The organism is Actinomadura rudentiformis (assembly GCF_008923185.1).
GTDB classification, from domain to species: Bacteria; Actinomycetota; Actinomycetes; order Streptosporangiales; family Streptosporangiaceae; genus Spirillospora; species Spirillospora rudentiformis.
On the sequence record NZ_WBMT01000011.1, the window covers coordinates 227,232 to 284,902 of the forward strand.

Here is a 57,671-nt window from a genome sequence, read left to right on the forward strand (position 1 = left end):
GTCAGCAGGTTGGGCCCGTCCGCGCGCCACAGCGTGCCCTCCCAGTCGACGCCGCCGTCATACAGCTCGGGATGGTGTTCGAGTTGCCAGCGCACCAGGTAGCCGCCATTGGAGATCCCGGCGGCATAGGTGCGGCGGGCCGGTCGCCTGTAGTGGCCCGCGACCACGTTCTTGGCGGCCTTGGTGAGCTGGGTGAGGCGGTGGTTCCACTCGGCGATGGCGTCTCCGGGCCGGGCGCCGTCACGGTAGAACGTCGCGCCCACGTTCCCCTTGTCGGTCGCGGCGTAGGCGTAGCCCTTGGCCAGGGCCCAGTCGGAGATGGTGAAGTCGTTAGCGTACTGCCCCCGTACGCCCGGCGACCCGGCCACGACGAGCCCGCCGTTCCAGCGCGCCGGCAGCCGGATCACGAACTGCGAGTCGTGGTTCCAGCCGTGCGCCGCGTTGAACGTCGAGGTGTCGGGGAAGTACCCGTCGATCTGCACGCCCCGGACACCAGCCGGATTGCGTGCCCCTGCCGGGTGCAGCCCCGCCCAGTCCGCGGGAACGGTGTGCCCGGACGCGACCGTCCCGGCCGTGGTCAGGTCATCCAGACAAGCACTGACCTGCCTCTCCGCCCCCGGCACCTGCACCTGCACCTCGCCACAGTCTGCATGCCCCGGCGCCGCCGCGTGGCTTGGTGTGGGGGCGAGTGGCGCCAGCACTGCAGCAGCCAGGGCAAGGCCGGCCACGACGCTGCTCGGGGTCGGCTGGGGGCGGGGCGGCTTCATGGCGGCTCCTTTGGGCTGGGGAGGGTCCGCCCTCATGGTGCTGAGGTGTAGTGACGTGGGCCACGTGGCCGGACACCACATTGCGGCGCGTTTCGATGTCGCTGGAAACCAGGTGCTGAACGTCGCCGTGGGCGGGATGGCGCCGCCCTCCACGGTGTGTCGCCGGGCTGTCGGCACCGTAGGGAACGTGGTGAGGACGTTTCTACGTGGTCGAGCCACATACCGAGCTGTCGAAACCTGTGTAAAGCCTTCTGACCTTGATGTGGTGTGGATCACCTCCGCCTTTTGGTGCTGGATTGTGTGGTCGGCCCACATGGAACGGTCCCGGAACGCGACTTAGTGTCCTGCGTCACACACCCCGCTATCCGGAGGAGGCCGCATGGACGGTCCTGTTCTGAGAGCACAGGGCCTGGTCAAGGAGTTCCGTGGGTTCCGCGCCGTGGACGGCGTGGACCTGGACGTGGCGGACGGCAGTGTGCACGCACTGGTCGGCCCCAACGGCGCAGGCAAGACCACGCTGTTCAACCTGCTCACCGGATTCCTCAAACCCAGCGCGGGCCGGATCCAGCTCGGCGACCGCAACCTCACTGGGCGGCGGCCCGAACAGGTCGCGCGGCTCGGCGTGGCCCGCTCGTTCCAGATCACGAGCCTCTTCGCGCAGCTCACCCCACGGGAGCATCTGCAGCTGGCACTTGCTGGCGGCAGCGGGATCACTTGGCGGTTCTGGCGTTCGGACCGTGCGCTGGACCGGTTCTCGGTGCGCGCCATGGAACTGCTCGACCAGGTGGGGCTGGCCGCGCAGGCGCACATTCCGGCGGGGACGCTCGCGTACGGGCGCAAGCGGGCCTTGGAACTGGCGCTCGCACTGGCCCTCGACCCCAAGGTGCTGCTGCTCGACGAGCCCACGGCGGGGATGGGCGTCGAGGACATCGACCGGACCGTGGACCTCGTCCAGAAGGTGCGGCAAGGACGGACGGTCGTGCTCGTCGAGCACAACATGAACGTCGTCTCGCGGCTCGCCGACCAGGTCACGGTCCTGCAGAACGGCCGCGTGCTGGCCGAAGGACCGTACGACGAGATCCGCGACGACCCGCGGGTCATCGCCGCCTACCTCGGCGAGGCACCGGCGGACGCCGGGGGAGGGGACGCTCATGTTGCGAATTGAGGGACTGTCGGCCTGGTACGGCGAGGCGCAGGTCCTGCGCGAGGCCGACCTGGAGGTGCGCAAGGGCGAGATCGTCACGCTGGTCGGCCGCAACGGCGCGGGCAAGACCACGCTGCTGCGGTGCGTGATGGGGCTGCACGGGCGGGCCGAGGGGCGCGTCTCGTTCGTCGACGAGGACGTCACGCGGCTGGCGGTGCACCGGCGGGCGCGGCGCGGCCTCGGATACGTGCCGGACGACCGGGGCGTCTACGCCACGCTCAGCGTCGAGGAGAACCTCACCCTCCCGCCACGCGTCGGGCCTGATCCGTGGTCGCTGGAACGGGTGTACGAGACGTTCCCGCGGCTGAAGGACCGGCGCGGGTTTCCCGGGACGAAGCTCTCCGGCGGCGAGCAGCAGATGCTCGCTCTCGCCCGGGTGCTGCGCATGGGCGCGCGGCTGCTGCTGTGCGACGAGCCCACCGAGGGCCTGTCCCCGCTGATCGTCGCGCAGATCGGAGACATCCTCCGCGAGGTCAAGGCGCAGGGCGTCACCGTGCTGCTCATCGAGCAGAACGTGCACTTCGCCGCGACCGTCGCCGACCGCCACTACCTGCTCGCCGAAGGCCGGATCGTCGAGTCGCTCGACAACGACGAGATGAAGGCCCGCGAGGGCGAGCTCCTCGAACACCTCGGAATCTAGGACCTAGGAGAACGCGGATGAAGGCACTGGGACGCGCGGCCGCCGTGGCCGCGGTGGGAACGATGCTGGCGGGCTGCGGGGGCGGGCCGGGCGGGGGCGGCGGCAAGATCAGCGACGGCAGGCTGGTGCTCGCCGTCCTCAACGACCAGTCGGCCATCTACGCCGACCTGTCCGGCAAGAACAGCGTCGAGGCGGTCAAGATGGCCGTCGCCGACTACAAGGCCAAGTACGGCGACAAGGCCGTCACCGAGAACATCGACGTCATCGCGGCGGACCACCAGAACAAGCCCGACATCGCCAACTCCAAGGCGCAGGAGCTGTACGACCGGCAGAAGGCCGACACGATCATGGACGTCCCGACGTCGTCGGCGGCCCTGGCCGTGGCCAACATCGCCAAGACCAAGAAGAAGGTCTTCATCGACATCGGCGCAGCGACCACCGCGCTGACGGGCGCGAACTGCAACAAGTACACGTTCCACTACGGCTACAACACCTACATGCTCGCGCACGGCACCGGCAGCACGGTGACCAAGGACGGCGCCAAGAACTGGTACGTCGTCTATCCGGACTACGCGTTCGGCCAGGACATGAACAAGAGCTTCTCCACGGCGGTCCAGGGCGCGGGCGGCAAGATCGTGAAGAGCGACCCGGCGCCGTTCCCGAACGACAACTTCTCCACGTTCCTCCTCAAGGCCCCGGGGCTGAGTCCCAAGCCGCAGGTGCTCGGCACCATGCAGGCCGGGGGCGATCTCGTCAACCTCGTGAAGCAGTACAACGAGTACAAGCTGCGCGACAAGGGCATCGGGCTCGCGGTGGGACTGATGTTCCTCACCGACATCCACTCGCTGGGCGCGGACGCGCTGGCCGGGACGAAGTTCACCGACCCCTGGTACTGGAACGCCGACCAGGGCAACCGGGCCTGGGCCGACAAGTTCCTCGCCAAGACCGGCAAGCGGCCGACGTTCGCGCACGCCGCCAACTACAGCGCGGCGCTCCAGTACCTCGACGCCGTGCAGCGCGCCGGAACCGACAAGTCCGACGACGTGGTCAAGCAGCTCGAAGGCCACAAGTTCGAGGACGTCTTCGCCAAGAACGCCACCATCCGCGCCCAGGACCACCTGCTCTTGCACGACGTGGCGCTCGCCCAGGTCAAGCCGTCCAGCGAGGTCAAGGAGCCCTGGGACTACGAGAAGATCCTCAAGACCATCCCGGCCGACCAGGCGTTCCAGCAGCCCGACCCCGCCTGCAAGCTCTGAGGCCCCTCGGCAACACGTCCTCGTTTCTTCCTCGTTCTCGCAGGGAGGTCACCATGCTCGAACAGGCCTTCAACGGCCTGGTGGGCGGGGCGTTCTTCGCCCTGCTCGCCCTGGGGCTCGCCGTCATCTTCGGGATGCTGGGCGTCGTCAACTTCGCCCACGGCGCGTTCTACATGCTCGGCGCGTTCGGCGCCTTCGTCCTGCTGGACTCGTTCGGCGTGAACTTCTGGGTCGCGCTGTTCGCGGTGCCGATCGTGCTCGGCGTGGTCGGCGTCGTGCTGGAACGGCTGTTCATCCGGCGCCTCGCCCCGCTCGATCCGCTCTACAACTTCCTCTTCACGTTCGGCCTCACGCTGATCCTCCAGGACCTGATCAAGAGCAGGTACGGGGTGCAGTCGCAGCCCTACCCGCGGCCGTCGGCGCTGTCGGGCTCGCTCGACCTCGGGCTCTTCACCTACCCGACGTACCAGGTCTTCGTGCTCGCCGTGTCGCTGGCGGTCTGCGCGCTGGTCTGGCTCGCGCTCACCCGGACCCGGGTCGGCATGATCGTGCGCGCCGCGACCGAGAAGCCCGAGCTCACCCGGGCCCTCGGCATCGACGTCGGCCGCTGGGTCACGCCGGTGTTCGGCTTCGGCATCGCGCTGGCCGGGCTGGCGGGCGTGCTCGCCGCGCCGATGCGCGCAGTCAACCCGCTGATGGGCGCCGACCTGATCATCACGGTGTTCGCGGTGGTCGTGATCGGCGGGCTGGGCTCGATCTTCGGGTCGGTCACGGCGGGCTTCGCGATCGGGCTGGTGTCGGCGCTGGGCAACCTGTACGTGCCCGCGCTGTCGCAGACCCTGGTCTTCATCCTGATGGCCGCCGTGCTCCTGTGGCGCCCGGCCGGCCTCTTCGGCCGCGAGGAGGCGCTGTCATGAGGGACACAGTCGACGGGTGCGGGGAGGCGGCGCCGTGATCCTGTCCAAGCTGGCCGCGCGGCCGGTCCTCCTGCTGTTCGGGCTGGTCGCCGCGTTCGCGCTGCCCTGGTTGATCTATCCGCCGGTGGCGATGGACATCGCCTGCTGGGCGTTGTTCGCGGCGGCGCTCGACCTGCTGCTCGGCTTCACGGGTCTGCTGTCGTTCGGGCATGCCGCGTTCTGGGGTGGCGCCGCGTACGCCGCCGGGCTGATCGCGGTGCACTGGGGCGTGCCGTTCCCGGTGGCGGTGCTGGGCGGTGCGCTATTCGCGGCGGTGCTCGCCGTGCCGATCGGCTATCTGTCGGTACGGCTGCGCGGCATCTACTTCGCCATGGTGACTCTTGCGTTCGCCCAGATGGTCTATTTCGTGGTCAACCAATGGCGTGACCTGACCGGAGGGGAGAACGGTCTGCAGGGGGTGCCCCGGGAGTTCTTCGGGATGGACCTGTCGGACCCGTTCTTCTTCTACTACGCGGGCTTGCCGTTCGTTCTGCTCGGGCTCTTCGCGGTCTGGCGGATCGTGCGTTCGCCGTTCGGCCGCGTTCTCGTGTCCATCCGCGACAACCCGGCGCGCGCGCAGGCGCTCGGCTATCCGGTCGAACGCTACAAGCTACTGGCGTTCGTCCTGTCGGCCGGGCTGTCGGGACTCGCCGGCGGGCTCTATGCCATCAGCCACGGCTTCGCCTCGCTGCACGAGGTCTACTGGACGACGTCCGGCCAGGCCGTGATGGCGGTCGTCCTCGGCGGCATCGGCACGTTGTGGGGCGGCGCGATCGGCGCGGCGCTGATCGTCGAGCTGAACGACTACCTGGCCACCGCGGGCTTCACCGAGACCGGGCTGGTCACCGGCGGCATCTTCGTCGTGATCGTGCTGGTCTTCCGGCGCGGAGTCTGGGGTACGGCGCGTGATCTCATCGCCGCCCGTGCCGCCCGCCGGAGCCCGGCCGCTGGGACGGACTCCGCGGCCGCTCAGGTCGAGGCGCCGGACCGGCAGGAAGTGACCGCGCGGTGACCGCGACGAGCACGGCCCGTTCGGCGGAGGGCCAGAACGCGGTGGAGGGCCTGGACCTCTCCGGACGGCGGGCGCTGGTGACCGGCGGGGCGAGCGGGATCGGGCGCGCCTGCGCGGCCCGGCTCGCCGCCGCCGGGGCCCAGGTGACCATCGTGGACGTCCGGGCCGACGTGGCCCGCGCGACCGCCGCCGAGATCGGCGCGGCCGCGCTGGCCGCCGACCTGTCCGACATGGCGGCGGTCGACGCGCTGGACATCGGCGACGCGGACATCGTGGTCAACAACGCCGGAGTCCAGCATGTGGCGCCGGTGACCGACTTCCCGCCCGACACGTTCGCCGAGATCATGCGGATCATGGTGGAGGCGCCGTTCCGGCTGGGCCGCCGGGTCCTCCCCGGCATGTACGCGCGTGGCTGGGGGCGGATCGTCAACATCTCCTCGATCCACGGTCTGCGCGCCTCGCCCTACAAGGCCGCGTACGTGACCGCCAAGCACGCGCTGGAGGGCCTTTCCAAGGTCCTCGCTCTCGAAGGGGCCGCCCACGGCGTGACCTCCAACTGCGTGAACCCCGCGTACGTGCGCACCCCGCTGGTCGAGGCCCAGATCGCCGACCAGGCGGCCCTGCACGACCTGCCGCCCGCCGAGGTCCTGGACAAGATCATGCTCGCCCGGGCGGCCGTCCGGCGCCTCATCGAGCCGGACGAGGTCGCCGCGATGGTCGCCTACCTGTGTTCCCCTGCCGCGGCGATGGTGACCGGCGCCTCGTTCGCCATCGACGGCGGCTGGACGGCGCACTGACAATGGTCAGACCATGACCTGCGCCATCTTCCTCGAACTGCTCGCCCGGGAGGCCTCCCCGGTCGAGTTCGAGGCTCCGCTCCTGGAGGCCCGCGCCGCCGGCGCGCCGCCGGAGGAACTGGCCGAGCTCGAACGGACCAAGCTCGCCGCCCTGCGGGTGCGGACGCTCCTGGAGCGCCGCGCCCGCCGGGAGGCGGAGCTGTCGGCCCTCTTCGACACCGCGAGCGATCTCGCCGGGCTGCGCGACCTCGACGCGGTCCTGGAGGCCATCGTCCGCCGCGCCCGGCGCCTCCTGCACGCGGACATCTCGTACATGACCTTGAACGATGACGAACGCGGCGACACGTTCATGCGCGTGACCGACGGCTCGGTGTCGGCGGCGTTCCGTGCCCTCCGCCTCCCCATGGGCGCCGGCCTGGGCGGTCTGGTGGCCCAGACCGCGACCCCCTACACCAGCGCCGACTACCCAGAGGATGAACGCTTCCATCACCTGTCGTTCATCGACAGCGCCGTGAAAGAGGAAGGCCTCGTGGCCATCCTCGGCGTCCCCATGCGCCTGGGCGGCCGCGTCATCGGCGTTCTCTACGCGGCCAACCGCAGCGCGCGCCCCTTCGTTCAAGAAGAGGTGACGCTCCTCGGGTCCCTGGCGGCCCACGCCGCCATCGCCATCGACAACGCCCGCCTCCTGGAAGAGACCCGGGCCGCCTTGGACGAGCTCTCCTCCGCCAACAAGCTCATCCAGGCCCGCAGCGCCGCGGTGGAACGGGCCGCCCAAGCCCACGACCGCATGACGGCCCTGGTGGTACGAGGCGGCGGGGTCGAGGACGTGGCGGCCGTGGTCACCGACGTCCTGGGCGGCGCGTTGGTCGTCCTGGACGCCGAAGGCCGCCGACTGGCGGCGCTGGGCGAAGCCGGTGACCTGAACGAGGCCGACATCGAAGCAGCCGCGACCGCCTCCCGGTCCCTCGGCCGCACCGTCCAACGCGGTGGTCTCTGGGTCACCTCCATGGCCGCCGGGGCCGAGGTCCTGGGCACGCTCGTCCTCCGTACGGCCGACGACATGCCCGATCCCGACCAGCGCATCCTCGAACGCGCGGCGCTGGTGACCGCGCTGCTTCTCCTCTTCCGCCGCAGCGTCGCCGAAGCCGAAGGCCGCGTCCGCGGCGAACTCCTCAACGATCTCCTCGCGGGGCGCGCGGACCGGGAGGCCCTCCGCGACCGCGCCAAACTCGTCGGCGTGGACCTCACGGCCCCGCACATCCTCGTCGTGGCCCGCCACAACGGCGACCGCCAGCGCGCCGCGTTCTGGGCCACCTCCCACGCCGCTCTGCGCCAGGGGCTGGTCGCCGCCCGCGGTGACGAGGTGATCCTGCTGCTGCCCGGCACGAGCCCCGGGCCCGAAGCCCGCCAGGTGGCCCGGGACCTGTCGGCGGCCCTGGGCGTCCCCGCCACCGCCGGAGCCGCAGGCCCGCTCGACACCCCCACCGACATCGCCCCGGCCCACCGCGAAGCCGAACGCTGCGCTGAAGCGCTCCTCTCCCTGGGCCGCTCCGGCGATGGCGCGAGCTCAGACGAACTCGGCTTCGTGGGCCTCCTGGTAGGCGACGGCCGCGACGTACCGGCGTTCCTGTCGTCCGCCCTGGGCCCCGTCCTGGCCTACGACGAACGCCGCGGCACAGCTTTGATCCAAACCCTCGAAACGTACTTCGCCGCAGGCTGCAGCCTCTCCAGAGCCGCCGAACGCCTGCACATCCACGTCAACACGGTCACCCAACGCCTGGACCGCGTGGCGCAACTCCTGGGCGAAGACTGGCAGTCCCCGGACCGCTCCCTGGAGCTCCAACTAGCCCTACGCCTCAACCGCCTCCGCGCCGCCCTCTAGCCGCCTGGGACTTTCTCGTCGGGTGGCCAGCCACCAGCTGCGAATCTGTTCCATGGTCTTCTTGTTGTGTTCGCGGGTCGCTTTCGATGTCTGGGAGCTCGATTCGAAGGCGCTCACCTTGGTACGGCGCGGAGTGCCCTCCGAATCCAGCCAACGGATGTCGGCGTCGATGACATCGATGGCGATGATGGACGTGGTCGGAATGCGGATGGTGCGCAGGTAGCCACGGAGGGTGACTTCGTCGGGTCGGCAGATGGTGGCGAGGCGAAAGGCGCGCCAGGCCACCAGCACTCCACAGACGAGCACCATGGCTACCGAGACGCCGAGGACCGCTTTCCCCACGGCGGACTCTCCCGCCAGGCCGTACACGACAGAGTCGGGTATTGCGACGGTCGGAAACACCCCCAGGCACACACCGGCGGGCAATAGGCGGGTGACGAGCCCGGGACGCAGCACCAATTCCTCCATAAGAATGGGACCCTTTCATGCTCCGGCTGGTTCCGCGGCATTGATGGCGAACGGCCACCCGGGAGCTGGGGGTTACAAGTGCCCGTTCGGTAGGGGGTCGCGAGCCAGGACCAGCTTGGTCGTACGGGCCGCGTAGGCGGTGGGTGCGTCGTCCCACTCGGCGGTCAACGTGGTGACGCGTTCGGCCGGGAATTCCGTCCGGGCGACGAAGTCGAGCAGGTCGGGGAGCGCGGCGCGGGAGTGGGAGACGCCGATGCGCAGGGTGCCGTCGGTGGCGTACATGTGCATCAGCGGCAGCCGTGTGCCCGTGGCGAGGTAGTAGCCGACCGCGGTGCAGATCCCGCCGGGTGCCAGCGCGCGCAAAGCCGTTCGCAGCCCAGACGTACGCGAGGTCGCCTCAACGACGACGTCGTAGGTCCGTCCCGGCTGGCCTCCTTCACGGGCCCGCGCACCAAGGGACTCGGCGATGCTCCGGCGCCGGGGGTTGTCATCGAGGTAATCGACCAGGCCGGCGCCGTGAGCGACAGCCAGGCCCGCCGCGTACAGGCCGATGCTCTTGGCGCCGCCTCCGAGGATGAGGACCGTGCCGCCCTCACGTTCGGCCAGCGGCCCGGCCACCGCGCGCCACGCGTCGGCGAGGTTGTCGCTGCCGGCCGCCACCCGGGCGGCGGGAATCCCCTCGGGGACCGGGACGAGCATGTGGTCGGCGAAGGGAACGCGGATCAGATCGGTGACCATGCCGCCCCACGGGCCGCTCGAAGGCCCGAACCCGAACGCCGCCAGCACGCTGTCGCCAGTGGTGGTGACGCATTTGGCCGTGAGGCCGCGAAGGCAGTTCGGGCACGAGCCGCAGGAGACGGCCCACGGGACGACGACCGTCTGGCCCACGGATATCCCGGTGACCTCCGGCCCCACGGCGGTGACCTGCGCGACGCACTCATGGCCGATCGCGAACGGTCCCCGGAACGGCACCTTGCCGCAGATGCGCCCCACCATCGGGTCGACGGCCCTCAGCGCCATCCCCGCCTGCAGGACACGCGAGACAGGCCGGTGGATCGGCAAGGTGTCGCCATCACAGCGTCCGGCCAGGAACGGACGCACGATCGCATCCCCCGGATCGACGAGCTCGGGCGTGGCACGTTCGCCCCAAGCGAGCCTGCCGCTGCGGACGAACCTCAGCTCCCGCATCAGCAGCCTTCACGCAAAGTTGCGCGCCGATAGGCCGTCTTCGGCTCACCGCACCTCATCGGCGGTTTCCCCTTGGGCGAGCGCGACCACGTCCGCATGACGGAAGATCTGTCCGCCCGCGCCCCAAGTCCCGTCTGGCTGCTCGTGAATCAGCACCCACACCCGCAGGCCGTCGGTCTCGGTCAGCCCGGCCGCTCGCAGGACCGCGCTGGTCGCGTCCGTGACCAGGCCCGCTTTGCGCCGTTCCGACAGCGCTCCCTGGGGAACGGTCGCCTCGACCAGGAACCGGGGCAGCTCGTCCGCGGCCGTGATCTGTGCACCATGCGGAAGCTCGTGCAGATAACTCCAGGCCAGCGACTGGAAGAACGCGGTGTCCGGGGCCCCCTCCCAGCGCAGCAAGATGCGTGCGAGCTCGGCCTGGATGGTCGCACGGCCCTCCGGCGTGAGTGTCCTCTCTGGAACGGTGAGTTGGATCTTCGGCATCCCGAGCTCCCTTCGACGTCCGGTTATAACGAACGTTATAACCGGAGGTCCACGGTAGGCTATAACGAGCGTCATAGCCAGGGGGGAACGACACGTGAGCACGTCGCGACAGCGGATCGTCGTCGGTGCGGCGGACCTGATCCGCCGCCGTGGACTGGCCGGCAGCACCGTCCGCGACCTGGCGGGACACTCCGGTGCGCCACTCGGGTCGACGTACCACTACTTCCCCCGCGGCAAGCAGCAACTCGCCGCCGAGGCGGTCCGCTATGCCGGTGACCTCGTCCAGACGTATCTGCGACGCGAACTCCACGCCGGGCCCATCGCCGGACTGCGCGCCTTCCTCGGGTTGTGGCGGCAGACCGTCCTCGACAGCGACTTCCGTGCCGGCTGTCCCGTGCTGGCCGTCGCCGTCGAGGAACCTCCCGCCGACGGCGCGCCCGAGGCCCTCAACGCGGCCGCCGAGGTCTTCGCGGCCTGGCAGCAGATGCTGAGCACGTCCCTGCGCGAGAACGGCGTCGAGCCTGACCAGGCCGGCCAGCTCGCGACCCTGATCGTCGCCGCCGTCGAAGGCACCGTCGCCATGTGCCGGGCCCAGCGCGACATCAGCCCGCTCGACGAGGTCACCGCGCAACTCGAAGCACTGATCCAGCACAGTCTCCGCCAATGAGAAAACCTTTATTTGAGGCGGACGACAGGGCTATTTAAGAGATGAACCTTCGCACTGGAGGGCTCCGTAGAACGGGCGAAGATCGCCCGTGGAAGGAGCGGATCCGTGCGGATTACCAGTCTTGTGGCCGGCATGTTGGGGGTCCTGTGCCTGGCGGGAACGGCGGCGTGCGATTCGGGGGAGCAGCGCTTCGCCGGATTGGTGGCCGGTACGTCCTCGGCCGCCTGCGCGCAGGTCCAGCAGCAGATCTCGGCGGGGCAGGCCGTGAACGTCGGCGCGGCCAAGCAGTGTGACCAGGTCGAATTCGCCGCCCTCGAACTGGAGCGGCAGGCCGCCAGGGCTCGTGGCGAGCAACCGGCCGTGCTCAACAGCAACACGTGCGAGGCGGTGAACGCACGTGCGGCTCAGGGCGATCCCGCGCTCGATTTCGACCTCGCGTTCCACTGCCGCCAGCGTGAACGTTTCGCCAACGCCACGAACGCGCAGACCGGTGCCGGGCCGGCGAAGAAGGTGACCTCGCTCTGCCTGGGCGCCCGCGCGAAGAAGGCACGCGGCGAAACGGTCGACGCGTTCACCGAGTCGTTCTGCGGCCCGGAGGAGGCTGCGGCGGCGGCGCAGCAGACCGGCTCGGCCACCGGCGGGGCCAACCCCGGCCCGGCACAAGGCTCGGCCCCGGCTCCAAACCGGCCAGCCGACTGGGAGGCACGCCTTTAGGTAGGGCTGGCCCCCGGTAGAGATCTCCGGGTCGCGCCAATGTGTTCGCAGCGGCGAGTCGGTTGGCTTGAGGGTATGACGCAGACCACCGCCTCACCGCATTCCGCCCCGGCCGCTCCCACCGAACGGGTCGCCGTTGCGATCGACCTTGTGAAGTCCTACGGGTCTGGCGACGGTGCGGTGACAGCCTTGCGCGGCGTCGCCGCGGAGTTCCGCCGGGGACAGTTCACCGCGATCATGGGGCCGTCGGGCTCCGGCAAGTCGACGTTCCTGCATTGCCTGGCAGGGCTCGACACGGTGACGTCCGGCAGTGTGCTCATCGGTGACGTGGACATCACCAGGCTTTCCCGGACCCGGCTGACCAAGCTGCGCCGCGACCGGCTGGGCTTTGTGTTCCAGTCGTTCAACCTGTTGCCGATGCTGACCGCCGAGGAGAACATCCGGCTGACCGGGCGGCTCGCGGCCCGCCGCGCGGACCGGCAGTGGTTCGACACGATCGTGGACAGCCTCGGCTTGCGCCCGCGGCTCGGGCACCGGCCGGCCGAGATGTCCGGTGGCCAGCAGCAGCGGGTGGCGGTGGCCAGGGCGCTGCTGACGCGGCCCGAGGTGCTGTTCGCCGACGAACCGACGGGAAACCTCGACTCCCGTTCCGGTGCCGAGGTGCTGGGCTTCCTGCGCCGCGCGGTCGACGCCTACCGGCAGACAGTGATCATGGTGACGCACGACCCGGTCGCCGCCTCGTACGCCGACCGTGTGCTCTTCCTGGCCGACGGCCGGATCGTGGACGAGTTGCACGCCCCGACCATCGACGACGTGCACGCGCGCATGCGCCGGATGGAGGGCTGAGCACGATGTGGCTCATCGCGCGCCGTTCGTTCACCGAGGGCTGGATGCGGCTCACCGCAACCCTGCTCGCGGCGATGTTCTCGGTCGGGCTGATCGCCGGGTCCCTGCAGTTCAGCCTGCGCGCCCAGGCGGCGGTGTCGGGGAGCGACGCCAGCGAGTACGCCCGTGCCGATGTGCTCGTCCAGGGTGGTCAGACCGACCCCGACGAGCTCTACGCCGCGCCCGACGGCCGGGTGCGCCTCGACCAGGTGGCGGGCCGTCCCGGCGTCGCCGCCGTGGCGGGTGACGCCATGGTGGCGGTGACCGCGGCACCGCCCGGCGGGAAGATGATCGTGCCGCCCGCCGGCGGCCGCACGCTGCTGCGCCCCTGGGTGGCCGAACCCGGGCTCAACCCGTACAAGCTGGCGTCCGGCCGGGCTCCTGCCGCGGCCGGGGAGGTCGCGGTCGTGCGCCACCTCGCGCGTTCCGGGCGGCTCAGTCCAGGGTCGGAGCTGAACCTGACGTTGCCGCGCGAGACACTGCGGGCGAAGGTCGTCGGCGTCGTCACCGTGTCGGGACGCAGCGCCGTGGCGAGCGGCGCGCTGGTGCTGGCGGCCCCGGAGATGACGCGGCGGGCCGCCGGGCTGCCGCCGGGTGTCTGGCAGAGCGTCTGGGTGAAGGCAGCCCCAGGTGTCCCGGCAGGGCGCCTGAGCGATGAACTCAAGCGGTCCCAGAAGGACGCGACCGTCAGAACGGCGAAGTCCTTGCGCGACGCCCAGTCGGCCGACGTGGCGGGCATGGGCGCCTCGATCGGCGGAGCGATCGGCATGCTCTCCTCGGTCGCCGTCTTCGTCGGGTTGTTCGTCGTGGCGAACACGTTCGGCACCTTGGTCCGGCAACGTTCCCGGCGGCTGGCGCTGCTCGCCGCGATCGGCGCCACCCCGCGCCAGATCAAACGGCTGATCCGTTTCGAGGCGCTCGCCGTCGGGCTGGTGGCGGGCGTGGGCGGCGTCCTCCTCGGCTACCCGCTGTCGGGCCTTCTGACACGGCTCTTTGCCCAAGACGGCTTTGACATCTCGGCTGCGGACGCGCAGTTCGGCTGGGTTGCGCTCGCAATCCCGGCCGCCGCCGGGATCGTGGTGACTCAGCTCGCGGCCTGGCGTGCCGCCCGGCGCGCCGCTCGCATCTCTCCCATGCAGGCCCTGCGCATCACCGCCGCCGACTCGACGGGCCGCTCCTGGCCGCGGCTGCTGGGCGCCCTGGCGGTCTTCGGCGCCGCCTGGATGTTCTTCGGTCCGGCGTTCGCGATCGCGGCCACCGAGGCGCCCGGACCGGACCGCACCGTGGGCATCGCCGTGCTGGTGCTGATGGGTTCGATGGTCACCGTCGCCGCTCTGGCAGTGCTGGCGCCGTTCTTCGTGGGACCGCTGGGCGGCCTGGTGGGCCGCCTGGGCATGGCGGTGAGCGGCGAAGCGGGACGACTCGCCCGCGCCACCATCACCCGGAGCCCCCGCCGGGTGTCGTCCGCGGCCTCGTCGCTCATGCTCGGCGTCGCCCTGGTCGGGGCGACGGCGACGCTGGTCATCTCGGCGAACGAGCGCTTCGACGAGGCGGGCCGCGAGGTATTGCAAGCCGACCACGTCGTTACCTCGACCGCCATGACCGGCGACGGGCGAGCCCCGCTTCCCCGTGACGTTGCGGGCAAGGTCGCAACCGTGCCAGGCGTCACCAACGCGATCCCACTCACGTCCACCTCAGCCAAGCTCATCGGGTCCAAGGCATCCGAAGACATCCCCCCTTACCTGAGCGTGACCGGCGCTGACCAGCCCGCCCTGTCCGCGGTGCTGCGTCTAGGCGGCCGGCTGCCCGCCCTCGCCCCCGGCCAGATCGGGCTCACCTCCACCACCATGAAGGCCCACAAACTGAAGCGCGGCCAGCGCATCGTCGTACGCGGCTCCCAGGGCCGGGTGCAGCTCACGATCGCGGGGGCCTACCACGACCCGTCGCACCTCTTCGCCGACCAGGCCCTCGTCGCTCCCGCCACGATGGAACGGCTCGACCCGAGCGCGGCCACCCAGGCGGTGCTGATCCGAGGTGGTTCCGCGGACGCCCTGACACGGGCCGTCGCGGACGTCCCCGGGGCCAAGGTGGTCGACCGCAACACCTACGTCGCCATGGCCGCCGAGGCCCTCACCAAGGGCATGAAGGTGATCTACGGCTTCATCGGCATGTCCCTGGTCCTCGCCCTCTTCGGCATGGCGACCACGGTCTCCATGAGCGTCAGCGAACGGACGCGCGAGTTCGGCCTGCTGGGAGCCGTCGGCGCCACCATGTCCCAGGTCCGGCAGATCGTCCGCTGGGAGGCGGCCACCGTGGTCCTGCTCGGCTCCCTCCTGGGCACGGGCGCCGCCCTGGGCACGGTCGCCACCCTGCACGTGGCCACCGGCAGTTCCTTCGCCCAGCCGAACCCACCCACCTGGTTGTTCGCCGTGATCACAGCCGGAGCCGCCCTGGTGACCCTCGTCACCTCGGCCCTCCCCGCCCGCCGAGCCGCCACCGTCCCCGTCCTCGAAGCCGCCAAAGCCGAATGACCGCCGAGCCACCCCCGCGGTCACGCCACGGGGGTGAGCGCCGTGCCCAGCAGCACCATGCGCAGCGCACGCTCTGCTCCGTCGGCGAGGATCTCCTCGCTGCGCGAGATGGCCTCGGTGAGCGGCATCGGCCCGGGCAGGATCCCCGCGAACGCGTCGATGCCGCTGCCGTAGACAAGGTGGGCGTCGGGGCCGATGGTCCCGGCCAGGGCGAGGACGGGCCTGCCGTACCGTTTGGCGCGGCGGGCCACCTCGGCCGGGATCTTCCCGCGCGAGGTCTGCCGGTCGATCGTGCCCTCGGCGGTGATGACCAGGTCGGCGCCGGCGAGCAGCCGGTCGAGGTCCACCTGTTCGAGCAGCACCTCGAAGCGGGGCAGCAGGCGCGCCCCGACGGCGGCGAGCCCGGCGCCGAGACCGCCCGACGCGCCCGTCCCCAGGCCGGTGCGCAGGTCGACGCCGGTCGGGCCGAGGTCGCGTTCCAGGACCCGCGCCCATCGGCACAGGGCTCGATCGAGCACCTCGACCTGGGCCGCCGTGGCCCCCTTCTGCGGCCCGTACACGCGGGCGACGCCGTTCTCGCCGCACAGCACGTTGAACGGGTTGCACGCGACCAGAAGCTCAGCCTTGGCCAGCCGGGGATCGAGCCCGGACGCGTCGATGCGATCAAGGCGTTCCAGCGCGGCCCCGCCCTGGGCGAGCTCCCGCCCGGTGGTGTCCAGCAGGCGGGCCCCGAGCGCCCGCAACGCCCCCGCGCCGCCGTCGGACGTGCCGGAGTCGCCGCAGCCGACCAGGACGCGATCGACTCCCGCGTCCAGCGCCGCGCCGATCAGCTCGCCGACGCCGTAGGTCGTCGTCAGTCCTGGATCGCGCGCGCCGCGGGGCACCAGCCGCAGCCCCGCGGCCGCGGCCATCTCGACCACGGCGGTACGCGGTCCCGGCCCGCCCAGGACCGCGAAATGGGCGTCCACCGGAGCGCCCACCGGGCCGGTGACCCGGTGCGGGACGACCCGTCCACCGGTCGCCGCCGCCAGGGCCCGCGCCGACCCCTCACCCCCGTCCACCAGCGGGATCGTGGCGATCGAGGCGTCCGGCACGACCCGGCGGACCCCGCGGGCGATCCCGGCCGCGACCTCGTCGGCGGTCAGCGACTCCTTGAACCCGCTCGGGGCGATGACGATGCGCAACTCGAACTCCTTCGATGGTCAGCGGACGGGCAGGCCGAGCAGCGGCCACACCAGCAGGGCGAAGACGAGAACCAGCGCGGCCGTGACCGGGGCGAGCACCGCCGAAGTCCGCAGCAGGTCGCGGGAGGTGTAGGTGACGGCGCCGTCCACCGTGTGGAACAGCGCCACCGGCTTGGCCGAGGACGGCAGCGTCTGGCAGAACCCGGCCGCCGCCGTCGAGGCGAACGCGGCCGCCGCCGGGGAGATCCCCGCGCCCACCGCCGCCGTGATCACCAGGGGGACCAGCACGCCGGACCGCGCCGACCGCGACTGGAGCACCAGGTGGGCCACGGTGCTCACGGCGACGACGACACCCAGGAACAGCCAGGCGGGCGGCGCCCCCGAGCCGTTGACCGGGTCGAACACCGCGCGGCCCAGCCACGCGGCGGCGCCGGACGAGGCCAGCGCGAACCCCATGGCCGTGGTGGCGGCCAGGAACAGCAGCAACGTCCACGGGATGGTCGCCAGCGCGTCCTTCATCCTGATCGTCCCCAGCCACGGCGACACGGTCACGATCGTTCCGATCAGCGCCACCACCGCGGGCGGAACGCCGTGCAGCGGCTCGCTGCACCACAGCACGACGACCACGCCCAGCAACGTGGTCGCGCGCGCCTGCGGTTCGGTGAGCGGCCCGGTCACCCGGACCTCCGCCGCCTCGCCGATCTCCTCGGCGCCGACGCGCACCGGAATCCGGCGGTCCGCACGGCTCGTGGTCATCAGGAGGATCAGCTCGGCGGCCACGTGCGAGGAGACGAGAGCCAGCGGCGTGCCGAGCAGCAGCCAGCGCACGAACCCGATGCGCTCACCGGTGGCGTGCGCCAGCATCTCGGCCGTGATCAGATGGGCGCCCGCGCCGATGAGCGTGGCGACGGCCGACAGCAGGATCACCGTCGGGAACACCAGCGCCAGCGCGAGCACCACCCGGCGACGGCCGCCCAGTGCCCTGGCCAGCGCCACGAACACCGGCAGCGCCAGCGCGGCCCTGCCGGAGGTCGCCGGGACGGCGAACGCGCTGATGACCAGCGCCGCCGTGGTCAGATGGACCAGCTGCCGTACGGTGCCGGCCCCGGACACGAAGAACGCCGCGGCCCTGGTCGCCAGCCCCGTCCGCGACACCCCGGAGGCGATCACGAACGCGCAGATCAGCAGCCAGATCGTCGCCTCGCCGAGGCTGCCGAACAGCACGTCCGGCTCCAGGACCCGCGTGACCACCAGGACGAGCCCGGCGGTCAGCGCCACGTACGCGTCGTCGACCGGGCTGAACATCCACAGCAGCGTCGCGACCGCGAACACCGCCAGCGTGACGCGCCCGTCCGCGCTCAGGTCCGCGCCGGGCCCGAACGCGATCGCGACGCAGACCGCCACGGCCGCCGCGCCGAGCAGAACGTGCCGCGTCCATCCAGTCCGGGCCGCTGCCGACGAGACCGACTCCACCGCCACCCATGCCTCCCCGCATCACCCTCCGATCGGACATTTCGATCATCTGGACGGGCGGTGAGGCGTCCATGAACGGCTGATGAGCCGATCTTCATCTGATCGGTCAGGGCAGGCGGTACCCCATGCCGCGTACGGTCTCGACGCGGTGGTCGCCCAGCTTCCTGCGCAGCGCCCGCACGTAGACGTCGACGATGTTGGACCCGGGGTCGAAGTCGTAGCCCCACACGTGCGACAGGATCTGCTCGCGTGACAGCACCTGCCCGGGATGCCGCAGGAACAGCTCCAGGAGGACGAACTCGCGCGACGTCAGATCCACCGTGCGATCCCCCGACCTGGCGCGCCGCGTCCGCAGGTCGAGCGCGAGGTCGCCGGAGCGCAGCACGGTCACCTCGGGCGCGCGGGCGGCGCCGCGCAGCCGCAGCCGCACCCGTGCCAGCAGCTCCTCGAACCGGAACGGCTTGGTCATCCAGTCGTCCGCGCCGCCCTCCAGGCCGGCCACGGTGTCCTGCACCGAGTCGCGGGCGGTCAGCACGATCACGGGTGTGGTGACCTGGGCCTCGCGCAGCGCCCGCAGCACCGTGAAGCCGTCCTTGCCCGGCAGCCCGATGTCCAGCAGGATCAGGTCGAAGTCGAGGGTGCAGGCGAAGTCGAGGGCCATCTCGCCGTCCTCGGCCACCGACGTGCTGAACCCGTTGGCCCGCAGCCCCTTCTCGATGAAGGCCGCGATCCGCTCCTCGTCCTCGACGATGAGGATCCTGTTCACTCCTGGGTCCCCTGTCTCTCGCGCCCCGCCCGGGGCAGGTCGAGCTCGAACCGGGCGCCCTGGCCGGGCGCGCTGTCGAGCCGTACGGTGCCGCCGTGGCCGGACGCGATCGCCGTCACGATCGCCAGCCCCAGCCCGGCGCCCGTTCCCTTCCGCGGGTGCCGCGCCGCGCCGCCGTGCGCGAACCGCTGGAAGATCCGTTCCGCGTCGTCGGGATGGACGCCGGGCCCGGAATCGGCGACCCACAGCCGTACCCGGCGGTCGTCCACCGCCGATCCGACGAGTATCCGGCCCCCGGGCTCGGTGTGCTGGACGGCGTTGTGCGCCAGCTGTACCACCGCCTGGGTGACGCGCTGCGGGTCCACGTACACCTCGGCCTCGCCGATGCCGTCCAGCACCCACTCGCGATCGCCGAGCGCCCTCACCTTGGCGTAGATGTCGCTGGTCAGTTCCATGAGCGGGATCCGTTGGACTTCGACGAAGTCGGGACGCTCGGCCTTGGCCAGCAGCAGCAGGTCCTCGACGATGCGGCTCATGCGGTCCAGCTCATCGGTGACCAGCCGCAGCGTCTCCTCCCGCTCCTGCGGATCGCCGCCCATCAACTCCAGGTGCCCGCGCACGATCGTGATGGGGGTGCGCAGCTCGTGCCCGGCATCGTCGAGAAAGCGCCGCTGGGTGCTGAAGGCCTGGTCAAGCCGGTCGAGCATGGCGTTGAACGTGGCGGCCAGCTCACCCACGTCGTCGCGCCGGTGTACGGGAATGCGCCGGGCCAGGTCCTGTTCGGTGATCTCGGCGGCGGTCCGGCGCACCAGCCGTACCGGAGCCAGGATCCGCCCCGACACCACCCAGGCGATCCCCGCCCCGCCCAGCAGCGCGACCGCCGACACCGTGCCCATCACCCGCATCGTGCGGGTGACCTCGGCGAAGTCGCGGTCGATGAAATAGGCGATGACGAACGTGGCGGGCCGTCCGCCGCCCCGCGGCTCGGCCCGCACCTTCGCCCAGCGGATCTCCCCGGCGGGACTGGACGTGCGCCCCGTCGCCCCCGGCGCGTTCAGGATCCGCGCCATGACCGCCGCGTTGTCGGCCAGGTTGTACGGGCCCTGCCGGTCCTGGTGCATCACGGTGCCGTCGGCCTGCACGCCGAGCAGCACCTCATCATCGTCGGCGTACTGGCGGCTCAGATGCGTGTACAGCAGGCGGTCCGCATCGGTGAACGGGCGGCCGGTGGCCGGATCCCTGCCCTGCGCGGCGAACCTCTCGAACTCGCGGGACTCCTGCTCCAGCAGCTGCCTGCCGTCGGCCTCGATCTCTGTGACCAGGATCGCGCGGACGGCCAGCGCCACCGAGCCGAGCGCCGCAGCCATGGCGACCATCAGCCACAGCAGAATGCGGGTGCGCGCCGACAGCCAGGGCCACCCGCCCCGGTCAGCCGTCATCCCCGTCGCCGCCGGTGTCATCGTCGTCGTCGTACACCGGCGGCGGCTGCGGCACCACCGTCCGCCTTGACGGGCCAGGGGACTTGGACGCCCGTGTGGACGGCGGCGTCGGGCTGCCGCTCGTGTCCCGCGGGCCGGTGGCCGGGGTGCCGCTCGGGGAACCGGAGGAATCGCCCCCCAGCTGGACCCGCGGCGGAACAGCGGGCTCCCCCGGCGCATCCGACAGCGCCTGGCTGACCGCGGCGATCCCCAGGGGAAACGCCACGATCGCGCCCAGCACCGCCACGCGTTGCCTCATGCTCATGTCGCCGAGTATTTTCGCCGCTGCGAAGCGGCCGATGAACCTCAGATGAAGATCTCTTCATCTAGCCGGTCACGCTGACCGCGTGTCATCTCGTCCTGATGCCTGGCCACGACGCGCTCGGCGGCGCCGGCGAACGCGCGTACCCGGGCGGTCTCCCCGGCCGTGCGCCATACCAGCGCCACCTCGGAGGCGGGCATGTCACGCATCGGCACCAGCACGATGTCCGGACGCGCGTAATACCGAGACACCGACTCCACCACCGGCGACACACCCAGTCCGTTGGCGATGGCGGTCAGCAGTTCCTGGAAGGTGCGCACCCCATGCCGCCGGTTGATCGGCCGGCCGTCCGGCGTGGTGGTGGGGACATGGAACTCCCACCAGTAGTCGGGTGCAGGGCCCACGATGTCGATGACCTCCACGCGAGCCAGGTCCTCCACCGGCACCGACGAACGCCTGGAGAACGGGTGGCCGACGGGAACCGCGAGCATCCGCGGTTCCGACAGCAACACGGGCCCCACGGTGAGATCCGGTTCGTCCACGGGCAACCGGGTGATCAACACGTCCACGTCACCGATGCGCAGCGGGCCGAGCGGGTCGGCGCAGTGCACCTCGGTCATCCGCAGCTCGCAGGCGGGATGCCGGGTGCGGAACTCGGTCACCAGTTCGGGGGTCCACTCGTTCGCGCCGGAGCCGAGGAACCCGACGTGCAGGACTCCGTCGATACCGCGCGCGGTGGCGCTGGCCCGCTCGAACGCCCGGTCCAACTGCTGGTAGGCCTCTTTGGCGTCTTGCCAGAACTGCATGCCCAGCCGGGTGAGTTCGACTCGGCGGCTGGTGCGGTCGAACAGCCGCCCGCCGATACGGCGTTCCAGAGACTGGATGTTCTGGGTGACCCGCGGCGGTGACACGTGGAGCCGTTCGGCGGTACGCCCGAAGTGCAATTCCTCAGCCAGTACCAGGAAGGATTCCAACTCGCGGAACTCCACGCCGACCACCCCATCGTTAAGCGTGCCTTAGTGAAGGTATCGCAGTTCGGTGTTGTTCCCCCTCCCGCGCGAAGCGAGGCTCGATCACGAAAGACGGCGAGCATCCCTCATCTGGAAGGTCGAACGTTCATGGCACCGCTCCAGTCCTCGGGCGCCGCACCGGCGGAGACCGATACCGGGAAACTCTCCGCTCAGCAGTGGCTGATGCTCGTCGCGGTGATGACAGGCACGTTCCTGTCCATGCTGAACGACTTCATCGTCAACGTGGCCACGCCGGCCATCCGCGACGAGTTGGGCGCGAGCTTCACCGAAGTCCAGTTCATCATCGGGGGATACATCCTGGTCTATGGCGTGGTCTTGGTGACCGGCGGCCGGCTCGGCGATATCTTCGGGCACCGGCGGATGTTCCTGCTGGGTGGCGGCCTGTTCACGCTGGCGTCGCTGGCGTGCGGACTGGCTCTCGACTCCGCGCAGCTGATCGTGTTCCGCGTCATGCAGGCTCTCGGCGCGGCCATCTTCTACCCGCAGGTGCTGTCCATCCTGCAACTGGCGTTCACCGGCCGGGCGCGCGCCAAAGCCTTCAGCGTGTTCGGCGCGACGATCGGGCTCGCCTCCATCGCGGGCCAGCTCATCGGTGGTGTGCTGATCGGCGCGGACCTGTTCGGCCTGACCTGGCGGCCGATCTTCCTGATCGACGTGCCGGTCGGCGTGATCGCCATCGTGATCGCCGCGGCCACGCTGCCCAGACTGGCCGGCGACGCCAGGGCGCGGCTGGACGTGCCCGGCGTCGGCCTGTTGACGGTCGCTCTGGTGCTGGTGGTCTTCCCGCTGATCCAGGGCCGCGAACTGGGCTGGCCGTTGTGGATCATCGTGCTGCCGGTGCTGTCCGTCCCCGTGCTGGGGGCCTTCCTGCTGTGGGAGCAGCGGGTCACTGACCGCGGCGGCACGCCGCTGGTGCCGCCGAAGCTGTACAAGATCCGCAGCTTCGGCGCGGGCAACGCGGTCGCGCTGCTGTTCTTCGCGGGCAACAGCGGCCTGTTCTTCCTCCTGCCGCTCCAACTCCAAGCCGGGCTCGGGCACACCGCCCTGTACGCGGGCCTGACCTTCACCCCACTGGCGGCGGCGTTCACGATCGGTTCGCTCTTGGCCCCGAAGTTGCAGCCCCGTCTCGGCAACCGCGTACTGAGCCTCGGCTACGCCTTCAACGCCGTTGGGAACGCCGCGCTCCTGTTCACCGCAGTGAATGCCGGCGCCGAGATGACGGGCTGGCTGCTGGCACCGTCCATGGCCGTGATAGGCCTAGGCCAGGGCCTCGGCATGAGCCCGCTGGTGGCTGCGGCGCTGGTGGACGTCCCAGAGGAGAACGCAGGCGCGGCCTCCGGCGTCATCCAGACGATCATGCAGGTCGGGATGGCGTTCGGGGTCACCCTGATCGGGCTGGTGTTCTTCACCGTCCTGGGCTCCGGCACCGGCCCGGTTGCCTACAGTGCGGCGTTCGCCGCCGCCCTGATCGCACAGCCGGTGCTGGCGCTGCTGGCACTGGCACTGGTCCCGCTGCTGGCCACCCGCAGTGCACCCGCCGAAAGCCCCGCAGACGTAGTCCGCCTCTGATGGGATTGAGTCTGTGGTCACCGATCTCCCAGAAAGCTTTGCGCGGGCACATGCAGCGGCAGGCGCCCTGTTCTTCGATGCGCAGGATCGCGTTTTGCTGGTGATGCCCTCCTACAAGGACTGCCGCGAGATTCCCGGTGGCTTCATCGAACGCGGCGAGACCCCGAAGGAGGCTGCGGCTCGCGAGGTCCGGGAAGAACTCGGCATTGCGCCGCCGATCGGACGTCTGCTGGTCGCGGACTGGGCCCCCGATCAACCTGAGGGCGACAAGGTCTTGTTCGTCTTCGACGGCGGAGTGCTGTCGGCTGACGACATCGGGAGGATCCGGCTCGATCCGGCCGAGCTCACATCTTATGAATTCCATGAAGTGGGGACGATCCACGAGCTGACGATCGCTCGTCTCGCGCGCCGGATCATTCACAGCTGCGCGGCCCGTGCGGACGGGACGACCCGTTACCTGGAGCATGGGGAACCGGTCGGGTAGGGCGAGGCCCCTCGTTCTGCGCGGGAACGAGGGGCCGGGGATGCGTTCAGTCGACCAGGGCGCCGCAGGAGATGTTCACCTGGGTCGTGGTCATGGTGCGGGCGCGGTCGGAGGCCACGAACGCGGCCACGTTGCCGACGTCGGCGAGGGTGGCGGCCCTCTTGAGGTGGGTGGCGTCGACCATCTGCTGCTTCATCGGGGCGATCTCCTCGGCGTCCGGCATGGTCTCGGGGATGCCGCCGGTGCGGAGGGTCACCAGGCGCACGCCGGACGGGCCCAGCTCGCAGCCCCACTGGCGGCGCATGCTCTCGACGAGGTTGAAGCCGATCTGCACGTTGCCCATGTTCGGCATCGGCACGTCGTCCGTGCCGCCGAAGTGCAGGATCACGCCCGAGCCCTGCTTGGTCATGTGGCGGGCGGCGGCCTTCGTGGTGATCAGGAAGGTCTTGGCGATCGAGGCCAGCGACTGGGCGAAGTCATCCGCGGACGCCTGCAGGAGCGGCCCGAAGAGCGCGTTGTGGGAGATCACGTTGGCCGAGATGTCGATGCGGCCGGCCTGGGCGGCCACCGAGTCGACGTAGTCGTCGACGGCCGACTCGTCGAGCGCGTCCACCACGGCGGTCTCAGCGAGGCCGTCCGCGGCGCGGATGTCGGCGGCGACCTTGTCGAGCTTGTCCTGGGTGCGTCCGGCGAGGAAGACCCTCGCCCCCTCGGCGGCGAAGGCGCGGGCCATGGCTCCGCCGATCGAACCGCCGCCGCCGTAGATCACCGCGGTCTTGTTGTCGAGAAGCATCTTTGTCTCCTTGTCGTTGGATGCTCCGACGGTAGGGACGGCAGTGCTGCGCGCACATCGGCCGTCCTTCGGGTCTTTTGGCGGCGTGGGCGCGCTTTCCGGGGATGGTCGAGCGGTTGCTGATCCGCTGTGGAGGGGCGGTGACCAGGGTGAATGTGAGGGGTAAGTCGTTTGACTGATCAGAGCTGGAGCTGGGTGAGCTCGATGCGCTTGGAGATGCCCAGCTTCCGGTACGAGCGGTAGAGATGGTGGCCGATCGTGCGGGGGCTGAGGAACAGCTGTGCCGCGATCTCCCTGTTGCTGTGCCCTGCCGCGGCCAGCCGTACGACCTGCAGCTCTTGGGGCGTCAGGCGGTTGTGGGGCGCTGCGGCGCTGGAGGTCGAGGGGCCGCCGAGGACGCCGAGTTCCGCGCGGGCCCGGGCCGCCCAGGGGGTGGCGCCCAGCCTGTCGAAGGTGTCCCGTGCCTGGGCCAGCTCGCTCGCGGCCTCCGTCCGGCGTCGCCGGCGCCGCAGCCACTCCCCGTACACCAGTCGCGTGCGGGCCTCGTCGTACGGGCGGGATCCGTCGCTCAGCCGAAGAGCGGCGACGAAGTGCTCTTCGGCCGCGTCGTCTGAGGAAAGGAGGGCGCGGCAACGCCGCGACAGGGCGAGGACGGGTTCGCGGCCGGTCTGTTCCGCCCAGCGGTCGAAGGCGGGCAGGTGTTCGCGGCCGAGCTCCAGCCGCCCGGCGCGGACGGCCGCCTCCACGTGGTCGGGTACGGCACGGATCAGAACGTCGTAACGGGCCGGCCCTCGGCATACCGTGTCGAGGCGTTCGAGCGCTTCATCGGCGCGTCCTGCCGCCAGGTGCAGGAGGCCCCGGCCCCAGTGTGCGAGCGCGGTGACCGGCGGGTGGAACGCGGCGCCGTCCGGCGACGCGCACCTCTCCTCATCGCCGAAGATCCCCGCGAGGCAGACCGCCATCGCGTCGAAGATGGCCTTCTGCACGTCCATGCCGATGTCAGCCGCGAGCGACGCGCCTTCGGCCACGGCACTCTCGGCGTCACGGAACTCGCCGCGCACGATGTTGCCGAGAGCCACGACTTCCAGGATGTACGTGAGCCAGGTGAGCGCCCCGTCCGCCCTCGCATCGGCGGCGATGGAGTCCACGAGCGTCCCGGCGACGTCGTCGTCCGCGATGAGCAGGCCGGTGAACGCGGCGCAGAGCCGTTCGAGGTAGCCGTCGAAGGCGGTACCGACCAGCGCTCTCATCGCCGGAACTGCCGGCTCGGGCTCGCCGTGGAGCAGCCGGGCCCAGCCGATCAGACCCTCGACGACGAAGACCAGGGGAGAGCCGTCGGGCAGCTCCAGTTTCTCCAGGTGACCTGCGGCACGCAGCATGAGGTCGTGGGCGCCGGCGTCCCGGGCGGTGAAGACCGCCTCGGTCAGCATGCTCGCCGCTGCCTCGCCGGTGATGAGCTCCGCGGCCTCCAGGGCGAGGGCGGCGTCGGCCGCCGGTGAAGTCGCCTCGTACTCCACCTGTGCGCGGATGAACGTCGCCTCTGCGGCGAGTCGGGAATCCTCCGTCGAGGCGGCTCCCTCGGCGGCGAGACGGGCCGCCCAGGCGGGCCGTCCGGCGTCATAGGCCGCCCGCGCCGCGTTGACGATCCGGCGGGCCCGGCCCTCGGAGTCGGTGCTGAGCCGAGCCGCGCGTTCGTAGGCCGCGGCGACCGCCATGGGGCCGCCACGGTCCTGGGCGCGCCGCGCGGCCCGTTCCAGTTCGGCGGCGACCTCCTCGTCGGGCCCAGTGGCCGCCGCCGCCCGGTGCCATGCCCGGCGATCGGCGTGCTGCTCGCCGGGCAGCTCCGCGGCGAGGGCGGCGTGCACCGCGATCCGCTGGTGATGGGACGTGGACTGGTAGGCGACCGACCGGACGAGCGGATGGCGGAACCTCACCTCGTCCCCGGCGAAGCTCACGAGCCCGGCCTGCTCCGCCGCGTCCAGGTCGGCCGCGCCGGCGCCGATCCGGGCGGCGGCGCGGAGGACCACGTTCAGCCCCGCGGTCTCGTCGGCCGCCGCGACGGCCAGCACTGACCGCGTGGCGGCGGGCAGTGCGGCGAGCCGGGCCCGGAACGCCTCCTGAACGCGGCCGGCGACCGGCAGCGGACCGACCGGGGTGGCGGAGCCGTCCCCGAGCTCGATGATCGCCAAGGGGTTGCCCGCCGCCTCGGCCAGCACCCGCTTGGCGACCGGGGCCGCCAGTCCCGGGGACCGCGCGTTCAGGAGCCTGTCCGCGTCGGCGTCGCTCAGCGCGGTGACCCGCAGCCCGGCGATGCCCTGGACCGGCGAACGTTCACCCTCGTCCCGCAGCGCGAAGATCATCGCGATGGGATCGGCCCCGAGCCGCCGCGCGGCGAACTGCAGCGCGTCCGACGACGCCCGGTCGAGCCACTGGGCGTCGTCCACCACGCACAACACGGGCCGCTCGCCCGCGATCTCGGCGAGCAGGGTCAAGGTGGCCGCTCCGATGAGGAAACGGTCGCTCGCACCGGTGTCGGCGAGCCCGAACGCACCGCGCAGCGCCGCCGCCTGCGGTCCCGGCAGCGCCTCGATGTGATGGAGGTACGGATGGAGCAGCGAGAACAGCGCCCCGAACGGGATCTCCGCCTCGGACTCGATCCCGAGCCCGCGCATCACGGTCATGTCCCGCGCCGCCGCGACGGCGAACTCCACGAGGGTGGATTTGCCGATGCCGGCCTCGCCATAGATCGCCAGCGCGGCGCTCCGCCCGGCCCGGGCCTCGGTCAGGAGTCCGGTGATGTGCTCCTGCTCAGGCTCCCGCCCCACCAGCATGCGGCAAACCGTAGCAAAACAGCCGGATCCCCATGCCGTCCTCGCACACACCGCCGCACACCTGGTCCTGGCCGAATTCGGTGCGTGGCGTACGAAGGCCCCGGGATCACATGGTCTTTGTGATCCCGGGGCCTTTCGATCGGACTCTTAGGCCTCGCCGCCGGTGTTGCTTTCGGCGCTGCCCACGCCGCCTGCGAAGACGCTGCTGACGTCGGCGTTGAGCTGGTAGCGCTCGATCGCCTGCTGGAGGGTCTCGGGCTTGAGCTCGCCCTGGCGCACGAGCCGGGTGAGGACGGCCAGGACGATGGACGCCGAGTCCACGTGGAAGAAGCGGCGCGCGGCGGCTCTGGTGTCGGAGAAGCCGAAGCCGTCGGTGCCCAGGGACGAGTAGTCGCCGGGGACCCACGGCGCGATCTGGTCGGGTACGGCCCGCATGAAGTCCGAGACCGACACGATCGGGCCGTTGGCGTCCTGGAGCTTCTGGGTGACGTACGGGACCCGCTGCTCCTGGTCGGGGTGCAGCAGGTTCCACTCGTCGCAGCGCTGCGCCTCGCGGGTCAGCTCGTTCCAGGAGGTGGCCGACCAGACGTCGGCGGCCACGTTCCACTCCTCGGCCAGGAGGCGCTGGGCTTCGAGGGCCCAGCGGCCGCCGACGCCGGAGGCGAGGATGTTGGCGCGCGGGGCGTCCTCGAGAGCCGGGGCCTCCTTGTAGCGGTAGAGGCCCTTCAGGAGCCCTTCGACGTCCAGGCCCTCGGGCTCGGCGGGCTGCTGGTAGGGCTCGTTGTAGATGGTGAGGTAGTAGAAGATGTCCTCGCCGTGCGGGTGCTCGTCGGACGGCGCGTACATCCGGCGCAGCGCGTCCTGCGTGATGTGCGCGAGCTCGAACGCCCACGTCGGGTCGTAGTGGACGCAGGCGGGGTTGGTCGCGGCGATCAGCGGCGAGTGGCCGTCGGCGTGCTGGAGGCCCTCACCGGTGAGCGTGGTGCGGCCGGCGGTGGCGCCGAGGAGGAAACCGCGGCCCATCTGGTCGCCGAACGCCCACATCTGGTCGCCCGTCCGCTGCCACCCGAACATCGAGTAGAAGATGTAGATCGGGATCATGTGCTCGCCGTGCGTGGCGTACGAGGTGCCGGCGGCGATCGTGCTCGCCATGGAGCCGGCCTCGCTGATGCCCTCGTGCAGCATCTGGCCCTGCTCCGACTCCTTGTAGGAGAGCAGCAGCTTGCGGTCGACGGCGTCGTAGGTCTGCCCGTGCGGCGAGTAGATCTTGGCGGTCGGGAAGAGCGAGTCCATGCCGAACGTGCGGTACTCGTCCGGCGCGATCGGCACGAAGCGCGAGCCGATGTTCTGGTCCTTGATCAGGTCCTTGAGCAGGCGGACGAACGCCATGGTGGTGGCGACGTTCTGCTTGCCGGAGCCCTTCTTGAGCTCGGCGTAGACGGCGTCGCCGGGCAGCTTGAGCGGCTTGGCCCGGACGACCCGCTTGGGCAGGAAGCCGCCGAGGGCCGCGCGGCGCTCGCGCATGTACTGGATCTCGTCGGAGTCCTCGCCCGGGTGGTAGTACGGCGGCAGGTCCGCTTCGAGCGCGGAGTCGGGGATGTCCAGGTAGAGGCGGTCCCGGAACTCCTTGAGCTCGGCCTTGGTGAGCTTCTTCATCTGGTGCGTGGCGTTGCGGGCCTCGAAGTCGGTCCCCAGCGTCCACCCCTTGATGGTGTGGGCGAGGATGACCGTCGGCTGGCCGACGTGCTCGCGGGCCGCCTTGAACGCCGCGTACACCTTGCGGTAGTCGTGCCCGCCGCGCGACAGCTTGCGCAGGTCGTCGTCCGAGAGATGCTGGACGATCTTGCGCAGCCGCGGGTCGTCGCCGAAGAACTTGTCGCGGATGTACTCGCCGGACTCGACGGTGAACGTCTGGAACTGGCCGTCGGGCGTGGTGTTCATCTTGTTGACGAGCACGCCGTCGACGTCCTGGGCGAGCAGCGGGTCCCAGTCACGGCCCCAGATCACCTTGATGACGTTCCAGCCGGCACCCCGGAAGAACGACTCCAGCTCCTGGATGATCTTGCCGTTGCCGCGGACCGGGCCGTCCAGCTGCTGCAGGTTGCAGTTGATCACGAAGGTGAGGTTGTCGAGCTCCTCGCGCGCGGCCAGGCCGATCGCGCCGAGCGACTCGGGCTCGCCCATCTCGCCGTCGCCGAGGAACGCCCACACGTGCGAGCGGGACGTGTCCTTGATCTTGCGGTTGTAGAGGTACCGGTTGAACCGGGCCTGGTAGATCGAGTCGATCGCCGTCAGGCCCATCGAGACGGTGGGGAACTCCCAGAACTCCGGCATCAGCCGCGGGTGCGGATAGGACGAGAGGCCGCCGCCCGGGTGTGAGATCTCCTGCCGGAAGCCGTCCAGCTTGTCCTCGGGCAGCCTGCCCTCGAGGAACGCGCGGGCGTAGATGCCCGGCGCTGCGTGGCCCTGGAGGAAGACCTGGTCGCCCGACTCGCCGTGGTCCTTGCCGCGGAAGAAGTGGTTGAAGCCGACCTCGTAGAGCGACGCCGCCGAGGCGTAGGTGGCGATATGGCCGCCGACTCCGAGCCCGGGCCGGTTGGCCCGGGACACCATGATCGCCGCGTTCCAGCGGATGTAGGCGCGGATGCGCCGCTCGATGTGCTCGTCACCGGGGAACCAGGGCTCGTGCTCCGGCGGGATGCTGTTGATGAAATCGGTGCTGCGCAGGCCGGGCACCCCGACCTGCAGCTCACGGGCACGCTCCAGGAGCCGGAGCATCACATAGCGAGCCCGGCCGCGGCCCTCGGTCTTGATGACCGTGTCGAGCGATTCCAGCCATTCCCGGGTCTCGTCCGGATTGATGTCCGGGAGCTGGCTCGGCAGCCCGTCGCTGATGATCGAAAAGCGTTGACGTCCGGAAGCCACGGGGTCCCCTCTGCGCTTACCGTCTTTATCCTTCGTACGACTGTTCGCCGTCTACGTGATCCATCGTCGTCGGTAATGGCGCGTAACGCATCTCTACTTGCCAGTAACTATTTCGCCCGGTCAGAGGCCGGGCCGGCGCCAGGCTCACCTCGTCCGTCGGTGGGCTGGGACGCCGGATGGCCGAGCGTACGCGGTGCCGTCGCCGGCGTGTGTCCGGTCCGCCCCCCTGAGCCCCTCGACGACGCGCCGAAGACGTACGAAAGTGGGTACTGAACACGAGTGGGTACTGAAGACGACCGCTGCCGATCGCAGGGGGCACTATGAACGCTACCGTCGGAGACCGGCTGCATGTTCATGGCAATGTCGTGGGACAGCCGGACAAGCAGGGCGAGATCATCGAGGTCCGCGGACCGGATGGCGGCCCTCCGTACCTCGTACGTTTCGAGGACGGACACGAGGCCCTGTGCTACCCGGGTCCGGACGCCGTCATCGAACCGAGGGAATCCCAGGAGTTCCTGGAGCGCTGACAGCGCGCCGAGCACACGCGACGTCTGACACCGCGCCAAGCGCACGCCACGGCTGACAACGTGCAGAGCGGTCGGCAATAGCGGAGCGGCCGACAGCGTGCAGTGCAGACGGCGTGCTGCAGATGCTGACAGTGCAGGTGGCCGACAACGTACAGGAGCGGCCGACGCGGGCTGATGGCGTGCCGAGCGTGAGAGCGCGCCGTTCCGCATGGTGGGATCCGCCTTCTGAACGTTGGGATTCGCGTTCCGAAGTGTGGTTTTTCTGCGCCCGGAGTGTGGGTTCTGGACGTGCGATCGGGTAGACACTGATCATGGAGAGCACCGTGGTTCAGGTGGCCACCGGTTCCCGCGAGGTCGTGCACGACATCACGGGTGAATGCGAGCGGTTCGCCGCCGGGACGGGGGGCGACGGGCTGCTGCACGTCTTCGTGCCGCACGCCACCGCAGGGGTGGCCATCATCGAGCTCGGCGCCGGCAGCGACGACGATCTGCTGGCCGCACTGGGAGACCTGCTGCCCGCCGACGACCGGTGGCGCCACGCCCATGGTTCGCGCGGGCATGGCCGTTCGCACGTCATGCCCGCCCTGATCCCCCCGTACGCCACGATCCCCGTGCTGAACGGCCGGCTGGCCCTCGGCACCTGGCAGTCGGTGGCTCTCGTCGATCTCAATATCGACAATCCGGATCGCCAGGTCCGATTGTCCTTCCTTGCGGGATGAACGTGGGTTGTTACGCTCTGCGTGTGTCCTGTTACGAGGATCGCCGTATTCGGGCCAATGAGCCCACCAAAAGCCGGGAAGACACTTGCGCGAGTGCCCATCACTTGTGTGGACTGTCCCGCAAACACCGAGGGGTTGTGATCGAGGCTTTCATTGAAGCCGAAACCACATCACCGGGATTTTCGATCATGGGAGGACTTTCGTGAGCGCGACCGCGGGTCAGGCGCAGTCTGAGCGCAGCCTGGCCGAACGGCTCGGCATCAAGCCGGGCTTGGTGGTGCAGGAGATCGGCTACGACGACGACGTCGACGAGGAGCTCCGCGACTCCGTCGAGGCCGCGATGGGCGCCGAACTGGTCGACGAGGACTACGGGGACGTGGTCGACGTCGTGCTGCTCTGGTGGCGGGAAGAGGACGGGGATCTGTTCGACGAGCTCACCAACGCGTTGGTGCCGCTCGATGACGCCGGTCGCATCTGGCTCCTCACGCCGAAGGCCGGCCGCGACGGGCACGTCGAGCCGAGTGACATCGATGAGGCCGCCACGTCCGCCGGACTGAGCCAGACCAAGAGCATCAGCGCCGCCAAGGAGTGGTCGGGCACGCTGCTGGTCGCGCCCAAGATCCGCAAGTAGCGCGGGCCGCCGCGACCACCGGCGCAGGACCGCCGTGACCAGCGGAGCGGGACCGCCGTGACCGCCGGGCGCCGCCCATCCCGAGGGCGGCCGGTTCCGCCGGCGCCCCCGCGCGCGCCGTGCTCCTGCCGGTGGTGGCAGACTGGGCCGGGGCGGGCCGCGGTCTGCCGCTGCGCGCTCGGTCGCGCATGCGTTCCTCACAACCGTGGGGGACGGACGTTCCCCGCGGGCGCGGGGATGATCCGGGGGAGAGGCATTGGCGGTCGAGGTAGGCGACGCCGCACCGGACTTCGAGCTGAAGGACCAGCACGGCACACCGGTGAAGCTGTCGGACTTCCGCGGGAAGAAGAAGGTCGTCCTGGTCTTCTACCCGCTGGCCTTCAGTGGTGTGTGCACGGGCGAGCTGTGCACCATCCGAGACGAGCTTCCGACGCTGGGCGGGGAGGACGACGTCCAGGTCCTCGCCGTGTCGGTCGACTCGGTGTGGGCCCTGCGCACCTGGGCCGAGCAGGAGAAGTACCCGTTCCCGCTGCTGTCGGACTTCTGGCCGCACGGCGGCGCGGCGCAGTCGTACGGGGTCTTCGATGACGCCAAAGGCATCGCGATTCGCGGTACCTTCATCATCGACACCGACGGTGTCGTGCGCTGGAAGGTCGTGCATCCACCGGCCGAGGCGCGCGACTTCCGCGAGTACCGCAAGGCGCTCGCCGAGATCTAGTTTCCAAGGGTCGGGTCCGTCCGTGACGTGGGCGGACCCGGTCCCCGCACCGCTGGAGGTGTGATGCCCTGCTTCCGATGCGGGGCGCGGCAGACCGACCCCGCCCGTGGCGCCAGCCCTTGGCGACGCGGGGTCCTGGCGGATCGGCAGGTGCTGGTCTGTCCCCGCTGCCAGGCCGAACACGACTGGGCGGCCGATCTCGATCGGTGCGCCGCCTGCTCTTCGATCGCGCTCGTCTGCCGGCTGGGCGAGGTGGAGTGCCGCGACTGCGGCCACACCCGCGAGGCCGTACGCGACGAGGAGGGTCCCGCCGATGACCGGGACCTGGTGCGCTCCGGCGCGCCGCCCGGCGACTCCGGACTGTCGGAGGAGGTCGCCGCGGCCCTGAGCAGGGTTCTCAGGCGCGGCCCGGTCGGCACCTGACCGCCGGAGCCGGGCGCTTGACCGTCGTGCCGCCTTGAGCCGGTGTCGCGCGGCGATCTCTGGTCGGACGCGGCTGACCTCGGCTTATCGGGGCTTGACGACTCCCCTGCGGGCTGCGACTCTGCGTCGAGCATCCGTGAGACGAGACGGGGAAGCCGCCGATGCCGTTGTTGTTGATGCGCCTGGTCCACCGGATCGGCACCCGGGCATGGCGCGGGCCTGCGCTCGTGCTGTTCGGTGCCGCGCTGCTCGGCTGGGTGCTCATCGCGGTGTTCGAGGAGCCGGGCGCCGAGATCAAGCAACCGCTGAACTATGTCTGGTACTTCTTCGTCAGCGGTACCACGGTGGGCTACGGAGATCTCTTCCCGAAGACGGCCGGCGGGCGCCTGGGCGGCGCCATCGTCGTCATCGCCGGGCTCACCGCGGGCCTGATGCTGTTCGCGGAACTGACGCTCTGGATCGCGAAGGGCAGGACATTGAAAGCCAACGGCCAGGCGCAGCTGCACCACAAGAGGCACATCGTCATCATCGGGTACGAGCGGAACCAGCTGCGGGCCGTCATCCAGCAGCTGCGCGCCGACCCCGAGTTCGTCAAGACGCCTGTGGTCACGGTCTTCTGGGAAGACCAGCTCACCGGCGAGAACCCCGACCCCGGGCTGTACGACGTCGTCGCCTACGACGAGACCGCGTTCCAGCGCGCCTGCGTGGAGGACGCGCGGACCGTCCTGGTGGCGGGGCGGACGGACGACGAGACGGTACGGGTGATGCTCGGCGTGAACGCCTATCTCCGTGACCACGATCGGCCACAGATCCACAAGCTGGCCGGGGTGCACGACGGCGCCCGCCGGACCGAGATCGACCAGGCGCTCGGCCTCATCGGCGCCGACATCGAGCCGGTGGACATCGACGACCCGGCCGTCGTGGCGGTCGCGATCCGCAACCCCGGCGTCGCGGGGATCTACCACAACCTGGCCAGCACACTCGACGCCGATTCGTCGTTGTTCCGCGTGGACATCCCCGAAGGCGCGGGGGAGTGGCCACGTCTGGACGTCGCGATCTTCCTGCTGCGGCGGGGCAGCACGCTGCTGGCCGTCGGCGAGTCGCATCTCCCCAACGCGCAGTTCCGGCTCACTCCCCGCCCGGACGAGATCGTCCGGGGTGGGCAGTCACTGGCCATCGTGGCGCCCGACCGCCCGGAGATCCCCTGGCACGAGCTGTCGCCCGCCGCGGCCAAGGCGTGACCTCGGCGAAGCAGAAGCCAGGAGGACACCCACGCGCCCTAGTGGGGTGCCCTCCTGGCAGCCGCGGTATCGCGCGGCCCGGAAGGGTGTTCCGGGGCCTCCCCGCACGATCCGCGGAGTCAGAGGTCAGGCCGCCTGGCGGTGGTCGGCGTCCAGCAGGTGGTAGAGCAGGAGCAGCTGGGTGATCGCCAGCGGGTCGCTCACATCTCCCTCTCCGAAGCGCCCGAGCGCCTCGTGGTCGAGGTCGCCGGCACCGGCACCGGCTCGCGGGCCGAGGCGTTCCCAGATCGCCTTCTTGACGACCTGCGACTCCTCCGGCGACACGTACCCGTGGACATGCAGGGCGTCCACCGGGCGGCCGTCGGTGTCGCGATGCAGGCGCAGGTGCATCGCGGTCTCGCCGCCTCCAGGCGCGGCCTCGTCGATGACCGGCCCCAGTTCCGGATGGTCGATCGTCGGCCGCAGCAGCAGCTCGGCCGACAGCGGCGTGTCCGGCGGGTCGTGCCGGGCGGCGACGGGCGCGAACCGCACCACGATGTCGGCCCAGCGCCGTTGCGGCCGGATGTACGCGGCGCTCTCCGGTTCCCGCCGTTCGAGCTCGGCCATCACCTGCTCCGGCGTGTAGCCGCGCTTCTGGCAGTCGCGCTGCACCTTCCAGCCGTGCCGCAGCGGCTCGGGTGGATCGAGGTAGACGGTGATGTCGAAACAGGCACGGGCGAGCCGCGTGTGCAGCGGCAACAGGCCTTCGACGATCACGAAGTCCCGCGGCTCGACCAGTTCCGGCCGCACGAGCTCACCGGTGGCGTGGTCGTACACCGGCTTGAGGATCGGTTCGCCCAGCGACAGGAGCTGCAGATGCTGCTCCATGATGTCGATGTGGTTGCAGTCGGGATGCAGCGCCGTGAACGGTCTTCCGGCGCGCTCCCCGCGGTCGTAGCGGTGATAGTCGTCCACGCAGACCGCCGTCATCCGGTCCGCCCCCAGACACTGCACGAGGCCCCTGGTGAGCGTCGTCTTGCCCGCTGCGCTGTCCCCCGCGATGGCGAGCATGACGGGGCGGCGGCCTGACCCGCGCGCCCGGAGCATATGCACGATCCGATGGGGCACTCTGGCTCCTCCGTCCGGCGGCATTCAGTTGTCCTCACGGACGGTAGTCCCCGAGCGGCGGAGCGATCTTCCCCCATCGGGGGGAGATAAGGGGTGAAACGCATAAAACCCCGGCATTGAAGGGGGCTACTGGTGAGTAGCTTCGGTTGTTATCGTGCCGGGATGGGCGCTCCCGTACGCGTCGTCCTCGTTGACGACCACGAGATGATCCTGGCCGGCCTGCACGCGATGCTGGCGGGATACACCGGGCGCGTACGGGTGGTCGGGCAGGCCGGAAGCTCGGCCGAGGCGACCCGGCTGGTCACCATGCTCCGTCCCGACGTGGTGCTCCTGGACGTCCGGCTCGGCCCGGAGAGCGGGCTCGACCTCTGCCGGGTGCTGTGCCGCCAGGTGCCGGAGGCCCGCGTGGTGTTCCTGTCGGTGTACGACGACGAGCAGTACGTCTTCGAGGCCCTCCGCGCCGGCGCCGGGGGCTACCTGCTCAAACGCGTTGACGGGCCCGAACTGGTCCGGCGGCTGGAAGAGGTCATCCAGGGCGAGACGGTCGTCGATCCGACGCTGGCGGGCCGGATGGCGGTCACCGCGGCACGGCTCACCCGCGGCGAGTTCTGGCCGGGTGCCAACCGCGGGCTCACCCAGCGCGAGAGCGAGGTCCTGTCGTTGCTGGTCAGCGGGCTGTCCAACAAGGCCATCGCCGCGCGGCTCGTCCTCAGCGAGGAGACGGTCAAGAGCCACCTTCGCGCCCTCTACCGCAAACTCGAAGTGACGGACCGGTCGGCGGCCATCGCGGTCGCCCTCCGCGAAGGCCTCTTCCGGTGACGGCGTCACCGACGGCAGGCGCGGCGGCGTATGCGTCGGCAGGCGCGGCGCTGGATGCGGAGGCCGGTGCGCTTAGTCCGCTCGAACGGCTGGCCGGGCGGGGGCAGGACCTGCTGATCCGCATCGTGACGGTGGCGTGCTCGGATAGGGCGCTGCCCGAGATGGCCGAAGAGCTGGCCGGCCTGGTGGTCCGGTCGGCCACGGCTCTGACGTTCTGCGACGTGTACGTGCTGGACGAGGACGAGCGCGTCCTCGAATGGTCGGGACCCGCCGTACCGCTCGGGGAGGGCGACGCAGGCTGGGTCGCCGCGCACGGCCGTCCTCGCGCGCACGCCGACGGACGCGGTCTCGCCGTGCCTGTCCGCAGCGGCAACGCGACGATCGCCGTGGTCGACGTCCGCGCGGCCGGAACCGTCCTGGCCGAAGACGCCACGCTGGTGGCGGCGCTGGCCGAGCTGTTCGCGCCCGTGCTCTGCTCGTGCCGCAGGCTGCGGACCGCGCAGGAACGCGAGCACGCGGCCGAACGTTTCGCCGAACGTGCCGTCGAGGCCCAGGAGGCGGAACGTTCACGTCTCAGCCGGGAGATCCACGACGGCATCGCGCAGCGCCTGGCGGGCCTCGGTTTCCACCTTTCGGCAGCCCAGCGGGCGCTGCCCGACCATCACCCCGAGGCCGCCGCCCAGATCGTGGTGGCACGCGAGCTCTGTGACCTGGCCGCCGCCGAGTCTCGCGCGGCCATCGGTGGTCTGCGTCCACCCGTACTGGACGATCTCGGGCTCTCGGCCGCGCTGGCCACCCTCGCCCGGGAGGCCGATGTGCCCGGGTCGTCCCTCGACATCACCGTCACCGTCGAGGGCGAGCTGGAGGACGCGCTGCCCGATCACGTACAGACGGCGCTCTACCGGATCGCCCAGGAGGCGGTCGGCAACTGCCTGCGGCACGCGTCGGCGTCGTGCGTGGACCTGGTGCTGGAGCACGACCGGGACCGGGTGCGGCTGAGGGTGATCGACGACGGCACCGGCTTCTCGATCCAGGACGTCTTCGCGCCCGGCCGCCGTCCCGACTCCTACGGGCTGCGGGGCATGGCCGAACGCGCCGAGCTGCTGGGCGGCAGGGTCAGTGTGACCAGCCGTCCCGGCGTCGGCACGACGGTCGAAGCCGTCATCCCCCGCCCCCGGACAGGACGCGGAACGTGATGCCCGCCCGGTCGAGCCGGGTGATCAGCGCGTCGCCCATCGCCGTCGCGGTGGTGACCTGCCCGGCCGTCTCCGGGAGATCGTCGAACGCCAGGCACAGCGCCGATTCGGCGAGCATCTTCGCGGTCTCGCCGTAGCCGGGGTCACCGCCCCTGACCTCGGTGACGACACGCTCGCCGCCGCCCTCGCCGACGAACTTCTCGCTGAACCAGTGCTCGGCGCGCTGCTCGGCCGACGGCCCCTCGCCCGGCGCGCGCATGCGCAGCAGGAGCGAACGGGTGGGCGGGAGCTGCGCCAACGCCACGGCCGCGGTGGCGCCGACGGCCACTCCGACCGCCACCGGCAGGCGCTTGACGGCGATGTAGTGCCCGTAGGAGAAGTCGGGCCCGTAACGCTCGTTCGCGGCGGCCGAGCGGGCCACGATCTGCGGGTCGATCGCCGGGAACGGCAAGGGCCAGCGGGCCCGGGCCTTGGGCGCGAGCCGCCGCGAGATCCGCACCTTCCGCCCTTCGAGGGGGCCCTCCAGCCGGCGGCGCTCACGTTCGGCGGTGACCATCCCGCGCAGGTCGGAGAAGATCCCGATCGCCGAGTGCCACGTGCCGCCCGACGCGTCCCCCTTGGCCCGCACGAACCCTTCGACGTGCAGCGGCACGCCCTCGGGGAGCTGCTTGACGGTGAAGTAGACGCCCAGGTCGGCCGGGATCGAGTCGAAACCCGCCGCGTGCACGATCCGGGCGCCGCTGCGGACGGCCTCGGCGTGGTGGCGGACGTACATGCGGTCGATGAACGTCGGCTCGCCGGTCAGGTCGAGGTAGTCGGTGCCCGCCTGGGCGCACGCGGCGACCAGGGGCTCGCCGTACCGGACGTACGGGCCGACCGTGGTGATGACGACCCGGGTGGCGCGCGCCACGGCCTCGATCGAGGGTGTGTCGGTGGTGTCGGCGTGCAGGAGCGGCAGATCCTTGCACGCGGGATTGATCGCCGCCAGCCGGTCGCGCACCGCCTCCAGCTTGGCCTGGTTGCGCCCGGCGAGGGCCCAGCGGGTCTCCGCGGGAGCGTGCTCCGCCAGGTACTCGGCGGTCAGCTCGCCGGTGAACCCGGTCGCGCCGAACAGGACGATGTCGTACTGGCGTTCGCCGGCCATGTGTCACGCCTCCACATCACGGATTCGCGAACCTGAATTCTTTCTCCTGCCCGTTCACCCGTCGACTAGACACGCGCTCCAATAACAGTGACCTGGCTCACCAAGACCGACGCTCACCAAGACCGACGCTCACCAAGACCGGCCCGGGCGGGCTGCGGCGGTCGGGCGGTCATCGCGGTGCGGGCGCGTGCCAGTTGGGGGTGTTCAGCAGGTGCGCGACGAAGAGCCGGGTGGTGGCGGTGGGAGAGGGGGCCGTGGTGGCGTGCCATGGCCGGTCGAGCGGCGTGCCGGGGGCGTCGATGATGACGAGCTTGCCGGCGGCCAGCTCGTCGTTGACAGCGTCGCGGGAGACCAGGGCAGCGCCCAGCCCGGCCGCCGCCCCCGCGATGACCGCGCCGTTCGAGCCGAGCACGAGCTGCGGCGGTTCGGCGCCGTGTTCGGCAAGGTAGGACTCGGCGGTGGCGCGGGTGCCCGATCCCGGCTCGCGCATGACCCACGGTGTGGTTTCGAGTGAGGGTGTGGTTTCGAGGGAGAACGTCTCCGCGAGGGCGGGTGCGGCCACCACGACCAGGTCGTTCGGCCGCGTCGCGAGCACCCGCGAGGGCACACCCGCGGGCGGGCGGCCGCCCAGGACGAGATCGGCGTCATGGTCGGCGAGCCGCCGCCACAGCTGGCGGCTGGGGCCGACCTCCACGGCCAGCTCGACGCCGGGCCAGCGGTCCCGGAAGCCCGCGAGGAGCTCGGGCAGGATCTGGTCGGCCGCGGTGGTGACGGCCGCCAGCCGGAGGGAGCCCCGCGCCGGATCGGCTTCGCCGCGCGCCGCCGCCCGGCCCTGTTCGAGGAGCCCCAGCACCTGCCGCGCGTAACCGGCGTACACCGAGCCCGCCGGGGTCAGCGCCACCCCGCGCCCCACCCGCTGAACGAGGGGAACACCCAGGTCACGGGCCAGTGCCGTGATCGCCGACGAGACCGCCGACTCCGTCACGTACAACCGCTGCGCCGCCGCCCGCACCGACCCGGTCTCCGCCAGCGCGAGCAGCGAGCGCAACCTGGATTCAGTCATCGCTCAAGCCTTACCGCAAAACACTTGATGGACATGGCAAGTATCGCCGGGGCACGCTCGAAACGTCCACGGACACGCGGCGGGTCGCCCCAGCCCCTGGGTTGTCGCCCTTAGGGGCGGCTCGCCGCCGTAGAAGCAGGAGCGGCGATGAGCGAAGGCAGATGGTCGGCGGGCGTGATCCCGTACGCCGAGATGGGCTACTGGCGGCCGGACTACGAGCCGAAGGACAGCGACATCCTCGCCGCCTTCCGGATCACGCCGCAGCCGGGCGTGCCGCCGGAGGAGGCGGGCGCGGCCGTGGCGGGCGAGTCGTCCACCGCCACCTGGACGGTGGTGTGGACCGATCGGCTGACCTCGTACGAGAACTACCAGGCCAAGTGCTACCGGGTGGAGCCGGTGCCGGGCAAATCGGGGGTGGCGGGGCGTAGCCAGGGGGGTGAAACGCAGCGTGAGTTCATCGCCTACATCGCCTACGACCTCGACCTGTTCGAGGAGGGGTCGATCGCGAACCTGACGTCGTCCATCATCGGGAACGTCTTCGGGTTCAAGGCGCTGAAGGCCCTCCGCCTGGAGGACATGCGCATCCCCACGCACTACGTGAAGACGTTCCAGGGGCCGGCGCACGGCATCGTCATGGAACGCGAGTACCTCAACAAGTTCGGCCGGCCGCTGCTCGGCGCGACCGTGAAGCCCAAGCTGGGACTGTCGGCGCGCAACTACGGCCGGGTCGTGTACGAGGCGCTGCGCGGCGGGCTCGACTTCACCAAGGACGACGAGAACATCAACTCGCAGCCGTTCATGCGCTGGCGCGACCGGTTCCTGTTCTGCATGGAGGCCGTCGGCAGGGCGCAGGCGGCCACGGGCGAGATCAAGGGCCACTACCTCAACGTCACCGCCGCGACGATGGAGGACATGTACGAGCGGGCCGAGTTCGCCAAGGAACTCGGCAGCGTCATCGTCATGATCGACCTGACCGTCGGCTACACCGCGATCCAGTCGATGGCCAAGTGGGCCCGGGCCAACGGGATGCTCCTGCACCTGCACCGCGCCGGGCACTCCACGTACACCCGCCAGAAGACCCACGGCGTCAGCTTCCGCGTCATCGCCAAGTGGATGCGGCTCGCCGGGGTCGACCACATCCACGCGGGCACAGTCGTCGGCAAGCTGGAGGGCGACCCCCACAGCGTCGCCGGCTTCTACGACACGCTGCGCCTTGACAGGATCGCGGCCGACCCGGTCAAGGGGCTGTACTTCGACCAGGAATGGGCGTCCATGCCCGGCTGCATGCCTGTCGCGTCAGGCGGCATCCACGCCGGTCAGATGCACCAGCTCCTGCACTACCTGGGCGAGGACGTGATCCTGCAGTTCGGCGGCGGGACGATCGGCCACCCGATGGGCATCGCCGCCGGCGCCGCCGCCAACCGCGTCGCACTGGAGGCGATGATCAAGGCGCGCAACGAGGGCCGCGACTTCCTGGGCGAGGGCACCGAGATCCTGCGCGCCGCCGCCAGGAAGAGCCGCGAGCTGGACGTGGCCCTGTCCACCTGGGGCGACATCACCTTCACCTACGAGTCCACCGACACCCCCGACGTCGTCGAGACACCTGTGAGCGTCTGATGAGGATCACCCAAGGCACGTTCTCGTACCTCCCGGATCTGACCGACGACGAGATCTCCGCGCAGATCGCGTACGCGCTGGAGAACGGCTGGCCCTGCTCGGTCGAGTTCACCGACGACCCGCATCCACGCAACTCCTACTGGGAGATGTGGGGGCTGCCGATGTTCGACATGAGCGACGCGGCCGCGGTCCTGTACGAGATCAACGAGTGCCGCCGCGCCTACCCGGACCACTATGTCCGGTTGACCGCCTACGACGCCCGCTATGGCCGGCAGACCACGGCCCTGTCGTTCCTCGTCCAGCGCCCGGCGGAGGAGCCCGGCTTCCGCCTGGACCGTGAGGAGACCAGCGACCGCCGCGTCCGCGTCCGCATCCATCCGTACGCACTCGACCGCCCCCAAGGTGACCGTTACGCGTAGCGAGGGGGTGAGCAACTGCGAGGTCCAGGCCTCGCAGTTGTTCATAGGAGGGATCCCTTTGAACGAACGACCTGGGTTCGGCATGCGGCCGGTTGGGAACGGTTCACACGAATCGTCCGAGGACTGTTCCCCGGCGTTCCCTTCCGCTGAGGCAGACGCCGGGGAACTCCTCGCGCCGGACGCGCGCGTCGATCTGGCTCAGGAGCGCAAGGAGTCGCAGGCCGACGAGGTCCTGGACGCCCTCGACGACGATCTTGTCGGGCTGCTCCCCGTCAAGACCCGGATCAGGGAGATCGCCGCGCTGCTCCTCATCGACCGCCTGCGTTCCCGCTTCGGGATCGCGTCCGGGCGGCCCAACCTGCACATGTGCTTCACCGGCAGCCCCGGGACCGGCAAGACGACGGTGGCGGTCAGGCTGGCCGAGCTCCTCCACCGGCTCGGCTACATCCGGCGCGGCCACCTGGTCTCGGTCACCCGCGACGACCTGGTGGGGCAGTACGTGGGCCACACCGCCCCCAAGACCAAGGAGGTCCTCAAGAGGGCGATGGGCGGCGTGCTCTTCATCGACGAGGCGTACTACCTCTACCGGGCCGAGAACGAGCGCGACTACGGCCAGGAGGCCATCGAGATCCTCCTCCAGGTCATGGAGAACCAGCGTGACGACCTCGTCGTCGTCCTCGCCGGCTACAAGGACCGCATGGACGCGTTCTTCGCGTGCAATCCCGGCATGAGCTCCCGTATCGCCCATCACATCGACTTCCCCGACTACTCGACCGGCGAACTGGAGGCGATCGGGCACCTGATGCTCGAACGAGAGGGCTACACCCTGGCCTCCGACGCCGTCCCGGTCTTCCGCGAGTACCTGGAACGGCGCCGTGACCAGCCACGTTTCGCCAACGCCCGTTCGGTCCGTAACGCAATCGAACGGGCCCGGCTCCGGCACGCCAACCGGCTCCTGGCCGGCGGCACGCCCGTCGGACGCCCTGAGCTGACCACACTGCGCCCCGCCGACTTCCTCGCCAGCCGGGTTTTCACACTGCGAGAGTGATCACACTCGAACGAGGGATGGTCTCTCCCATGTCCTAGTGTTGAGACATCGACGTGAAGATGTGGGGGAGACGGTGCGAAACCCTGAGGACCTGTACGAGCTGGACACCGACCTGCCGGAGATGTCCGGGCCGGTGCTCCTCCACAGCCTTGACGGCTTCGTGGACGCGGGGTCCACGGGCCAGCTCGTGCGAGAGCACCTCCTCGACTCTCTCGAACACCGTGTGGTCGCCCGGTTCGACGTGGACTCGCTGATCGACTACCGGGCCCGCCGGCCGATGATGACCTACGACCGCGATCACTGGGCCGCCTACGAGGCCCCCGAGCTGGTCGTCCATCTGATGCGGGACGAGGCCGGCAGCCCGTTCCTGCTGCTGACCGGCCCCGAGCCGGACCGCCTCTGGGAGGGCTTCACCGCCTCGGTGCGGTCGCTGGTCGAGAGGCTGGGCGTCAGCCTGGTGGTCGGCTTCCACGGCATCCCGATGGGCGTCCCGCACACCCGCCCGGTCGGGCTGACCTCGCACGCCACCCGGCCCGAGCTGATCACCCGTTCGTCCTGGTTCGACAAGGTCCAGGTGCCGGGGAGCGCCGCGGGCCTGATCGAGCTCCGGCTCGGCGAGTCCGGCCACGACGCGATCGGCTTCGCCGTCCACGTGCCGCACTACCTGGCCCAGTCCGCCTACCCGGCCGCCGCCGTCGCCGCCCTGGAGGCCGTCGTCAGCGCGACCGGGCTCGTCCTCCCGGCGGACGACCTCCGCGAGGCCGCGGCCAAGACCGACGCCGAGATCGCCGAGCAGGTCACCGGCAACGACGAGGTCGAGAAGGTCGTCAAGGCCCTGGAGCAGCAGTACGACGCGTTCGCCGGCGCCGCCGAACGCGAGAACCTCCTCGCCGAAGACCAGGACATGCCCACGGCCGAGGAGCTGGGCGCGCAGTTCGAACGCTTCCTCGCCGAACAGGACGGCCCCGACCAGCAGTCCTGAGAGACGGCGGCGTGCGGTGCGCGTTCGGGGTCGTACGCGATGAGAGCCCCATAACCGTTTCGCGCACGGGCCATCGGACCGGGTACGCTTGCCCGGTCGCCGGGGACGAATCCCCGGCTCAGGGCGCGTAGCTCAGGGGTAGAGCTCTCGGCTTACAACCGAGCGGTCGGCGGTTCGAAACCGTCCGCGCCCACAAGTCAGCCCCGGGGGACGCCCCCCGGACCCTCGAGCCGGCCCTTGGCGAAGGTCTTCGCCAAGGGCCGTTGTGCTGCCCGGCCGGGTGGCCGGAATTCGGGTGGTGTGACCGGTCTCTCATTGTTGTTCGCCCAGGTCAGGTTGCGTTTTACATGGCGTTCACATGAGGGCAACAGGTCCGAAATGCCCAATTGTCACTCTCAACGTGGCCGACTCAGGGAGGCCGGAACATCAGGCAGGTCGGCTGCGACGAAAGGGACTGACGTTGACCTACAAGGCCGAGTACATCTGGATCGACGGCACCGAGCCCAGCGCGCGGCTCCGCTCGAAGACGAAGGTCCTCGCCAGTGGCGCCCCGCTGCCGGACTGGGGCTTCGACGGCTCCAGCACCAACCAGGCGCCCGGTGACAACTCGGACTGCGTGCTCAAGCCGGTCTTCTCGTGTCCCGACCCGATCCGCGGCGGCGACGACAAGCTGGTGCTGTGCGAGGTCTACCACGTGGACGGCACCCCGCACCCGACCAACAACCGGGCCAAGCTGCTCCCGATCGCGGAGAAGTTCGCCGAGCAGGACTCCTGGTTCGGCATCGAGCAGGAGTACACCTTCTTCCAGGAGGGCCGTCCGCTCGGCTTCCCCGCGGTGGGCTTCCCCGCCCCGCAGGGCCCGTACTACTGCGGTGTCGGCGCGGACGAGGTGTTCGGGCGCGAGATCGTCGAGAAGCACCTGGACGCCTGCATCGAGGCCGGTCTGAAGATCTCCGGCATCAACGCCGAGGTCATGCCCGGCCAGTGGGAGTTCCAGATCGGCCCGGCCGGCCCGGTCGAGGTCGCCGACCACCTGTGGGTGGCCCGCTGGCTGCTCTACCGCATCGCCGAGGAGTTCGACGTGGCGGCCACCCTGGACGCCAAGCCGGCCAAGGGTGACTGGAACGGCGCGGGTGCGCACACCAACTTCTCCACCAAGGCCATGCGCGAGGGCTACGACGCGATCGTCACCGCCTGCGAGGCGCTCGGCGCCGAGGGCAAGGTCGAGGAGCACCTCGCCGGCTACGGCCACGGCATCGAGGAGCGCCTCACCGGCGAGCACGAGACCGCGCACTACAGCCAGTACAGCTACGGCGTGTCCGACCGCGGCGCCTCGGTGCGCATCCCGTGGCAGGTCGAGGTGGAGAAGAAGGGCTACATCGAGGACCGTCGCCCCAACGCCAACATCGACCCGTACAACGTGACCCGGCTGCTGGTCAACACCTGCTGCTCCGCGCTGGAGAAGGCAGGCCAGGTCTGATCAAGGCCTCCTGAGACAGAGGGGATTTCCGGGGCGGGGCGCTTCCGGGGATCCCCTCTTTCATGCCTTGAAGCCAGGAACTTTACCTGGTCATGCCTATGCCATCAGGAACGCCCGGACATAATCTCCGAACAATTTGGCGGGACCTGATCACTGGAGAAGAGCATGACCATAAAGGGATGGCAGCGGGCCGTCGTCATCGCGGGCGTCAGTGCCGCGTCGATGTCGGCGGCCACCGCGGCGGTCGCCGATGAGACGCCCTCCGTGCCCTCCGCCGCGGTCAATGATGTGGCGCCTTCCGCGTCACTCGCCGCGGCGCCCCAGGACGGTGGCGGACAAAAGCTCCCACCGGGTTATTTCATTTACGGCACAACTCTCTACAACGCCCAGAAAAAGGCCGTCGCATTGCCCGAAGGATGGGCCGTCAACGCGGGCGTGATCTACGACGCGAACGGCAAGGTCGCCGCCATCGCGTACAAACCTTCCACGGGCGCCGCGACTCCGCTGAGCGGCACGGCCCAGGCCGGCGAGGCCAAGGCAGCCGGCGGACGATGCGCGGAGCGAGCGGAGAGCGGCAACAAGAGCTTTCTCGGCGGCCTCGTCGGCGGGCTCTTCTGTCTCGTGGGCGGCGTCACACATGCGGTCTTCGGGACGGAAGGCCTGCTCGGGTTCGAACCGGCCGAGCCCGAGAGCGAGCTCCAGGTCGACCCGGTCGCCCCGCAGAGCGTGCCCCAGGACGACCAGGGCGTTCCCCAGACCGACGCGAGCGTGTCCCAGACCGATCAGATCGAGCCCCAAAGCGAGCTCCAGCTCGACTGACCCTGCGTTCGAAGCCCTTCATGGCCGCCCCATCGCGCTCGCGTGATGGGGCGGCCTCATGCACGGCGGGCCTGGGTGACGTCGAACGCGGCGGCGGCCAGGGCCAGCACCGGGAAGACGACCTGGGCGGGCAGCCGGTAGACCGCGCGTTCCGTCTGCTCGATCAGACCGGCGCCGGAAAGCGCCTTGAGGTGGTGGTAGAGCTGGCCGGTCGAGTTGAGTTCCAGCTCCGACTGCAGCTCGTTCACCGTGCGAGGCCCGGTCAGCAGCAACCGCAGCACCTCGAACCGGGCGGGATGCCCGGCGGCCTGAAGCACGGCGGCCAGCGGGCCTGCCGGGAGCTTGAGCAGCTCGCCGGGGGTGCGGACCACTTCCCACGTCCACTCGTAACCGCCCAGGCGCGCGTCGCCGCCGTACCGCAGCTGGCCGGTGTCGTCGGCGGCCGCGCGTCCGGGTGTCGCGGACGGGCCGGACAGCCGCGCTTCGAGCTCCGCCACGCGGGCCTCGAGCGCGCTCAGCCGATCGTCTGTCGTGGACATCCCCCCACGGTAGTCGGCAATTCCGTAATTGCGGCAGACCCCAGGTCGGGCCCGGCATCGAGGCCCTGCGAAGCGTGGCGAAAGACGACAAATTGGGGAACGAGGGGGAGTGTTCCCGAACGGTCCCGGGTAGCACTCTCTCGTCGCACCGGGGGGAGGGATCATGGGTGAGACGCCGTTCGGACCGTCCTTCGACGGCCGTCTGCCGGGAAACAGCGGCGGCCGGCAGGTCCCCTGTTCACGTTCACGGGCCTGGCAGCGATCGTTCCGCTGCCGGACGTCGATCCCGCCCACCGGAGTCCTCCCGATGAGGAGGTTCGACGAGTTCGTCGCGCTGCACGACTCGCTGACGGCCCGGCCGGACGTCGATCTCCGCCGCCTGTGGGCCTGCGGCGTGGGCACCGCGTTCGTCGCCGCCGGACTGGCGTTCACCTGGATCCTCGTTCTGCGCGGCCTCTTCGGCATCGCCGTCCCGGCCGGCGGCAGCGCCCTGGACCCCGAAGCCGCAGCGGGCACCTACGCGGCGTGCACCGCGATGGCGGCGTTCCAGGCCACCGCGCTCCTGCATGTGCTCACCGCGGTGGCGGCACGGCCGGTCCGCGCGTTCTGCTGGATCGCCGGCCTCGCCGTGCTGATCATGTCGCTCATGCCGCTCACACTGCGCGGCTCGTTCGACGTCGCCGCGGCCACCGGCGGTCTCAACCTCGTCGGCGGGTCCCTCATCATCGCCCTGCTGGCGACGGTCACCGCCCTGTCGCTGCGCCGGCGCAGGCCGCCCCCGCCGCCGCCGTCACCTCGTCCGCCCCTCCTGCCCGGAGGCTGGTGACCCGGCCCGGCCCCCGAGATCAGCCGTCCGAGGGATCAGCCGGCCGAGGGATCAGCCGTCCGAGGGATCGGCCGTCCGGGCATCAAGGGACCACGGTCACCGGCCACCGGCCCGTCCTGACCAGACGTACCGCCACTGAGCCGACCAGCCGGTGGCCCGCCTGCGCCGATGCGCCGACCACCACCGCGTCGGCCTTCCTCTCGTCGGCGACCCGGGCCAGCACCTGGTACGGGTCGCCGTGCTCGGTGACGAACTCGTAGCGGACGGCGGCCCGCTGGGCGGCCCGTTCGAGCTCCTCGCGCAGCTCCGCGGCGACCTGCTCGCCCGCCTCGTGCATCGCCGCCGCGCCTCCCGGCGTGAGGGTGGACAGCGTGGCCAGCGGCGAGACGTGCACCAGGACGAGCTGCGCGTCGCTGCGCCGGGCCAGTCCCCAGGCGTACGCGGCGGCGCGCAGGGAGGTCTCCGAGCCGTCCACGCCCGTGACGATCACCCGTGGCCCATCGGTTCCCAGCTCGAACGGCGCCTCGCCCATGTGATCACCTCGAAGGCCAGCGTATGCCCGCGCCCGGCTCCGGTCAGGCCCGGGTGAAACGGGAGAGCAGGTCGTCCAGCCCCACCGAGCCCAGGGTGAGCGCCGCGTACATCTCGTCGGGCTCGGTGTAGCCCAGATCCCTGGCCACCGCCAGGGAGTCGCCGTGGGCCTCGGCGGCCAGCAGGTCCACCTCGCGGCCGGCGAGCGCCAGGACAAGGCGCCGCCGCCCCGCGACCGCGGCCTCTTCGGCACGTTGCCGGGCGAGCCACTGCTGGATGTGCACCCGCGCCGGAGCGGTGACCGCGAACCGCAGCCAGTCCGCGGAGGGCACGCTGTCGGGGTCGGTGAGGATCTCCACCACGTTCCCGCTGCGCATCTCGGCCGACAGGGCGGCGAGCCTGCCGTTGACGAGGGCGCCGATGCTGCGATCTCCGGTCTCGGTGGCCAGCGCGTACGCGAAGTCGAGGGCGGTCGCCCCCGCGGGCAGCGTGACGACCTCACCGGCCGTCGTGAACACCGCGACGTTGCCCGATGCCAGGTCGGCGCGCAGCCCGGCGAGGAACTCCGCCGACGGCACGTCCGACTGCCAGGCCAGCAGGCGGCTCAGCCACACCAGGTCGCGGCGGCCGGCGACGGTGTCGGCGGTGGCCACGCCGTTGCCGGCGTCGCGGATGTGCGCCACGATCCCGTACTCGGCCACCGGGTGCATGGCGCGGCTGCGGATGATGACGTCGAACAGGTCGCCGTCCGTGCTGATCACACGGGTGTGCAGCGACTGGTACAGGTTGGCCTTGGGCAGCGCGATGAAGTCCTTCACCCGCCCCTGCACCGGGTGCAGGGCCGCGTGCACCGCACCCAGGGCGATGTAGCAGTCCTGGTCGTCGCCGTCGACGAGGAGCAGCAGGCGGGCCGCCTCGTTCGGGCGCAGGCCCGCCACGTCGCCGTCCCGCTCGCGGTGCACGGCGTACACATGCCGCGGGCGGATCTCGATCCGGCCCCGGATCCGCTGCTCGGCGAGGGCGGCCCGCAGCCGGGCCAGCGTGGGGCCGAAGGCGGCGCCGGTCCCGGACAGTGCGGATCTGAGGGCCCGGGCGGCCGCCGCGTATTGCTCGGGCTCGCGCGCCGCGAAGGCGAGGTCGTCCATCTCCCGCTTGAGCACGTGGATGCCCAGGCGTTCGGCGAACGGCACCAGCAGTTCGAGCGACGCCTCCGCGTACCGTGCCTGTTTGTGCGGCGGCTGGTAGCCCAGGGTGCGCAGGTTGTGCAGCCGGTCGGCCAGCTTGATCACCAGTACCCGCAGGTCGGCGGCGGCCGACAGCACGATCTTGCGGAGCGTCTCGGCCTCGGCGCGCTCGCCCCACTTCCCGCCGTCCAGCTTGGTGACGCCGTCGACCAGGACCGCGACCTCCTCGCCGAAGTCCGCCCGTACCTCGCCGATCGTGTACGGGGTGTCCTCGACGGTGTCGTGCAGGAGCGCGGCCAGCAGCGTCGTGGAGTCCAGCCCCATCCCCGCGAGGATGATGGCCACCGCCAGCGGATGGGTGATGTAGGGGGCACCCGACTTGCGCAGCTGCCCCCGGTGGAGGCGCTCCGCGACCTCGTACCCGCGCAGCAGCTCGGCCTCGTCGCCTGCCGGGCAGGCGGACCGGTGCGCGGCCAGCAGTGGCGCCATCGCGGACCGGACGGCATCGGACCGGACGGCATCGGAACGCCACGGTTTGAGGGTCATCAACGCACCCCCTGGCTGCCGGCCCGTAGCACGACTGCTACGGCGTGTGACGACATTATGCGCGATGCCGCCGCCCGGGCGGAACGCCGGGCCCCGCCCGGATTTCCCGCCCGTCAGCAATGACCGGCCGGTCGTCTGGACGCCACTTTTCGGTCGGGGCCGTCAAGACGATTTAACACACGCTTCACGGACGGATGATATGAGTCTCGCCGAAATCGGTGTACAAAATACTTGAAAGACGGGAACGACTTTGATCCCTCCCCGAATGGAGATGTTGAAAACCCAATGATTCCTTCCCCTCGGAGTCTGCGAGCCGCCGCGTCCAACGTGACCCGCAAACTGTTGTACGGGCATGTCGCCGACCTGCGCCCGATGGCCACGGTCGTGATCGACGACGGGTCCGCGCGGTCGGTCCATCGCTACCGGTCTCCCGAGGGGGTCGTTCCGGCCGGCCCGCCGGTGCTGTTCGTGCCGCCGCCCGCCGCGCCCGCCCGCTGCTATGACCTCCGCCGCGGGTGCAGCCTCGCCGAGCACGTGGTCAACGCGGGCCGGCTCAGCTACCTGCTGGATTACGGCCCGACCGGCCACGCCGACCGTGACCTGGGCTTCGAGAAATGGGTCGGGGAGATCCTGCCGGGTGCGATCCGCAGGGTCAGCGAGGATGCCGGCGGCCAGCCCGTACAGCTGGTGGGCTGGTGTCTCGGAGGCCTCTGCTCGCTGCTCGCGGCGGCAGGCGACCCGGAGTTGCCGATCGCCTCGGTGGCGGTGATCGCCACCCCGGTCGACATCCGGCGGGTGCGCCTGGCCGCCCCGCTGCGCCCGCTGTCCTGGGCCGCCAGGGGCATGGAGGTGAACGTCTTCAACGCATTGTTCGGCGGAGTGCCTCGGCCCCTGGCCGAGCGCACTTATCAACTCGTCGGGCTGGACAAATACGTGTTGCGCCCTTACGCCCTCCTGACCAATCTCAACAATGTTGAGTTTCTAGCTCAGATCGAAGCGGTCGATCACTTTGCCAACACCATGCTCACCTATCCGGGCCGTACGATCGAAAAGCTTTACTCGGCCCTATTGCGCGAGAACGCCCTGATGGCGGACGGGATCGAGGTCGGCGGCCGCCGCGTCCACCTCAGCGAGGTCCGGGTGCCGGTTCTGGCCATCGCCGGCCGCGGCGACGCCCTGGCGCCCGTCACATCGGTCCACCCGCTCACCCGTCTTCTCTCCGGATCCGAGCGGGTCCGCTTCGAACTCGCCCCCGGCGGCCACCTCGGCGTTCTCACCGGCCGTTCGGCCCGCTCCACCACCTGGTCCCACCTGGACCGCTGGCTGGACGAAGGCATCGTCCGGCACGGCATCCGTCGCTCCCGCCGGGAGGCCCTGCCCGTCTGACGGTCTCACCGTTCACGATCTGACCTGCCCTGCCCGACCTGCCCTGCCCGACCTGCCCTGCCCGACCTGCCCTGCCGACCTGCCCCGTCTGACCTGCTCCCCGGATCCGTGGGGTCAACGAACCCCCAAGGGACGCTCTGGAGCCTGCAATCGGCACCACCCGGGGTGTGTCATCTGGGTGATCCTAAAGTCACTGACCGTATTGTTGCCCGGCGTCGCGGGCCCGTGTGCCCGCGACCCAGCAACAACGACCCCCGGCAGAGGGGGCACGGCAGGGTTTCTAGCCGCGCCGGCCAGAAGGGTCATCTGGATGCGCGGACGTCGGGGGGCGTGGATGACGGCTGACAAGGGCCAGACCGGACCGGACGTGCGGGGCCGTGCGCAGGGCGAGATCATCGGAATCGGCCCCTTCGGCCGGCCGTCGCCCCAGCTGGTGGCCGCCGTCGCCCGGGCCGGTGGGCTCGGTGTGCTCGATCTCGGCCTGGACCGTGACAGGGCCCGGTACGCGCTCGCCGAGGTCGGCCGGTGGTGGAAGGGGACCTTCGGGGTCCGGGTGCCGGCCGGTTGCGGAGCGCACCCCGAGGACCTTCCCGGCGCCGTCGACACGGTCGTGATGGACGCCGCGGTCCGGTACGCGACGGAAGGGGACCCGGCGGAGTACGCCAAGGGACGCAGGCTGCTGGTCGAGGTCGTGGATCCGGAGGACGTGGTCACGGCCCTGCGGTTTCCCGGCGTGTCGGGGCTCATCGCCCGCGGCTGCGAGGCCGGGGGGCGGGTCGGGGAGCTGACCACGTTCGTTCTCCTCCAGCAGCTGCTCGCCGACGCGCGGGTCAACGTGCCGGTCTACGCGGCCGGCGGAATCGGTCCGCACACGGCCGCGGCGGCCATGGTGGGCGGCGCGGCGGGCGTTGTGCTCGACGTCCAGTTCGCCCTGGTGCGGGAGATGGACCTCCCTGCGGACGTCGTGAGCGCGCTGGCCGCGATGGACGGCAGCGAGACGAAGGTCGTCCGGCGGCACCGGGTCTACACGCGGCCGGATCTCCCCGACATCGACCTGGACGGCCTCGACCTGGCCGGAATCAATGCCCGCCTGGGCGCGAAGGGACTGCGGCACGAGTTGCTGCCCGTCGGCCAGGACGGTGCCCTGGCCTCGGCGCTGGCCGAGCGCTACAAGACGGCCGGCGGCATCGTGCAGGCCGTACGGGAGCAGATCGCCGTGCACATCCGTGCCGCCGTACGCGCCGAGCCGCTGGCTCCGAGGGACAATCCTCCGGGTTCTTCCATCGCCCGTGAATACCCGGTCGTGCAGGGACCGATGACGCGGGTCAGCGACCGGTCCGCGTTCGCCGCCGCGATCGCGCAGGACGGCGGCCTGCCGTTCCTGGCGCTCGCCCTGATGGGCGGCGACGAGGTTCGGCAGTTGCTCCTGGAGACCGCCGAACGGCTCGGTGACCGGCCCTGGGGGGTGGGCATCCTCGGTTTCGCCCCGCCTCGGCTGCGGGAGGCGCAGCTCGCCGCGGTGCACGAGGTCAAGCCGCCCTACGCGCTGATCGCGGGTGGGCGGCCACCCCAGTCGGCCCCGCTGGAGGACGCCGGGATCAGCACGTACCTGCACGTCCCGTCACCGGGACTGCTGGAGCGTTTCCTGAGCGAGGGGGCGCGCAAGTTCGTCTTCGAGGGGCTGGAGTGCGGCGGCCATGTCGGGCCGCGCGCCAGCTTCCCGCTCTGGGACGCGCAGATCGACCGGCTGCTGACGTTCGCCGCCGAGAACCCCGGAGCGGCCGCCGAGATGTCGGTGCTGTTCGCGGGCGGCATCCATGACGAACGTTCCGCCGCCATGGTCTCCGCCCTGGCGGGACCGCTGGCCGAGCACGGCGCCGACATCCGCGTCCTGATGGGCACCGCGTACCTGTTCACGTACGAGGCGGTCGCGGCGGGGGCGATCCTGCCGGGCTTCCAGCGCGCCGCCATCGAGTGCGACCGGACCACGCTGCTGGAGACCTCGCCCGGCCACGCGACCCGATGCGCGCGGACGCCCTATGTGCAGGAGTTCGAGGAGGCCCGGCGGGAGCTGGAGGCCGCCGGTGCCGGTCGCAAGGAGATGTGGGCCAAGCTGGAGGAGCTCAACCTCGGCAGGCTGCGCATCGCCGCCCGGGGGCTGCGCCGCGCGGGTGCCCAGGGCGACCTGGAGATGGTCGAGGCCGGCGAGCAGCGCCGCGAGGGCATGTACATGATCGGCCAGGTGGCCGCGCTGCGCTCGGCCACCACCAGCATCACCGGCCTGCACGAGCAGGTGACGACCGGGGCGACCTCCTTCCTCGCGGCGCGGGCGGTCACGCTCGGGATCGAGACCGGGGAGGCGGCGCCGGCGGTGGCGGCGGCTCCCGCGGACATCGCGATCGTCGGCATGGGCTGTGTCTTCCCCGGCGCCCGCGACCTCGGCGAGTACTGGGCCAACATCGTCGGCGGGGTGGACGCGGTCACCGAGGTCCCCATCGAACGCTGGGATCCAGAGGTCTACTACGACCCGGCGGCGGGACGGCACGACTCGGGCACCAAGACTCCGTCCAAGTGGGGCGGCTTCCTGCCCGACATCCCGTTCGACGCCTGTGCCTACGGCATCCCGCCCAACTCGCTCGCCAGCGTCGAGCCGATGCAGCTGCTGTCGCTGGAGGTGGCGGCGCGGGCGCTGTCCGACGCGGGCTACGCCGACCGGGCGTTCGACCGTTCCCGGACCTCGGTCTTCTTCGGGGCCGAGGCGGGCACCGATCTCGGCACCGCCTACAGCGCCCGCGCGATCCTGCCCAAGTACTTCGGCGAGGTGCCCGAGGAACTGGACGCGCAGCTGCCGCGGCTGACCGAGGACTCGTTCCCCGGCGTGCTCACCAACGTGATCGCCGGCCGTATCGCCAACCGGCTCAACCTCGGCGGCGCCACCTACACCGTCGACGCGGCCTGCGCGGCGTCGCTGGCCGCGCTCGACGCCGCCTGCAAGGAACTCGTCGCCGGGACGAGCGACATGGTGCTGTGCGGCGGCGCCGACCTGCACAACGGGATCTACGACTACCTGCTCTTCTCGTCGGTGCACACGCTGTCGCCCAGCGGCCGGTGCGCGACGTTCGACGCCGGCGCCGACGGCATCGCGCTGGGGGAGGGCGTCGCCTGCGTGGTGCTCAAGCGGCTGGCGGACGCCGAACGCGACGGGGACCGGATCTACGCGGTCATCAAGTCCGTGGCGGCGTCCAGCGACGGCCGTTCGCTCGGCCTCACCGCGCCGCGCGTCGAAGGGCAGCGGCTCGCGCTGGAACGCGCGTACGAGCGGGCCGGAATCTCCCCCGCGGACGTCGGCCTCGTCGAAGCCCACGGCACCGGCACGGAGGTCGGCGACCGGACCGAGCTCACCACGCTGACCGAGATGTTCATGGAGGCCGGTGCGGAGCCGGGCAGCGTCACGCTGGGCTCGGTCAAGTCGCAGATCGGCCACACCAAGTGCGCCGCCGGGCTGGCCGGGCTCATCAAGACCGCGTACGCGCTGCACACCGGCGTGCTGCCCGGCACCCTGCACCTCACGAAGCCGTCGAAGGCCTGGGACGCCGTCACCAGCCCGTTCGCCTTCGGCAGCGGCGCCCGGCCGTGGGCCGCCGCGCCCGCGGAACGGTACGCGGGCCTGAGCGGCTTCGGTTTCGGCGGCTCCAACTTCCACTCCGTTCTCGCGGGATATGACGGCGCTCCCGAGCCGATCTCAGGGCTTCCTGAGTGGCCCGCCGAGCTGTTCCTGATCCGCGGCGCCGACTGCACCGCCGCCCGCGCCGAACTGGACCGCCTCGGCGCCCTGCTCGACACCGACGGGGTGCGGCTGCGCGATCTCGCCCGCACGTTCGCCGAGGGGGAGGGGCCGGTGCAGGTGGCGCTGGTCGCGACGAGCCTGGACGACCTGCGCGGCAAGCTCGACTCAGCGCTCGACACAACGCCCGGACTGCGTTCCGCTCCCGGCGTCTTCGTGCCGGAGAACGATGCGCAGGATCCCGGTCAGATCGCATTCCTCTTTCCGGGGCAGGGCAGCCAGCGGCCGGGCATGCTCGCCGATCTCTTCGTGGCCTTCCCGCGGTTGCAGCGGCTGCTGCGTGCCGGTGGGGAGCGGGGGGCGGACGGCCGTTATGCGCGGGCGATGTTCCCACCCACCGCGTTCACCCCGGCGGAGGACGAGCGGCAGCGCGCAGCGATCACCGACACCCGGATCGCCCAGCCCGCGCTGGGCATCGCCGGCATGGCCGTGCACAGGCTCCTCACCGGGCTGGGCGTGCGGCCCGACCTGGCGGGCGGGCACAGCTACGGCGAGCTGGTCGCGCTCTGCGCCGCAGGCGTCTTCGGCGAAGACGAACTGATCGCGCTGAGCGCCACGCGCGCCGACGCCATCCTCGCCGCGGCCGGCGCCATGGGCGGCGGTGGCCACGGTGACCCGGGCGCGATGGCGGCCGTGACCGCGACACTGCCGGACGTGCGGGCCGCGCTCGCGGGCGTCTCCGGGATCGTGGTCGCCAACCACAACGCACCCCGCCAGGTGGTGATCTCGGGCTCCACCGCGGCGCTCGAAACCGCTCTGGGCGCGCTGGAAGCCCAAGGCATCGCCGCCCGGCGGCTCCCGGTCGCCTGCGCGTTCCACAGCCCGCTCGTCGCCGGGGCGGCGGCCACGCTGCGCGCCGAACTGGCCGGGCGCGACCTGCGTCCGCCCGCCTTCCCAGTGTGGTCGAACACCACGGCCGCACCGTACGGTGCCGAACCGGCCTCGCTGCGCGCCACTCTCGCCGGGCAGGTCGCCGCGCCGGTCCGGTTCGTCGACCAGATCGAGGCGATGTACGCGGCGGGCGCACGGGTGTTCGTGGAAGCCGGGCCGGGCCGGGTCATCACCCGGCTCGTCGGGTCGATCCTCGGCGACCGGCCGCACACGGCCGTCAGCGTGGACACGCCCGGCGAGAACGGGCTCGAACGGCTGCTGGAGGCCCTGGCCCGCCTTGCCGTGGCGGGCGTTCCGGTCGACCCGCTGCCGCTGTTCGCCGGGCGCGACGCGCGCCCGGTGCCGGCGGCCGGCGGCCGCCGGGCGCCGAGCTGGACCGTCAACGGACATCTCGTCCGCACCGCCGACGGCGGATATCTGACCAACGCGCTGCGTCCCGCCGAGCGGGTCGCGCTCCCCTCAGGAGGAACCATGGGTGCCGACCCCGAGCCCGCCCCGAGCACGTCCGAGGCCGCGGTCCTGGAATACCTGCGGACCAGCCGCGAGCTCGTCGCCGCCCAGCGCGACGTCGTGCTCGGCTTCCTCGGCACGGCCATGCCGGCGGCGGCGCCGAAGCCCGTTCCGGCACCGGTCCCGGCACCCCGCGCGGTGCACTCCGGTGAGGTGCTGTCCGAGCCCACCGCAGGGTCCGCGCCCGGCCCGGAGGCGGCCCAGGCCGCCCGGCTCGGTCCGGACGAGATCCGCGCCGCGGTGCTCTCGATCATCGGCGGCCGCACCGGCTACCCCGAGGACATGCTCGGCGCCGACCTGGACCTGGAGGCGGACCTGTCCATCGACTCCATCAAGCGCACCGAGATCATCGGTGAGCTGGCGGAGCGGGTGGGACTGACCACCGCCGGGGTGCGGCTGGCCGAGCCGGTCGTCGAGGAGCTCGCCCGGATCAGGACGATCGGTGAGATCGTCCCGTGGATCTGCAGCCACCTGGGCGTCGGCGAGGGCGTGGAGAAGACCGCCCCCGAGGTCGCGATACCCGCGCAGGCACCGCCTTCCGCGCCTGTGGTGCCTTCCGCGCCCGTACCGCCTTCCGCGCCGGCGGTGCCTCCCGCAGCCGCCCGGCCTGCCGTTCCGGACCAAGGAGACGTGCGGGCCATGCCGGTCGTGGGGCCGCCGCTCCGGCAGATCATCCGCATGAGGGACCTGCCCGCGCTGCCCCTTCCGGCGCAGGGGTCGTTCGCCGGGAAGCGGTTCGTGATCGTCGACGACGGTTGCGGGGTCGCGCTGGAGCTGGCCGACCTGCTGGAGCAGCGAGGCGCCCAGGTGCGCACCCCGCTGGAGCCCGAGGGCCCCTGTGACGGGCTCGTCCATCTCGCCGCGCTGCGACCCGGTGGCGGCCCCGTGCTGCCCGGCGCGTACGGCGGCATTCGCGACGCGCTGCTCGGCGGCGGCCTGCGCTGGCTGGTCCTGGCGAGCGGCTCGGGCGGCACGTTCGGGCGCCGCTTCGACGGCACCGGCATCGGCGACCCGAGCGCCGGGGCAGGGCTGCGCGGGCTGGCCCGAACGCTCGCGCAGGAGTACCCGGACGTCCTCGTCCGCGCGCTGGACGTCGACGCCAAGGACGCCCCGCGTGCGCTGGCGCAGCGGATCCTCGCCGAGATGCTCGTCGCCGATTCGCCGGTCGACGTCGGCCACGACGGCGACACTCGGCGCACGCTGACCGTGACGCCT

The 57,671-nt window shown here is 70.9% G+C and carries 49 protein-coding genes and 1 tRNA gene (2 of these 50 cut by a window edge); 31 read left to right on the top strand and 19 right to left on the bottom strand.

Annotated elements, in window-relative coordinates:
- On the bottom strand, nucleotides 1-767 hold the 5' portion of the coding sequence (locus tag F8566_RS23985; RefSeq protein ID WP_192809826.1) for a tannase/feruloyl esterase family alpha/beta hydrolase. Its footprint begins 610 nt before the window's first position; 767 of the gene's 1,377 nt are visible here — the first part of the coding sequence; it begins with the start codon at nucleotides 765-767; its stop codon lies beyond the left edge, outside the window.
- A gap of 379 nt (nucleotides 768-1,146) precedes the next feature.
- Here F8566_RS23985 and F8566_RS23990 point away from each other — a divergent pair, with 379 nt between their 5' ends.
- Genes F8566_RS23990 through F8566_RS24020 form a run of 7 tightly spaced genes read left to right on the top strand, consistent with a single transcriptional unit; the run spans nucleotide 1,147 to nucleotide 8,514 of the window.
- The gene (locus F8566_RS23990; protein ID WP_151563547.1) at nucleotides 1,147-1,932 is read left to right on the top strand and encodes an ABC transporter ATP-binding protein; all 786 of its coding nucleotides are present in this window, start codon (nucleotides 1,147-1,149) and stop codon (nucleotides 1,930-1,932) included.
- Nucleotides 1,919-2,611 carry an ABC transporter ATP-binding protein gene (locus F8566_RS23995; protein WP_151563549.1) on the top strand — a complete coding sequence of 231 codons (693 nt, stop codon included), beginning with the start codon at nucleotides 1,919-1,921 and terminating at the stop codon, nucleotides 2,609-2,611. Before F8566_RS23990 ends, F8566_RS23995 begins: the two co-directional genes overlap by 14 nt.
- A gap of 17 nt (nucleotides 2,612-2,628) precedes the next feature.
- Nucleotides 2,629-3,867: an ABC transporter substrate-binding protein gene (locus F8566_RS24000; protein ID WP_151563551.1), complete on the top strand. Its 1,239-nt coding sequence runs from the start codon at nucleotides 2,629-2,631 to the stop codon at nucleotides 3,865-3,867.
- 53 nt (nucleotides 3,868-3,920) lie between these two features.
- A complete protein-coding gene (locus F8566_RS24005) occupies nucleotides 3,921-4,784 on the top strand; it encodes a branched-chain amino acid ABC transporter permease (RefSeq protein WP_151563554.1) in 864 nt (287 codons plus the stop codon).
- A 34-nt stretch (nucleotides 4,785-4,818) separates the two neighbouring features.
- Nucleotides 4,819-5,835, top strand: coding sequence for a branched-chain amino acid ABC transporter permease (locus F8566_RS24010; protein ID WP_225993462.1), 1,017 nt, complete (start codon nucleotides 4,819-4,821; stop codon nucleotides 5,833-5,835).
- Complete coding sequence (locus F8566_RS24015; protein ID WP_151563556.1) at nucleotides 5,832-6,632, top strand: 3-hydroxybutyrate dehydrogenase; 801 nt, start codon at nucleotides 5,832-5,834, stop codon at nucleotides 6,630-6,632. The genes F8566_RS24010 and F8566_RS24015 overlap by 4 nt, the downstream gene beginning before the upstream one ends.
- A 13-nt stretch (nucleotides 6,633-6,645) precedes the next feature.
- On the top strand, nucleotides 6,646-8,514 hold the full coding sequence (locus tag F8566_RS24020) for a helix-turn-helix domain-containing protein (RefSeq protein ID WP_151563558.1): 1,869 nt from the start codon (nucleotides 6,646-6,648) through the stop codon (nucleotides 8,512-8,514).
- Here the strand turns inward: F8566_RS24020 and F8566_RS24025 are convergent.
- The 3 genes from F8566_RS24025 to F8566_RS24035 form a co-directional block, all read right to left on the bottom strand.
- Nucleotides 8,482-8,982: a hypothetical protein gene (locus F8566_RS24025; RefSeq protein ID WP_151563560.1), complete on the bottom strand. Its 501-nt coding sequence runs from the start codon at nucleotides 8,980-8,982 to the stop codon at nucleotides 8,482-8,484. The two genes, F8566_RS24020 and F8566_RS24025, sit on opposite strands and share 33 nt — an antisense overlap.
- 72 nt (nucleotides 8,983-9,054) lie before the next feature.
- Nucleotides 9,055-10,170 (bottom strand): zinc-dependent alcohol dehydrogenase, encoded by a 1,116-nt coding sequence (locus tag F8566_RS24030; protein WP_151563562.1) that lies wholly within the window; start codon nucleotides 10,168-10,170, stop codon nucleotides 9,055-9,057.
- 45 nt (nucleotides 10,171-10,215) lie between these two features.
- Nucleotides 10,216-10,653 (bottom strand): tautomerase family protein, encoded by a 438-nt coding sequence (locus F8566_RS24035; protein WP_151563564.1) that lies wholly within the window; start codon nucleotides 10,651-10,653, stop codon nucleotides 10,216-10,218.
- A gap of 94 nt (nucleotides 10,654-10,747) precedes the next feature.
- Between F8566_RS24035 and F8566_RS24040 the strand changes: the two genes are divergently transcribed.
- The 4 genes from F8566_RS24040 to F8566_RS24055 all read left to right on the top strand — a co-directional run bounded on the left by F8566_RS24040 (nucleotide 10,748) and on the right by F8566_RS24055 (nucleotide 15,450).
- Nucleotides 10,748-11,320: a TetR/AcrR family transcriptional regulator gene (locus F8566_RS24040; RefSeq protein WP_151563566.1), complete on the top strand. Its 573-nt coding sequence runs from the start codon at nucleotides 10,748-10,750 to the stop codon at nucleotides 11,318-11,320.
- 105 nt (nucleotides 11,321-11,425) lie between these two features.
- The gene (locus F8566_RS24045) at nucleotides 11,426-12,034 is read left to right on the top strand and encodes a hypothetical protein (RefSeq protein WP_151563569.1); all 609 of its coding nucleotides are present in this window, start codon (nucleotides 11,426-11,428) and stop codon (nucleotides 12,032-12,034) included.
- A gap of 75 nt (nucleotides 12,035-12,109) precedes the next feature.
- A complete protein-coding gene (locus F8566_RS24050; protein ID WP_151563571.1) occupies nucleotides 12,110-12,880 on the top strand; it encodes an ABC transporter ATP-binding protein in 771 nt (256 codons plus the stop codon).
- Nucleotides 12,881-12,885: 5 nt separating this feature from the next.
- Nucleotides 12,886-15,450, top strand: a complete 2,565-nt coding sequence (locus F8566_RS24055; protein WP_151563573.1) for an FtsX-like permease family protein — start codon at nucleotides 12,886-12,888, stop codon at nucleotides 15,448-15,450.
- Nucleotides 15,451-15,470: 20 nt separating this feature from the next.
- Here the strand turns inward: F8566_RS24055 and F8566_RS24060 are convergent, their stop codons facing one another.
- The 6 genes from F8566_RS24060 to F8566_RS24085 all read right to left on the bottom strand — a co-directional run bounded on the left by F8566_RS24060 (nucleotide 15,471) and on the right by F8566_RS24085 (nucleotide 21,557).
- Nucleotides 15,471-16,634 (bottom strand): glycerate kinase family protein, encoded by a 1,164-nt coding sequence (locus tag F8566_RS24060; protein WP_151563575.1) that lies wholly within the window; start codon nucleotides 16,632-16,634, stop codon nucleotides 15,471-15,473.
- A gap of 18 nt (nucleotides 16,635-16,652) precedes the next feature.
- On the bottom strand, nucleotides 16,653-18,113 hold the full coding sequence (locus tag F8566_RS24065; RefSeq protein ID WP_225993463.1) for an SLC13 family permease: 1,461 nt from the start codon (nucleotides 18,111-18,113) through the stop codon (nucleotides 16,653-16,655).
- A gap of 100 nt (nucleotides 18,114-18,213) precedes the next feature.
- Nucleotides 18,214-18,873, bottom strand: a complete 660-nt coding sequence (locus tag F8566_RS24070; protein ID WP_151563577.1) for a response regulator transcription factor — start codon at nucleotides 18,871-18,873, stop codon at nucleotides 18,214-18,216.
- The gene (locus tag F8566_RS24075) at nucleotides 18,870-20,312 is read right to left on the bottom strand and encodes a sensor histidine kinase (protein ID WP_225993464.1); all 1,443 of its coding nucleotides are present in this window, start codon (nucleotides 20,310-20,312) and stop codon (nucleotides 18,870-18,872) included. Before F8566_RS24075 ends, F8566_RS24070 begins: the two co-directional genes overlap by 4 nt.
- Nucleotides 20,302-20,616 carry a small hydrophilic protein gene (locus F8566_RS24080; RefSeq protein WP_151563579.1) on the bottom strand — a complete coding sequence of 105 codons (315 nt, stop codon included), beginning with the start codon at nucleotides 20,614-20,616 and terminating at the stop codon, nucleotides 20,302-20,304. The genes F8566_RS24075 and F8566_RS24080 overlap by 11 nt, the downstream gene beginning before the upstream one ends.
- A gap of 41 nt (nucleotides 20,617-20,657) precedes the next feature.
- Nucleotides 20,658-21,557 carry a LysR family transcriptional regulator gene (locus F8566_RS24085; RefSeq protein ID WP_264159406.1) on the bottom strand — a complete coding sequence of 300 codons (900 nt, stop codon included), beginning with the start codon at nucleotides 21,555-21,557 and terminating at the stop codon, nucleotides 20,658-20,660.
- Here F8566_RS24085 and F8566_RS24090 point away from each other — a divergent pair.
- Nucleotides 21,525-23,213 (top strand): MFS transporter, encoded by a 1,689-nt coding sequence (locus F8566_RS24090; protein WP_151563583.1) that lies wholly within the window; start codon nucleotides 21,525-21,527, stop codon nucleotides 23,211-23,213. The two genes, F8566_RS24085 and F8566_RS24090, sit on opposite strands and share 33 nt — an antisense overlap.
- Nucleotides 23,214-23,226: 13 nt before the next feature.
- Nucleotides 23,227-23,697, top strand: coding sequence for an NUDIX domain-containing protein (locus F8566_RS24095; RefSeq protein ID WP_151563585.1), 471 nt, complete (start codon nucleotides 23,227-23,229; stop codon nucleotides 23,695-23,697).
- Nucleotides 23,698-23,743: 46 nt separating this feature from the next.
- On the opposite strand, the gene F8566_RS24100 is transcribed toward F8566_RS24095, so the two are convergent.
- The 3 genes from F8566_RS24100 to aceE all read right to left on the bottom strand — a co-directional run bounded on the left by F8566_RS24100 (nucleotide 23,744) and on the right by aceE (nucleotide 30,246).
- Nucleotides 23,744-24,490 carry an SDR family NAD(P)-dependent oxidoreductase gene (locus F8566_RS24100; RefSeq protein WP_151563587.1) on the bottom strand — a complete coding sequence of 249 codons (747 nt, stop codon included), beginning with the start codon at nucleotides 24,488-24,490 and terminating at the stop codon, nucleotides 23,744-23,746.
- 179 nt (nucleotides 24,491-24,669) lie between these two features.
- Nucleotides 24,670-27,321, bottom strand: a complete 2,652-nt coding sequence (locus tag F8566_RS24105) for a helix-turn-helix transcriptional regulator (protein WP_151563590.1) — start codon at nucleotides 27,319-27,321, stop codon at nucleotides 24,670-24,672.
- Between the two features lie 147 nt (nucleotides 27,322-27,468).
- Nucleotides 27,469-30,246, bottom strand: a complete 2,778-nt coding sequence (aceE, locus tag F8566_RS24110) for a pyruvate dehydrogenase (acetyl-transferring), homodimeric type (RefSeq protein WP_151563592.1) — start codon at nucleotides 30,244-30,246, stop codon at nucleotides 27,469-27,471.
- A gap of 320 nt (nucleotides 30,247-30,566) precedes the next feature.
- On the opposite strand from aceE, the gene F8566_RS24115 reads away from it, so the two are divergent.
- From F8566_RS24115 to F8566_RS24140, 6 genes are all read left to right on the top strand, one after another.
- Nucleotides 30,567-30,773, top strand: a complete 207-nt coding sequence (locus tag F8566_RS24115; RefSeq protein WP_151563594.1) for a DUF1918 domain-containing protein — start codon at nucleotides 30,567-30,569, stop codon at nucleotides 30,771-30,773.
- Between the two features lie 311 nt (nucleotides 30,774-31,084).
- Nucleotides 31,085-31,492: a secondary thiamine-phosphate synthase enzyme YjbQ gene (locus F8566_RS24120; RefSeq protein ID WP_151563597.1), complete on the top strand. Its 408-nt coding sequence runs from the start codon at nucleotides 31,085-31,087 to the stop codon at nucleotides 31,490-31,492.
- A 202-nt stretch (nucleotides 31,493-31,694) separates the two neighbouring features.
- Complete coding sequence (locus tag F8566_RS24125) at nucleotides 31,695-32,123, top strand: DUF3052 domain-containing protein (protein ID WP_151563599.1); 429 nt, start codon at nucleotides 31,695-31,697, stop codon at nucleotides 32,121-32,123.
- 256 nt (nucleotides 32,124-32,379) lie between these two features.
- Nucleotides 32,380-32,841: a peroxiredoxin gene (locus F8566_RS24130; protein ID WP_151563601.1), complete on the top strand. Its 462-nt coding sequence runs from the start codon at nucleotides 32,380-32,382 to the stop codon at nucleotides 32,839-32,841.
- Nucleotides 32,842-32,904: 63 nt separating this feature from the next.
- On the top strand, nucleotides 32,905-33,264 hold the full coding sequence (locus F8566_RS24135; RefSeq protein WP_151563604.1) for a hypothetical protein: 360 nt from the start codon (nucleotides 32,905-32,907) through the stop codon (nucleotides 33,262-33,264).
- 161 nt (nucleotides 33,265-33,425) lie between these two features.
- On the top strand, nucleotides 33,426-34,505 hold the full coding sequence (locus tag F8566_RS24140; RefSeq protein WP_151563606.1) for a potassium channel family protein: 1,080 nt from the start codon (nucleotides 33,426-33,428) through the stop codon (nucleotides 34,503-34,505).
- Nucleotides 34,506-34,631: 126 nt separating this feature from the next.
- Here F8566_RS24140 and F8566_RS24145 read toward each other — a convergent pair whose 3' ends face one another.
- A complete protein-coding gene (locus F8566_RS24145; protein WP_225993465.1) occupies nucleotides 34,632-35,612 on the bottom strand; it encodes a phosphoribulokinase in 981 nt (326 codons plus the stop codon).
- 162 nt (nucleotides 35,613-35,774) lie between these two features.
- Here F8566_RS24145 and F8566_RS24150 point away from each other — a divergent pair, with 162 nt between their 5' ends.
- On the top strand, nucleotides 35,775-36,431 hold the full coding sequence (locus F8566_RS24150; RefSeq protein WP_151563608.1) for a response regulator: 657 nt from the start codon (nucleotides 35,775-35,777) through the stop codon (nucleotides 36,429-36,431).
- Nucleotides 36,428-37,627 carry a GAF domain-containing sensor histidine kinase gene (locus F8566_RS24155; protein ID WP_225993466.1) on the top strand — a complete coding sequence of 400 codons (1,200 nt, stop codon included), beginning with the start codon at nucleotides 36,428-36,430 and terminating at the stop codon, nucleotides 37,625-37,627. Before F8566_RS24150 ends, F8566_RS24155 begins: the two co-directional genes overlap by 4 nt.
- Here the strand turns inward: F8566_RS24155 and F8566_RS24160 are convergent.
- Both F8566_RS24160 and F8566_RS24165 read right to left on the bottom strand, forming a co-directional pair.
- Nucleotides 37,593-38,771, bottom strand: a complete 1,179-nt coding sequence (locus tag F8566_RS24160; protein ID WP_151563611.1) for a saccharopine dehydrogenase family protein — start codon at nucleotides 38,769-38,771, stop codon at nucleotides 37,593-37,595. The two genes, F8566_RS24155 and F8566_RS24160, sit on opposite strands and share 35 nt — an antisense overlap.
- 169 nt (nucleotides 38,772-38,940) lie before the next feature.
- On the bottom strand, nucleotides 38,941-39,834 hold the full coding sequence (locus F8566_RS24165; protein WP_151563613.1) for a LysR family transcriptional regulator: 894 nt from the start codon (nucleotides 39,832-39,834) through the stop codon (nucleotides 38,941-38,943).
- A gap of 147 nt (nucleotides 39,835-39,981) precedes the next feature.
- Between F8566_RS24165 and F8566_RS24170 the strand changes: the two genes are divergently transcribed.
- From F8566_RS24170 to F8566_RS24200, 7 genes are all read left to right on the top strand, one after another.
- Nucleotides 39,982-41,451 (top strand): form I ribulose bisphosphate carboxylase large subunit, encoded by a 1,470-nt coding sequence (locus F8566_RS24170; protein ID WP_151563615.1) that lies wholly within the window; start codon nucleotides 39,982-39,984, stop codon nucleotides 41,449-41,451.
- Nucleotides 41,451-41,870: a ribulose bisphosphate carboxylase small subunit gene (locus F8566_RS24175; RefSeq protein ID WP_151563617.1), complete on the top strand. Its 420-nt coding sequence runs from the start codon at nucleotides 41,451-41,453 to the stop codon at nucleotides 41,868-41,870. Before F8566_RS24170 ends, F8566_RS24175 begins: the two co-directional genes overlap by 1 nt.
- A 58-nt stretch (nucleotides 41,871-41,928) precedes the next feature.
- Nucleotides 41,929-42,918 carry a CbbX protein gene (cbbX, locus tag F8566_RS24180; protein ID WP_225993467.1) on the top strand — a complete coding sequence of 330 codons (990 nt, stop codon included), beginning with the start codon at nucleotides 41,929-41,931 and terminating at the stop codon, nucleotides 42,916-42,918.
- A gap of 73 nt (nucleotides 42,919-42,991) precedes the next feature.
- Entirely contained in the window at nucleotides 42,992-43,900 is a 909-nt protein-coding gene (locus F8566_RS24185) for a PAC2 family protein (protein ID WP_151563619.1), read from the top strand.
- Between the two features lie 121 nt (nucleotides 43,901-44,021).
- Nucleotides 44,022-44,093: transfer RNA gene (locus F8566_RS24190), tRNA-Val, on the top strand.
- A 267-nt stretch (nucleotides 44,094-44,360) separates the two neighbouring features.
- Nucleotides 44,361-45,380, top strand: coding sequence for a glutamine synthetase (gene glnII, locus F8566_RS24195; RefSeq protein WP_151563621.1), 1,020 nt, complete (start codon nucleotides 44,361-44,363; stop codon nucleotides 45,378-45,380).
- 165 nt (nucleotides 45,381-45,545) lie between these two features.
- Entirely contained in the window at nucleotides 45,546-46,199 is a 654-nt protein-coding gene (locus tag F8566_RS24200; RefSeq protein WP_151563623.1) for a hypothetical protein, read from the top strand.
- A gap of 56 nt (nucleotides 46,200-46,255) precedes the next feature.
- On the opposite strand, the gene F8566_RS50065 is transcribed toward F8566_RS24200, so the two are convergent.
- Nucleotides 46,256-46,738 carry a helix-turn-helix domain-containing protein gene (locus tag F8566_RS50065; RefSeq protein ID WP_192809828.1) on the bottom strand — a complete coding sequence of 161 codons (483 nt, stop codon included), beginning with the start codon at nucleotides 46,736-46,738 and terminating at the stop codon, nucleotides 46,256-46,258.
- A gap of 163 nt (nucleotides 46,739-46,901) precedes the next feature.
- Between F8566_RS50065 and F8566_RS24210 the strand changes: the two genes are divergently transcribed.
- On the top strand, nucleotides 46,902-47,564 hold the full coding sequence (locus tag F8566_RS24210) for a DUF6069 family protein (protein WP_192809829.1): 663 nt from the start codon (nucleotides 46,902-46,904) through the stop codon (nucleotides 47,562-47,564).
- A gap of 82 nt (nucleotides 47,565-47,646) precedes the next feature.
- On the opposite strand, the gene F8566_RS24215 is transcribed toward F8566_RS24210, so the two are convergent.
- The gene (locus F8566_RS24215; protein WP_151563629.1) at nucleotides 47,647-48,096 is read right to left on the bottom strand and encodes a universal stress protein; all 450 of its coding nucleotides are present in this window, start codon (nucleotides 48,094-48,096) and stop codon (nucleotides 47,647-47,649) included.
- Nucleotides 48,097-48,139: 43 nt separating this feature from the next.
- A complete protein-coding gene (locus F8566_RS24220; RefSeq protein ID WP_151563631.1) occupies nucleotides 48,140-49,825 on the bottom strand; it encodes a RelA/SpoT family protein in 1,686 nt (561 codons plus the stop codon).
- 285 nt (nucleotides 49,826-50,110) lie between these two features.
- Here F8566_RS24220 and F8566_RS24225 point away from each other — a divergent pair, with 285 nt between their 5' ends.
- Together F8566_RS24225 and F8566_RS24230 are read left to right on the top strand one after the other, a co-directional pair.
- Nucleotides 50,111-51,211, top strand: coding sequence for an alpha/beta hydrolase (locus F8566_RS24225; RefSeq protein WP_151563634.1), 1,101 nt, complete (start codon nucleotides 50,111-50,113; stop codon nucleotides 51,209-51,211).
- 334 nt (nucleotides 51,212-51,545) lie between these two features.
- A protein-coding gene (locus F8566_RS24230; protein ID WP_151563636.1) for a type I polyketide synthase crosses the window boundary here: on the top strand, nucleotides 51,546-57,671 show its 5' portion. Its footprint extends 885 nt past the window's final position; only the first 6,126 of its 7,011 coding nucleotides appear in the window; it begins with the start codon at nucleotides 51,546-51,548; its stop codon lies off the right edge, out of view.

Coding starts and splice junctions, on each gene's coding strand:
- F8566_RS23990 (WP_151563547.1), top strand. CDS start 1,147: ATGGACGGTCCTGTTCTGAGAGCACAGGGCCTGGTCAAGGAGTTCCGT.
- F8566_RS23995 (WP_151563549.1), top strand. CDS start 1,919: ATGTTGCGAATTGAGGGACTGTCGGCCTGGTACGGCGAGGCGCAGGTC.
- F8566_RS24000 (WP_151563551.1), top strand. CDS start 2,629: ATGAAGGCACTGGGACGCGCGGCCGCCGTGGCCGCGGTGGGAACGATG.
- F8566_RS24005 (WP_151563554.1), top strand. CDS start 3,921: ATGCTCGAACAGGCCTTCAACGGCCTGGTGGGCGGGGCGTTCTTCGCC.
- F8566_RS24020 (WP_151563558.1), top strand. CDS start 6,646: ATGACCTGCGCCATCTTCCTCGAACTGCTCGCCCGGGAGGCCTCCCCG.
- F8566_RS24025 (WP_151563560.1), bottom strand. CDS start 8,982: ATGGAGGAATTGGTGCTGCGTCCCGGGCTCGTCACCCGCCTATTGCCC.
- F8566_RS24030 (WP_151563562.1), bottom strand. CDS start 10,170: ATGCGGGAGCTGAGGTTCGTCCGCAGCGGCAGGCTCGCTTGGGGCGAA.
- F8566_RS24035 (WP_151563564.1), bottom strand. CDS start 10,653: ATGCCGAAGATCCAACTCACCGTTCCAGAGAGGACACTCACGCCGGAG.
- F8566_RS24050 (WP_151563571.1), top strand. CDS start 12,110: ATGACGCAGACCACCGCCTCACCGCATTCCGCCCCGGCCGCTCCCACC.
- F8566_RS24055 (WP_151563573.1), top strand. CDS start 12,886: ATGTGGCTCATCGCGCGCCGTTCGTTCACCGAGGGCTGGATGCGGCTC.
- F8566_RS24075 (WP_225993464.1), bottom strand. CDS start 20,312: ATGACGGCTGACCGGGGCGGGTGGCCCTGGCTGTCGGCGCGCACCCGC.
- F8566_RS24080 (WP_151563579.1), bottom strand. CDS start 20,616: ATGAGCATGAGGCAACGCGTGGCGGTGCTGGGCGCGATCGTGGCGTTT.
- F8566_RS24100 (WP_151563587.1), bottom strand. CDS start 24,490: ATGCTTCTCGACAACAAGACCGCGGTGATCTACGGCGGCGGCGGTTCG.
- F8566_RS24105 (WP_151563590.1), bottom strand. CDS start 27,321: ATGCTGGTGGGGCGGGAGCCTGAGCAGGAGCACATCACCGGACTCCTG.
- F8566_RS24115 (WP_151563594.1), top strand. CDS start 30,567: ATGAACGCTACCGTCGGAGACCGGCTGCATGTTCATGGCAATGTCGTG.
- F8566_RS24120 (WP_151563597.1), top strand. CDS start 31,085: ATGGAGAGCACCGTGGTTCAGGTGGCCACCGGTTCCCGCGAGGTCGTG.
- F8566_RS24135 (WP_151563604.1), top strand. CDS start 32,905: ATGCCCTGCTTCCGATGCGGGGCGCGGCAGACCGACCCCGCCCGTGGC.
- F8566_RS24140 (WP_151563606.1), top strand. CDS start 33,426: ATGCCGTTGTTGTTGATGCGCCTGGTCCACCGGATCGGCACCCGGGCA.
- F8566_RS24150 (WP_151563608.1), top strand. CDS start 35,775: ATGGGCGCTCCCGTACGCGTCGTCCTCGTTGACGACCACGAGATGATC.
- F8566_RS24160 (WP_151563611.1), bottom strand. CDS start 38,771: ATGGCCGGCGAACGCCAGTACGACATCGTCCTGTTCGGCGCGACCGGG.
- F8566_RS24165 (WP_151563613.1), bottom strand. CDS start 39,834: ATGACTGAATCCAGGTTGCGCTCGCTGCTCGCGCTGGCGGAGACCGGG.
- F8566_RS24170 (WP_151563615.1), top strand. CDS start 39,982: ATGAGCGAAGGCAGATGGTCGGCGGGCGTGATCCCGTACGCCGAGATG.
- F8566_RS24175 (WP_151563617.1), top strand. CDS start 41,451: ATGAGGATCACCCAAGGCACGTTCTCGTACCTCCCGGATCTGACCGAC.
- F8566_RS24200 (WP_151563623.1), top strand. CDS start 45,546: ATGACCATAAAGGGATGGCAGCGGGCCGTCGTCATCGCGGGCGTCAGT.
- F8566_RS50065 (WP_192809828.1), bottom strand. CDS start 46,738: ATGTCCACGACAGACGATCGGCTGAGCGCGCTCGAGGCCCGCGTGGCG.
- F8566_RS24210 (WP_192809829.1), top strand. CDS start 46,902: ATGGGTGAGACGCCGTTCGGACCGTCCTTCGACGGCCGTCTGCCGGGA.
- F8566_RS24215 (WP_151563629.1), bottom strand. CDS start 48,096: ATGGGCGAGGCGCCGTTCGAGCTGGGAACCGATGGGCCACGGGTGATC.
- F8566_RS24220 (WP_151563631.1), bottom strand. CDS start 49,825: ATGACCCTCAAACCGTGGCGTTCCGATGCCGTCCGGTCCGATGCCGTC.
- F8566_RS24225 (WP_151563634.1), top strand. CDS start 50,111: ATGATTCCTTCCCCTCGGAGTCTGCGAGCCGCCGCGTCCAACGTGACC.